This window comes from Arthrobacter sp. B1805, from assembly GCF_002929745.1.
Lineage (GTDB): Bacteria > Actinomycetota > Actinomycetes > Actinomycetales > Micrococcaceae > Arthrobacter_D.
Genome location: NZ_PJIQ01000002.1, coordinates 285,237 through 331,664, shown reverse-complemented (window position 1 = coordinate 331,664; position 46,428 = coordinate 285,237). Strand labels below are relative to the sequence as shown.

The window sequence follows — 46,428 nt, the reverse complement described above, 5'->3', positions numbered from 1 at the left end:
GGCCGACGTCCAGACCCGCTTCCAGGCGGCCCGGACCGGCGCGTCCGTCCTCATCACCCCCGGCCTCTGACCCCGGAGAACAACATCTTCAGGAAGGGCCGCACCCCATGGGTGTGGCCCTTCCTCTTCTGCGTGGGCAGGGACTACCCGGCGAGGAAGGCGAGCAAGTCGTGGCTCCACTCGTCGCGGAGCGCTGCGCTAGCCACGGCGCCTCCGGCTCCCTCCTCGACGATTAGTAACTTAGGTTCCCTAAGTAGTAGTTTGGAGGGTCGTCGAGAGAGGGAGCGGGTGTGAGCGGAGCACTGCAGCGCCTCGGTTCCTTCACCGCCGTGGGCACTGTTGCCTTCGTCGTCGACATCTCGGCCTTCAACATCCTGGCGTCCGGTGTCGGCGTCGGACCGATCACTTCGAAGGTCATCTCGGTGGTCCTGGCTACGGGCGTCTCGTGGCTGGGCAGCCATTACGTCACCTTCCGGGAGTTCGCCGGCCGCCCCAAGCGCCAGGAAGCACTGCTTTTCGGACTCACGAACCTCGCCGGGCTCGGCATCGCAGCGGCATGCCTCGCCATCTCCCACTACGCCCTCGGTCTCACCAGCCCCCTCGCGGACAACATCTCCGCGAATGTCGTCGGGGTCCTGCTCGGCAATGTGTTCCGGTACATCGCCTACCGTTTCTTCGTGTTCCGGCCAGCGGCACAGGCTCCGGAGCCTGTCTGCACAGACCGCCCCTCGCCCCACCACAGGTCCTGACGTCCACGGCAAGGGGGCGCTGTGATGTCGGTGATGGATAGGAACAGGAACCGTCGCGGCGTAGCATGAACCCGAACCATCAGCATGCTTCGCACTTCATCTGCCGGTCCCGTCCCCCCTTGAGAAGACACTGCCATGCGCGTCCGCACGACGATCCCCGCCCTGGCGCTCAGTAGCGCCTTCCTCCTGGCCGCACCCCCGCTGGCGTCCGCAGTGCCGCAATTACCACCATCGAATCGGATGGTTGCACAGGTGGGCACAGTCTCTGCTCCCCCTCAGCAGGAACCGACCAGCCCGCCCGGCGATGCAGCACTGACCGGACCGCCATCCGAGTCCCCGCCCGCACCGGAGCCGACCGAGCCCGCGGTGGATCCGTCCGCAACCCCCTCGGCGAGCGGGCAGCCGGTCGCTACCCCCAGTGGTGGGGCGCCCACCCCGATCGATCTGCCCGCCGTCGCGCGGGAACCTGCCCCTACCCCGGCTGTTCCCTCGCCGTCCGCCGAGCCTCCCTCGCCGGGAGAGTCCGAGCCGGCCGCCGAGCCCCCGCCGCCCTCACCTGTAGAGCCTGCCGCTCCCCCTGCCCTCCTGGCTCCCCCGCCCCCGCAACAGCCGGGCGGGGCCGCCGTCGGGGCAGGAGCCTTCCCAGCTCCCGCATCGCTCCCCGGCATCCCGAGCCCGTCGTCGCGAGCGGCCCGGGTGTCTCCCCCGGCCACACCGACCCTGCTGCCACAGGCTGAATCGATCGTGACCGAGGCGCAGATCAGCGCCGGCCCCCCGCTGCGGTACCTGGCAGCAGGGATCCTGAGCATCGTTGCAGCTGTCCTGGCCCTCGCGATCGCCGTGGTCTCGCAACCGCGGCGCCGGCGGCGCACCCACTAGGACACCAGACAGAAGAAGCCGGGAGTCACCTCCCGGCTTCCTCTGTCTCCGGACTGCCGTGCTAGCGCACCTGCAGGGTCATCATCCCGGTCGGGTTGGACTGAGTGACCTCGATCTTGGTTCCCGTACCTGCGACCACGACGGAGCCCTGCGGGTTCGCGGCGTCGTAGTAGGCGGTGGGATCGGTGTCGTCGAAGACGGCGACGCCTGCCTGCGACGGCGCCCAGAGGGTCGTCATGCCCGCCGAGGTCTCGCGGTGCAGGTTCAGCGCATCGGTGGCCTGCTTGCCGAAGGTGGCGTCGAAGCTCTGGATGCGGTTACGCACGACCGTGCCGTCAGACCAGGTCAGGGCCTTCGGGTGGGCGTCCACGGGCAGGGCGAGGCCTGCACCGGGGTGCTGGCGCGTGTTGTTGTTGCTCTGTGCGGTATTCCAGTAGGTGATGCTCAGGCCGTCCTGGTAGGCGTAGTGCTCCACGGTGTCAGGCGCGGTGAGGCCCCAGCCAAAGTTGTACGGACCGGTGGCGAGCGTTGCGTCGTAGCCGCCGTACACGCGGTTCTCCGCGATGTAGAAACGGTCCTTGCCGGCGGCGTCCTTCGGCAGGTTCACGACGACGGCCTGCGGAGCCTTCGTGGCATGGAACGACGGGCCGATCTTGTGGGTCGACTTCTGGCCGGCGGTTGCGATGTCGTAGTCCAGCCAGCCGAGCTGCAGCTTCTCCCACGCGCCCATGTGGTTCGGCGTGGTCCCGATGGAGCCCTCGCCGTGGCCGAGCCATGACCCGGAGCTCATGAGCGTCCAGAACCCGGTTCCGTTCTCGCCGCCGCTGGTGTCGTACAGGTCGGGCAGGCCGAGGTCGTGTCCGTACTCGTGCGCGAAGACTCCGAGACCGCCGTTCTCCGGTTCGGTGGTGTAGTCACGGATCCAGACGCTCGAGTCGCCGATCCTGATGCCGCCGTACGGGTTGGCTGCTGGGCCGGACGTGCCTCGGCCTGCCTGGCCCACGGCCCAGCGGTGCGACCAGATGGCCGACGACGCCGCGCCGGCCTCCTCGCCCTCGCCCGCGTGGATGGCCTGGAAGTGGTCGATGTAGCCGTCTGCCTCGTCGAAGTCGCCGTCCTTGTCGAAGTCGTAGCGGTCCCACTGGTCGAAGGTCGCGAGGTACGCGTCGATCTCGGCAGGCGTCTTGCCTGCGGCGATCTGCGAGTCGTACCAGGCGTCCGCCGTGTCCTGCACGAAGCGGGTCATGTCCGTCTGGCTCTCGGTCTCGCCATAGCTCGCCGAGTTGTAGGGCACGGTGACCCAGTCGCTGACGTCGCCGTCGACCGTGTAACGGCCGCTCGACATCTCCTCGTAGACGCCCTTGAGGGATTCACCCTCGTCGCTGAAGAACATGTCGAGGTAGTGGTCGCGGTCGAAGGTGTCCGACCAGTAGGTGGAGTTGTCCACCGTGCGGTCCGGTTCCTTGATGGTGTTGTGCGTGGGGCCCGCCGTCGAGGTGGGGAAGCGCGGATCGACCATGTCCCCGAAATCGACGAGGAAGGACAGGATCTGATCGCTCTCCTGCAGTCCGTACTGCGCCCACTGGCCGGGGGCTACCTTGACGGCCTTGGAGCCGCCGCGGTCCTCCACCGTGGCCTCACCGGAGATGACCTTCGCGAGCCCCTGCTGGTTGAGCCGGCGGCGTTCTTCTGCCGCGGGATCGGCGCGGTCGTCGAGCTTCCCGGCAGCACCATCGGCACTGGGCGAGGACGCGAAGGACGAGGTGGCGGCGGCTGAGCCCGCCGCGCTGCCGGTGGTGGCCTGCGCGCTGACGGGAGCAAGCACAACGGCGCTGGTCACGGCGAGCGCCATCGCGCACCGCAGCCCCCGGGTTCGAGTGGTGAGATTCAAGGGTTCTCCCTAGTGAAATGTCCCAGCTGATGTCGAGCACACCCAGATTAGGTGCCTGAGGTTACGAACATGTTGCCTGAGTCACACGTTCTGACCGGACGTTAGCACCGGTCACGGACACTTCCGAGGGTTGACCCCCTTCCATGGGCCAACCCTCGCAGCGACTCTGGTGCAACCCGGAAGCGCGCCTTATAGTGCGGCGATCGTTACGACGGAATCCGCTAGGCGAAGTCTGCCAGCACCTTCGCCGCCTCGCTGAACACCTCGGACCGCGTTGTCGCGTGGACGGAGAGTCGAATGCGGTCCTCGCCGTGCTGCGTGGCAGAGATGTCAGCGGCAGCGAGCGCCGCATAGGCAGCGGCAGCCCGTCCGGACACCCCGGCCACCACGATGCCCGCGCGTTGCTCCCTCTCCCGCGGCGAGAGAACCGGCACCCCGGCAACGTCGAGTTCCTCGATCAGGGCGGCGGCATGCGTCGAGACGATGCCGTCGATCGCTCGGGTTCCCACCGACTCCATGAGCTCGAGTGCTTCCGCGAAGGCACCGGTCGCATAGGGCGACAGGTTGGAGACGGAGAAACGCTCGGCGCCGGGCAGCGGCCGGTGCTCAACACCGTCGTACCGTCTGGAATCCGTCACGCCTGTCCAGCCGGTCAGCACCGGCTCGACCCGCTCTAGCCCCTGCGGCGAGAAGGCGAGTGCAGCCACGCCCCAGGTGCCGCGCACCCACTTCTGGGCGCCGGTGATCAGCACGTCGGCGAGCGTCCACTCGAGATCGGCGACACCGAAGCCCTGGATGCCGTCCACCACGAGGAGGCGGTCCGGCCCGATCACGTCGCGGATGCCGGCGAGGTCCGCCCGGTAGCCGGTGCGGAAGTCGACGGCGCTCACGCTCACCGCCACGGTGTCGCTCGTCAGGCTGCGGGCAACGACGTCGGGCGTCATGCGGGTGCCGGGAGCGCCGACGAGATCGACACGGGCGCGGCCGATGCCGCCCGTGCGCAGCCAGGGGTAGATGTTGGAGGGGAACTCGCCCGCACTGACCAGCACCGAGCCGCGAGACAGGCCGAAGGCCACCTGGAACAGTCCCAGCGACGTGCTTCCCGTCATCCCGACGTGATCGAACGGGAAACCGCTGAGGCGGGAGAAGGACTCCCGGGCGCGCAGGTTCTCGCCCTCCAGTCGCTCCGTGGCACCCACGGCACCCTCACCGGCCAGCCTCACGAGGTGCTCCACCCGATCGTGGACCCTGCTCGACGGCGGCCCGTAGCTCGCGAAGTTGAGGTACCCGGGAGCCTCCGAGAAGGAAGCCTGGTAGGCGGCGAAGGCGGCGGCGTCGTCGTGCTCGGTCTGCGTCATCTAGTCCATGATCCTTGTCAGAGCGTCGGTGTGCCCCAGTAGACCGGGAAGTCCGCCGGTGTGCCAGAAGACGATGCGCCGGCCGCTCACCAGTTCGCCGCGCCGGACCGCGCCGATCAGGCCGGCCAGGCGCCCTCCAGAGGATGACCCGGGTTTTCCCCAGGGCCACCCCCTCCGGGCGGCACCGCAGCTCGCTAGGCTTTCTCCATGAGGTCGGCCGACGCCGTCATGGCGCGCCGACATCCACCCAGGAGAGGGAGACCGCAGTGGATTTCGTGATCCACCCCGCCACCGCCGACCGGTTCGACGACGTCGCCACGCTGCTCGGCCCCCGCAATCCGGACTCCCCCACCTGCTGGTGCCTCACGTACCGCCTGCCGTCCAGGGAGAATCGCGCGCTGACCGCGCGGGAACGTCCCGAGAAGGTCCGGGAGCTGTGTGGACGGGACATACCGCCCGGGATCCTCGCCTATGAGGATGCCGTGGTGGTCGGATGGTGCGGCGTGGCTCCGCGCTCCGAGCTCCACTCCTTCGCCAACAGCCGGAAGATCCCCCATCTCGACGATCTGCCGGTGTGGACCGTGTGGTGTTTCCGAGTGCGGGGTGGGCACCGTGGTCGGGGCGTCGCGCGGGCGTTGCTGAAGGGCGCCGTCCAGCACGCCCAGCGTAACGGCGCGCCGGCCATCGAGGGATATCCGGCCGACAACGGCGACGAGAAGGTGGACACGACGATGGCGTTCGTGGGAACCCGCCGGCTCTTCGAGAACGCCGGTTTCGCGAAGGCAGCTGATACCACCGCGATCGCCGGAGGCTTCCCGCGTGTGGTGATGCGTCTGGACCTTCGGGACGGCTAGGCGAGCCCAGGGGTCCGCGGCACGTAGCCGAACCGCCGCACGATGTGGCACACCGACTGCCGCGGTCGCACCGACCGCTAGGCCGCGGACAGCTCCGCGACCAGCTCGTCCGACCGCGCCTGCCCGTCCAGGTCGAACATGCCGCCGCTGACCAGCAGCTCGTCGGCGCCCGTGCGTCCCTGCAGATCCGTCAGTTGCCGCTCCACCTCGTCCGGCGTCCCGTACACCGCGGTGGCCAGGGACTCCTCGACCAGGGCCTCGACCCGTGCCTCGGATCGCGTGCCGAGCGGCTCCGCCGCCGAGGGCTCGAGGGGCGGGAAGTACCCCTTGGTACGCGAGACGGCGAGCGCGCGGGCCTCCGGCTCGAGGAGCTGCCGGGCTTCCGCCGTCGTTCCCGCCACCGCCACGTTCAGCGACACGACCACGTGCGGCCGGTTCCACCACCGGGACGGGCGGAAGGAGGCACGATAGCGCTCGAGCGCAGGATCGGGTCGGCGGAACAGCGCGGGTCCACCGAGCACGACGGCGAGGCCGGCCCGCGCGGCAATGTCCACGCCCTGCCCCGTTGCGAGGACGAAGACGGGTGTGCGGCCGCCATCCTGCGGGCGAGCGGTGACCGAGGCGCGGCCGGAGAGGAACGCAAGCAGTTCGGCGACGTCCTCCTCGAACCGGTCGGCGCCTTCCTTGCCGGTCCGGAGCGCGGCCCGTACCGCCTGGGTGAAACCGAGTGAGCGTCCGACGCCGAGGTCGAACCGGTCATCGAAGAGGGCGGCAAGTGTTGCCGCCTGCTCCGCGACCACGAGGGGCTGGTGGTTCGGCAACATGATGCCGCCCGTGCCGATGCGGATGGTCGTCGTGCGCGACGCGATCGCGGCGGCCAGCACCGCGGGGGCCGCGCCGGCGATGCCGGGGACGCCGTGATGCTCGGCCACCCAGAATCGGCGGTAGCCCAGCTCTTCGGCTCGTCGGGCCCGCTCGCTGACCCCCTTCAACGTGTCCGCCTCGGAGGAACCGAACCGGGACTGGGCGCGGTCGAGGATGGAGACGCCATCGAAGGGAAGGGGCATATCAACTGGAACCCATGGTGGGTCCGGGTCATTCCGGGCCGGCCGGCGTATGCCGGTATCTGTGCAGAGCGCACTGCCCAGCGCGCAGATGCCCGGGTTTTCACCGTGCAGTGGTGATTGACGCTGGACCCTTTATCGGCCTAGTCTGGAAAACGCTTTCCACCTGAGCCGCAGCAGGAGCTGACATGACTGAAATCCGAACCATCCGCATCGCAATGAACGGCATCACCGGGCGCATGGGATACCGCCAGCATCTGCTGCGCTCCATCCTTCCCATCCGCGAGGCCGGCGGCTTCACCCTCGAGGACGGTACGCGCGTCCAGGTGGAGCCGATCCTGGTCGGTCGCAATGAAGCGAAACTCCGGGAACTCGCAGAGCAGCACAAGGTCGAACGCTGGACCACGGACCTCGACGGGATCATCGCCGATCCCACCGTCGACGTCGTGTTCGACGCATCCATGACGTCGCTGCGCGCAGCGACGCTTCGCAAGGCGATGGCCGCGGGCAAGCACATCTTCACCGAGAAGCCGACCGCCGAGACACTCGACGAGGCCGTGGACCTGGCCCGCCTGGCCCAGCAGACCGGCGTCACCGCCGGAGTCGTCCACGACAAGCTGTACCTCCCGGGACTCGTCAAGCTTCGCCGGCTCGTCGACGAGGGATTCTTCGGCCGCATCCTCTCCATCCGCGGGGAGTTCGGCTACTGGGTCTTCGAAGGTGACGTCCAGGCTGCCCAGCGCCCGTCCTGGAACTACCGCAAGGAAGACGGCGGCGGTATGACCACGGACATGTTCTGCCACTGGAACTACGTCCTCGAGGGCATCATCGGCAAGGTCAACAGCGTCAGCGCGAAGACCGCCACCCACATCCCCACCCGCTGGGACGAGCAGGGCAAGGAATACAAGGCCACGGCCGACGACGCCTCCTACGGCATCTTCGAACTGGAGACGCCGGCCGGCGATCCGGTGATCGGCCAGATCAACTCCTCCTGGGCCGTGCGCGTCTACCGCGACGAACTGGTCGAGTTCCAGATCGACGGCACCCATGGGTCCGCCGTCGCAGGACTCAACAAGTGCGTCGCCCAGCAGCGTGCCCATACGCCGAAGCCGGTCTGGAACCCGGACCTGCCGGTCACGGAATCCTTCCGTGACCAGTGGCAGGAAGTACCCGCCAACGCTGAGCTGGACAACGGCTTCAAGCTGCAGTGGGAGGAGTTCCTCCGCGACGTCGTCGCCGGCCGTGAACACCGCTTCGGGCTCCTCTCTGCCGCCCGCGGCGTGCAGCTCGCGGAACTCGGCCTGCAGTCCTCGGCCGAGCGCCGCACCATCGACATCCCGGAGATCGTCCTGTGAACTTCCTCGACCTGCCCGCCGCTGACGGAGGGATGAAGCGCTACTCGCTCAGGGGTGGCACTTCGTGGGCGCGCCCGGCCGCTCCCCTGACGTCCCGCGCGGTCTACGCGGCCGCGCACGTGATTCCCGAGGTTAGTGCGGACAATACGCCCGGCGCTCCCGCCGTCCTGGACTGGGACAGCACGCTCGCCTACCGCAGCGAGCTGTGGTCGTACGGGCTCGGTGTCGCCGACGCGATGGACACCGCCCAGCGCGGCATGGGTCTCGACTGGGCTGCGACCCAGGAACTGATTAAGCGCTCAGGGGCCGAAGCGGCAGCCGTCGCCGGATCCGGTGCCGCGGCGACCGCGGGCAAGTCGGTGCGTGACCTGCTCGCATGCGGCGCGGGTACCGATCAGCTCGACCTGGCCGCGCTGCCCTCGGGCAGGGCCGGGCTCGACGTCGTCCTCGAGGCGTACCGCGAGCAGGTCTCCGTGGTCTCCGGTGCCGGCGCGAAGGTGATCCTGATGGCGTCCAGGGCCCTGGCCGCCATCGCGGAGGGCCCTGAGGACTACCTCTACGTCTACGGCACGCTGCTGGCCGAGGTGGACCAGCCGGTCGTCCTGCACTGGCTCGGCACGATGTTCGATCCCGCACTGGCTGGCTACTGGGGCAGCACCGACGTCGCCCGGGCCACCGAGGTGTTCCTCGGCCTCATCATGGACAACGCAAGCGCGGTGGACGGCGTCAAGGTCTCCCTCCTCGATGCCTCGCACGAGGTGTCCCTGCGGGCCGCCCTCCCGGCGAGCGTCCGCCTGTACACAGGCGACGACTACAACTACCCCGAACTGATCCACGGCGACGGCACCCACCACTCGGATGCCCTGCTGGGGATCTTCGCCGCCATCTACCCTGCCGCGTCCGCCGCGATCCAGGAATATGACGCCGGCAACCCCGACGCCGGGCGGGCGATCCTGGACTCCACGCGCGATCTCGGGCTGCACATCTTCAGCGCGCCGACCTTCTACTACAAGACGGGTGTCGCCTTCCTGTCCTGGATCAACGGACGGCAGCCCGGCTTCCAGATGGTGGGCGGCCTGCAGGCAGGGCGGTCGATCCTTCATCTTTCGAGGACCTTCGAGTTGGCCGACACGGCCGGCCTCCTCGAGAACCCGGATGAGGCCGCACACCGGTTCGGGCAGCTCCTGTCCACCTATGGAGTGGGCGTATGACGGATTTCAGCCGGTTGTCGATCAATACGGCGACGACCAAGAACATCTCCCTTGCCGACGCCGTGCGCCTCTACTCGGACGCCGGCCTGGAACACATCGGAGTCTGGCGCGACCGCGTGGAGGAAGCGGGCCTGGACAAGGCAGCCCGGCTGATCTCGGATGCGGGCCTCACGGTGTCCAGCCTGTGCCGGGGCGGGTTCCTGACGGCCGCGGACACGGCCGGCCAACGCGAGGCCCTGGACGACAACACCCGCGCCATCGAGCAAGCAGCAACGCTCGGCACGCGGGAACTCATCATGGTGGTCGGAGGTCTTCCCGCAGCCGGTGCGCTCATCGGGGGTTCGGCCGGAACCGATGCGCGTGGAGGCAAGGACGTGGTGGGAGCGCGAGCGCGGATCGCGGACCGCCTCGCCGAACTGGTACCTGTAGCCGCCGAACACGACGTCCGGCTGGTGCTCGAAGCGCTGCACCCCATGTACGCGGCCGACCGTGCCCTGCTGTCCACCCTTGGCCAGGCACTGGACCTCGCGGCACCGTTCGCGAAGGAGAACGTCGGCGTCGTCGTCGACACCTTCCACGTCTGGTGGGATCCGCAGCTCGAGAGCCAGATCCGGCGCGCCGGTGAGGAAGGGCGTCTCGCGTCCTACCAGGTGTGCGACTGGAACCTCCCCATCGCGTCCGACGCCCTGCTGTCCCGGGGCTACATGGGCGACGGCTATATCGATTTCGGGAGTATCGGGACCTGGGTGGCGGACGCCGGGTACACCGGCCCCGTCGAGGTGGAGATCTTCAACCGGGAGATCTGGGACGCGCCGCCCGCCGAGGTGGTGGAGATCGTGAAGACACGGTACGCGGAGCACGTTCTGCCGTACCTCTAGGCCCGTCGGCGGTTGCACGGGCGGGCAGCCGGCAAGGGTGGATTGCCGGTGCGCTCGCGTGCCTGGGCGATGGGCCTAGCCGAGGAGGCTGCGTAATCCGCCGCGGAGATGAGCGCAGAACAAGGGGTCGGTGTATGCCTCGGCGTCGTGGCCCAGGGAGGTGTACCAGGTCTGTCCCGAGCCATATGAGCCGTGCCAGGCGACGGGATGGCCGGGTCCCATCGTGCCGCCCGTATAGCTCTCCTCGTCCACCGTGAGGAGGACCGTCCGGTCCCGAGGGGGACGGCGGAAGTTGTACCACTCGTCGCGATGCCGCCATGTCGGGGGCAGGTCCACCGTGGACGGGTGATCGGGATCTGCCACACGGACGACGGCTTCCTGGACCTGCGGGTGGTCGGTGAAGACCGCGCCGGCGATCCGCTCGTATTCGTCCCACTCGTACTCGCAGGCGGTTGCGGAATGGACCCCTGCGTAGGATCCACCGGCACGCAGCCAGTCCGCGAAGGCGCGGCGCTGCTCCCCGTCGAGCACCTCCCCCGACGTCGACACCCACACCACGACGTCCCATGCTGCGAGCGCGCGGGGCTCGAAGACACTCGGGTCCTCGGTCGCTTCCACCAGGTGGCCGTCCTCGTGGGCGATGGTGGTGAGCGCGGCGATCGCGTCCGGAATCGACTCGTGCCGGTAACCGCACGTCCGGCTGAACACGAGGATCCTGCTCATGGTGTTGCCACCCGGTCGAGCCTGCCGAGATCGACAGCATGGCGGAGAGGCTCACCAGTGGCGAGACGTCGTAATTCGTCCGTCATGAGGTCAGCCATCCGGTGGCATTCCGGGCCGAGGGAGCCGGCGATGTGCGGTGTGACAACGACATTGGGAAGCGTCAGCAGCGGCGAGCTCTCCGGCAGCGGCTCGGGATGGGTGACATCGAGCACTGCCTGGAGGTCCGGACGTGCGGCAAGCACGTCTGCGAGGGCGTCGTGGTCGATCACGGCTCCCCGAGCTGTGTTGATGATGGTTGCCCTGGTCTTCATCGAAGCGAGCAGGGAACGGTCCACGAGATTCCGGGTCTCCTCGAGGAGGGGGGCGTGGATGCTCACGACGTCGGCGGTGAACAGCTCCTGAAGATCAACCAGGCGGACCCCCAGTTCCGCCGCCTCGGCGGGCGACGCGTACGGATCGTAGGCCAGGACGCGGGTGTCGGTGGTCTTCAACCTCTCACTGACGAGTCGACCGATCGTGCCGAGGGCGAGGAGCCCCACGGTCGAGTGGTAGCTGCCGGGCACGTCGTCCACGTCAGCTATGGCGTGCGATCGAGGTGACCGCAGGGCAGCCCAGCCCCCCTTGAGTGAGAAAAGGATCGTTGCAAGGGTGTATTCGGCGACCGGGATGGCGTTTGCGGAGGCTGCGCTGGAGACGAGGACCCCGTTTCGCGCGAGTGCCGGCGTCACGAACCCCCGTACAGCGCCTGCGGCGTACAGCACGGCACGGAGCCGCGGCACGCGTGCCAGGAACTCCTCGTCCATGACCGGCGCCCCCCACCCCGAGAGGATGACCTCGGTGTCCGCGAGCACGGTGCCGGCGAGCACGGTGCCCGGGGCACTCGCGACATCGGCCGGCACGAACGGCGGTTCGGTACCGCAGAGCTCGGTGATCGCCGCCCGCTGCTCCGGGCCGTAGATGCGGTCGTAGCCCTCCTGACCCAGCACGTATGCGGCTCGAATCGTCATACGGCGTAGGTCACCAGTTTCGGACGAAGGAATGCGGCGACCGCTTCCGGCCCACCCTCGGACCCGTAGCCGCTTTCCTTCACCCCTCCGAAGAAGGTGTCGACGCCGCCCAGGTTGCAGGCGTTGACGGAGACCATGCCCGCCTGGATGAGGCTGGGAAGCCTGAGTGCCCGCGGGAGCGAGGAGGTGAAGAGGTAGGACCCCAGGCCGTACGGCAGTCGATTCGCCCGCTCGACAACTTCTTCCTCTGTGCTGAACCGTGAGATCGCGGCAACGGGACCGAAGGGCTCTTCGTTCATGATGAGCGCGTCCTCGGGAACGTCGGCGAGTGCTGTGGGTTGCCAGAAGTACCCGTCGCCGGGAATCGCCGCGCCGCCCGCCACGATGCTGGCACCCTGCTCGATGGCATCCTGCACCAGGTGCTCCATGGAGTCGATCCGCCGGCCGGAGATCAGCGGACCGAGTTCGGTGGATTCGTCGAGGGGATTCCCTACCTGTATCGCCTTCGTGAGCTGGGCGAACCGCGCCACGAACTGGTCATAGATGCCGTCCTGGACGTAGAAGCGGCACGGGGAGCCGCAGGACTGGCCGTTGTTGTGGAATTTGCTGCCGACGAGCTGGGCGACAACAGAGTCGACGTCGACATCGTCGAAGACGAGGACCGGGGCGTGCCCGCCGAGCTCGAGCATGCACGGCTTCGCTCCCGCCGCTGCCAGCGAGGCGATGTGCTTGCCGACAGCTGTGGATCCCGTGAAGGACACCATCCGAATGATCGGAGAGCCGATGAGGTGTTCCGAGATGTGCGCGGGATCGCCGAACACCACGTTGAGGACTCCCGCAGGGAGTCCCGCGTCGACGAGGGCGCGGGCTACTGCAAGTCCGCTGGTCGGCGCTTCCTCGGCCGGCTTGATCACCATGGTGCACCCCGCGACGAGGGCGGCGGCGATCTTGCGGGTTGGCACTGTCAGCGGGTAGTTCCACGGGCTGAATGCAGCTACGGGTCCCACGGGCTCGGAGAGGACAAGGGTGGTTCCGCCGGGCACGGCGCCGGGGATCACCTTGCCGAACGTCTGCATCGCCTCGCCGGCCAGGAAGTCGATGATGCCTGCTGTGAACAGGACTTCGCCCCTGGACTCCCGGATGGGCTTGCCCTCCTCGAGAGTCATCTGCCAGGCGATGTCCTCCACCCGCTCGCGGAGCAGTGCTGCTGCTCCGTGGAGGACGTTTGCGCGGTGCTCGGGAGTGGTCGCTCGCCACACAGGGAAGGCCTCAGCCGCTGCCTCAAGCGCCCGGTCCAGGTCGCCCGTCGTTGCCACCGGCAGGCGTCCTATCTCGTTCCCGGTCGCGGGATTCAGGACGGGTTGCGAGTCCCGGCCTTCGATCCCCAGCCACTCCCCCGCGACGAGGAGCTCGAGACCGCCGTAGCCGGATCGTGCGGGGGCACTGGTTGGAGCGCTTGCAATACTCACAGAAGTCCTTTCATGGAAGTGCTCCCGTAGGTCCGGACTTCTCCGGTGATTCCTTCCGTCTTGGAGCGCCTTCTGATGCTTATCGTGGTCGACGCCGATGGCCGTGAACACGTTGCCCGAACAACAGCGTCGCCGTTGTTGTTCGGGCGACGGATGTGATTCTCAGGCCCCGACAATACTTTCGTTGCTAGCTCGGTCCATGCTGGCGATGAGGCCGGCATAGAAAGAACCGGAGTCCTTGACGATGCGCTCCTGCGTCTCGTAGTCCACTCGCACGATGCCGAATCGCTTGTTATAGCCCCACGCCCACTCGAAGTTGTCGAGTAGCGACCAGACGAAGTAGCCACGGACGTCCGCGCCGTCGTTGATGGCGGCTGCCACAGCCTCGATGTGGGAACGGATGAATGCAACGCGCTCGACATCGTGGACGGCACCGTTGTCGACGACATCCTCGTAAGCGGCCCCATTCTCCGTCACGTAGAGAGGCGGCAGGTTCTCGTACTCTTTCCCGAGCCGGACGAGGAGCTTGCGCAGGCCCTCCGGGTTCACCTCCCAGTCCATCGCTGTGCGGGGAAGGTTCCTGGTTGGGAAAGTGATGTGCTCGGACCCGACGAACGGTGATGACTTCGGCCGGCTCGTGGGTTGCAGACCCTCGTGACCGTCCGCCGGTTGCTGGTGCCCGCTCACGTTGTCGTCGTGGTAGTGGTTCACCCCCAGGAAATCGATCGGCGCGGCAATCGTGTCGAGGTCTCCCGGGTGCACGAACTCCTCGAACCTGTGCGCCTCGACGTCATTCAGGAAGTCCGTCGGGTACGCGCCGAGCAGCAGCGGTTCAAGGAACGCCCGGTTCCAGATGGCGTCGAGCCGACGGGCGGCGTCGAGGTCCGCCGGATCCTCGGGATCGTTCGGGATCGCGTTGGTGAGGTTCAGCGTGATGCCGATCTCCTCAGCTCCGAGGTCCCGCAGCACCTTGGTCGCGAGACCGTGGGCAAGGTGCTGGTGGTGAATGGCGGCCAGTGCCGCTCGGGGATCGCGCCGTCCAGGAGCATGTTCGCCGGCCGCATAGCCGATCAATGAGGAGCATAGCGGCTCGTTGAACGTGGTCCAGTGCCGGACCCTGTCCCCCAGACGGTCATGGACGGCCGCGGCGTAGTCCTGGAACCGAAAGGCCGTCTCACGGTTCGTCCATCCACCGCGTTCCTCGAGCGCCTGCGGAAGATCCCAGTGGTAGAGGGTCAGCCAGGGGAGGATATCCGCTTCGAGGAGCTCGTCCACTAGGCGGGAGTAGAAGTCGAGCCCCTTCTGGTTGGTGAAACGGTCGCCCGGTCGCACTCTGGCCCAGCTCGTCGAGAACCGGTAGGACTGCAGATTCAAACGCTTCATCAGCGCCACGTCCTCGGACAATCGATGGTAATGATCCACCGCCACCTCAGGAGTGTGCCCGTTGGCGATAGCCCCTGGCACGCGAGCGAAGGCGTCCCAGATCGAATCCTCCTTGCCGTCCTCGTGGGCCGCTCCTTCGATCTGGGCGGCCGCGGTCGCCGATCCCCACAGGAACCCCGGCGGAAACTCGTTCGTCATTGTCATCCCTTCACTGCACCCTGCATGATGCCCGATATCAGTTGTCTGCCCGCAGCGATGAACAGGACAAGCAACGGAATCGTTGCGAGAACTGCACCTGCGAGCACCACCGAGTAGTTGATGTAGTACCCGGATTGCAGCTGGCTGAGCGCCGTCTGCAATGTCGGATTTTGTGGACTGAGCACGATCAGCGGCCACAGATAGTCCGTCCATGCCGCCATGAATGTAAAGAGACCGAGAATAGCCATCGCCGGACGGGCAGCCGGCAGGCCGACGTTGAGGAAGGTGCGGAACTGGTTCGCTCCGTCGATCCGGGCCGCCTCTATGAGTTCGTCGGGCACCACGTCGACAAGGTACTGGCGCATGAAGAACACACCGAAAGCGGTGACGAGCGAGGGCACGATGACGGCCCCCAACTCTCCTGTCCAGCCGAACTGCCGCATCAGGATGAACAGTGGAATGATCCCGAGCTGCGTCGGGATCGCCATGGTTCCGATCACGAAGATCATCAGGCCGTCCCGCCCCTTGAAGCGCAGCTTGGCGAAGGCGTAACCCGCGAGAGTGGAGAACGTCACCACTGAGAGGGCGATGATGCTGGAGATGACGAAGCTGTTCCACAGCGCCAGCCAGAACGGAATGGCATCCATGGCCTGGGCGGCGTTCGCCCAGAAGTTGCCGCCCGGGATGAGCGGGAGCGTTTCGCCACGCGTGGCGTTCGTTCCGCTGGCAACGACCACCGACCACCAGAGCGGGTAGGCGAACCCGAGGAGAGTCGCCACGAGCAGGCCATAGGCGAGGAACCCGGGGCGGGACCCCACTCCGGTTCTGGTTCGCCTCCGGCCTCGTGCAGGCTGCAGCGGGAACGCCCGCGAGTCGGTGGTTGTCAGACTCATGCCGAGGATCCTTTCTTCTGTGTGGTCTTCTTCTTGAGCGCCCTACCGTCGGCGGACGCGATCCTTTTCGAGATAAAGAAGTTGATCAGGCCGATTCCGACGATCAGCAGGAAGAGCAGCCACGCGATGGCAGACGCCCGACCGAAGTCCTGACGGAAGAAAGCCATCTCCCAGAGGTAGAGCACCGTCGTCTGGAACTGACGGTCTGAGCCGCCGACACCGCCGGCTGTGGACACGTCGAACAGCCGCGGTTCTGCGAAGATCTGCAACCCGCCGATGGTCGCAGTGATGATGACGAAGATCAGCGTCGGACGGATCGTCGGGATGGTGATCGAGAAGAACCGTCGTACACCGCCGGCACCGTCGATTGCTGCCGATTCGTGCAGATCGCGTGGCACGGACTGCATCGCAGCAAGCAGGATCAGGGCGTTGTAACCCGTCCAGCGCCAGTTCACCATCGTCGCGATCGCGACGTGGCTCGCCCAGGTCTCGCGCTTCCACTCGATGGGCTCGACGCCGATCAGGCCGAGCAGGTTGTTCGCCAGGCCCGACTCCTCCTGGAAGATGTTCGAGAAGATGAGCGCGACCGCAACCGGAGTCACGATGTAGGGAAGCAGGACGCTCATCCGCCAGAAGGTCTTGCCCTTCAGGTTGTGGTCGAGAATGGCCGCGAGGACCAGGGCGACGGTGATCTGCGGCACCGTCGACAGGATGAAGATGCTGAGGGTATTGAAGATCGAGTTCCAGAAGAATCGGTCCTGCAACGTGGCGGCGAAGTTCTCGAATCCGACGAAGTCCCCCTGCCCCTGCAGCAGCTCCCAATCGTGCAGCGAGACAACGAGTGTATAAACCAGCGGAAAGAGGCCGAGGAGGCCGAAGAGAATGAAGAACGGGGAGATATAGAGGTACGGCGACGCTTTCACGTCGAACCAACTGAGCCGCTGCACCAGGGAAAGTTTCGGGCGAGTACTCGGGCGGGCGCTGGGTGCGGTTTCCGCCGCCTTCAAGGTGGATGACATAAGGAGATCCTGTGCACGAGAGGGGAAGACCAACGGGCAGTTCTAGAGGCTGGCGAAGCAGCCGGGGAAAGCTGGTCGGATGGCCTTCAGGAGAGAATCCCGAAGGCCATCCGGCACTCCAAGCTACTTAGCCGACAAGTTCGTCGAGCAGCGTCAGTGCTTCCTGCCAGGCCTCCTGCTCGTTCGCCTCGCCGCGCTCCAACTTCTGCAGCGGTGGGCCGAAGACGTTCTCCTGGATGAGCGAGTCGTCCGGTCCCTTGAACTGGGCGACGACGCCCTGTGAGCGGTCAACGAGGATGGGGCCCACGGGAGCGCCGTTGAAGACCTCATTCGGCTCCGGATTCGCGGCCAGATCGCTTTGGGCCTCTGTGGTGCTGGGGAAGGCGCCGGCCGCTTCGAAAGCAGCGAGCTGCTGCTCAGGCTGGGTCAGCCATGATGCGAGTGCGGCCGCCTCCTCCGGGTGCTCGGAGGTGGTCGGCACGGTCAGCCAGGAACCGCCCCAGTTGACCGATCCGCCGGGGAACACGTCGGCGAAGTCCCAACCGGTGTCAGGTCCGCCGCCGCCGGCTTCGAGCTGGCCCTGCACCACGCCGAGCATCCAGCCCGGGCAAACGAAGGTCGCGAAGGTCTCGTCGGTGAACGCTTTGCCGCCATTCCAGTCCCAAGCCGTCTGAGCGGCCGAGAGACCGTCCTCGGATGCATCAGAGATCCAGCCGAACCGCTCTTTGAGCTCTGCATTGTCCTCGACGTTCAGCTCGCCATCAGCGGTGTAGTAGCCCTCCTCGAGCTGGTTCACCATGGAATTCCAGACGAAGCCATTGTGGTCGTACCAGGCCTTGCCGGTGCTCTCCTTGTATTCACGGCCGAGTTCGAAGAAGCGGTCCCAGGTCGCGTCGTCGCCGCCGAACAGTTCGGCGACTTCTTCGCGGTCAGTCGGCAGGCCTGCAGCCTCGAACGCCGCCGAGTTGTAGCAGAGCCCTGCCGGCCCGATGTCGGTACCGTACCCGATGATGCGGTCCTCGGAGTCAGTGACCTGCTGGACTTTCCAGTCGAGCCAGTCGCCCTGCCGCTCTTCCATGTCGAAGTCGCGCAGATCGCTGAACTGGTCGGAGACTTCCATGACGGATCCGAGCCAGCCCTCCTCGATCGCTACGACGTCGGAGAGGCCGGACCCAGCGGCAAGCTTGGTGAAGGTGTCGGTCCGGGCGTTGCCGCCGGTGTCGATGTTGCTCGCCTCGATGGTGATGTTCGGGTTCTCGGACTGGTACTGCTCATACAACGCATCGAGGCCCATGGTGCCGAAGGTCGTCACGGTCAGGGTGATGTTTCCATCCTCACCCGAACCGCCACCCTCGTTTCCTCCACCTGCACATCCGGTGGCTACGAGGGCAAGTGCCACTGCGCTGGCCATAGCAGCAGCTGCGGTGGCTGGTCGTGAAAAACTCACGGTCACTCCTTTGTGTGTGAAAAGTTGGAGAGCTGGGATCGCCCTTTGGGAGCGCTCTCACTAATGTGACGAGACTAACTTGGTCTTCTCTTGCATGTCAACAGATGACCCGTCCGCTACTCGATCCCACTCCCTGGCCCGCAGAGCATTACCCACGAAAGCGGCCTCCTTCAGACTGAAGGAAGCCGCTTCCGTGTGGTTGCTACTGCGTGTCGCTACGGGGCTTCAGCGCCCGAACGTCGGGCTCGAGTGCTTGATCAGGTCGAGCGCTTGCTCCGCGAACCAGGCCCCTGCTGCAGGATCGACGATTCCCCACTCGGGATCCACCGCTCCGGCACCGAGGCCGCGGCCGCACTCACCGTCGGATTCTCCGGGCACCTTCACCCAGAGGAAAGCGTCGGCGAGCACGTTCCCGGTGTCCGTGGTCGGGGTGATGCCCAGGCCTCTGGCTGGCGGGTTGCACCAGGTTTGGGGGTCCGGGTAGCTGCGTGTGGGAGTCCACGGACCCTGCCCGTTACGGCTCGTATCGATCACGAAATGGGCGAGCTCGTCTTCAGCGGGAGCGGCACTGTCGACGTGCGTCGCGTACCAAGCGTCGGTCAGCGCCCAGGTCGAGAAGTCATTCGAGGACGCCGGGTAGTACTGGCTTCCGCAGGCCCCGAAGTTCCCCGGGTCGATCTCCGTCGCGTAGTAGATGCACTTGGAGATCCACGTGCCGAACTTGAGCTGCTTCTCGGTCAACTCGTAGTTGGAGACATTCAGGAAGAATCCGTCGGCGTCCTGAACCCCTGCCTTGACGAGCCTGTCTGCTGCGTCCCCGACGCTCAGCCAACCGCTGTGCGTCCCATCGAGGTAGACGCTCGTTTCCGGCAGTGCCTTGAGGGTATCGACCGCGTAGTTGAGCATCTCGAAGCGTTCAGCTGCGGCGGTTTCTGGATCAGCTTCGGCGGGCTGGCACCACTCAGGGTTCTCACTGTTGAAGGGCGTGTACCAGGGAATGATTCCCAGTCCGTCGGTCTCGAGGATGATTACTGCTTCGCGATCCTCGATGCCGGCAGCAACCCCGTCGATCCATGCCTTGTATTCGTCGACGGAGGACGCGCCGCCAGCCGAGTACTGGGAGCAATCCCTGAACGGCAGGTTGTAGGCGGACAGCACAGGGACCTGCCCCTTGCCCTCAGCTCGATGAGTGGTCTGACGGACTTGCTGCTCGACCTCCTTGGGGGTGCCTGATGTTACCCAGACAGCCTGCGGGGTGGAGATGAGCTTCCTGAGTTGCTCGGCAGACCGGTGGTCTCCGGACGCTCGCAGCTTGGCGGACTGCTGCAGTGCTTCCTGGTAGTGGCTCTGCTGTTCTACATAGAACTGCGTTCCGTCTGCTATGTCAGCGGACGCAGCAGTCGCGGAGAGTGATATGGCGGCAAAGGATGTCGCCGCCACCATCGCCCCCATCTTGGACAGGGACACTAGCGAACGTTTGAACATCTGCGCTCCTTCGGGCAGTGAGTGAGGATGCTGGGAGACCTGCAGTGACGCTTTGTGGAAGCGCTCCCATGAAAGTATGTGTGCTGTGCATCACATCGTCAACCCACTGTCGTCGGGTAATTCCGCTGAGGCACGTGCCGCTTTGTGCGGGCGATCGCGTTCCGGCACGCACACCGCACCGCCTCCAGAACGCCGCCGGACTGCAGGGAAGAACCCGCCATCGGTGTCGTATTGTCTACTTGATGGAGACTCAGACGCTCGGGACCGGTCACCCCACGGCAAAACGACCAGGCAACCCCACGCTGGAGGACCTGGCCGTCGCTGCTGGGGTGTCGCGCTCCACCGCGTCGCGTGCAATCAACGGGGGCTACAAGGTCAGCCCGCAGGCTCGTGCCGCAGTGGACCGCGCCGTCGCTGCTCTCGGCTACATCCCGAATCAAGCGGCACGGAGCCTGGTAACCCGCCGCACGTCCTCGATTGCCCTGGTCATTCCGGAGCCCGACGTCCGCGTCATGATGGATCCCTTCTTCGCCATCGTCATCACCGGTATCTCGGAGGCTCTCCGCGAGACCGACATGCAGCTGGTCCTGCTGATGTCGAGGAACGACGACGACTCCTCCCGAGCGCTGCGCTACCTGCGCGGCGGGCACGTCGACGGGGCCATCGTGGTCTCCCACCACAAGGCCGACTCCTGGGCGAAGTCCCTTGCGGGAACCGGGCTTCCCATCGTCTTCATCGGACGGCCCTGGGACACATCGATCGACGTGACGTACGTCGACACGGACAACTACGAAGGCGGGCGCCTCGCCGCGCACCATCTTGCGTCCACCGGTCGGAAGCGACTGGGAACCATAGCAGGCCCCGCGGACATGACCGTAGCAACGGACCGGCTGGCGGGCTGGACGGAAGGGTTGCGTGAAGCCGGGCTGCAGCAAGGGCCTGTAGCTCATGCCGATTTCTCCACTGCTGGTGCGCAGGAAGCCGCCCTGCGTCTGCTTGATGACGCTCCACACCTCGATGCCATCTTCGCCGCATCGGACCTCATGGCTCTTGGTGTCATGAACGCATTGATCGCCAAGGGCTACTCGGTCCCGGATGGTGTCGCCCTGGTCGGTTATGACAACCACGCAATCGCCGCGGACACCGCTGTCCCCCTGACAACGATCACCCAACCCATAGCCGCCATGGCAGCCAAAGCCGCAGAGTTGCTCCTCCAGAAGTTGGACGATCCCGCAATCCAGCACCCTCCCTTCATCTACCCTGCGGAACTTACCATCAGAGCGAGCACCCCTCCCGTTCCCTAGGACGCCCACACCAGAACAGGGCAGCTGGAACTATTCGTCGTTCGATGGGACTTCGATCGGAGCGGGCAGGACATTTCCGCGTCCGCGGAGTGGAGACTCCGCCGACGCGTTCGCTCAAGCCGAAGTGTCGGCGTTTCCCGCCAGGAACGCCGTGAGCCAGCGCGCGCTGGTCTTGGGGGTGCGCACCTGCGTGTCGTAGTCAACGTGGACAATCCCGAAACGCCTGCTGTACCCCCAAGCCCACTCGAAGTTGTCCATGAGCGACCACACGAAGTAGCCGCCCAGGGGAAGACCCCGCTGCCGGGCTTCGAGGCAGGCAGCGACATGCTGGCGCAGGTACTCCGCGCGTCCAGGGTCATCAATGGTTCCGTCATCACCGACGACGTCCTCGTACGCCGACCCGTTCTCCGTGATGTACAGGGGTAGCTCCGGCGCACCGCTGTGTGCCATCTCGAGCACGTCGACAAGACCATCGGGATGAATTTCCCATCCCATCTGCGTCTTGTCGGCTCCCGTGTCGACGAACTCGACGAACTCGCTTCCGGGGTAAGCACTGGCCTCGGTGCCGGCAGCCCCCGCCCTGAGAGTATGCCGGCTGTAATAGTTGATGCCCAGGAAATCGATCGGAGCCGAGATGCTCGCCAGATCCGCGGGCGCCGCGTTGTCATGGAACCAGGCGCCCTCGCCCAGGTCGGACAGCACATCCTCGGGATAGCTTCCCCTCAGCACCGGGTCGAGGAAGAACCTGTTGCCGAGCCCATCGATACGCCGGGCCGCATCGAGATCCGCCGGGCTCTCGGAAGCCGCCCGGATCGAATAGAGATTGAGACTGATCCCGACGTTCGCGTCGGGGACGGCCCTTCGGATCTCCGGCAGGGCCAGGCCATGCCCCAGCAACAGGTGATGCGCCGCCCGTGCGGCGACAGTGCCCTCCTGGCGGCCCGGTGCATGGACGCCAGCTGCGTACCCGAGGAACGACGAGCACCACGGCTCGTTGAGAGTGATCCAATTGCTGATCACATCCCCCAGGGCATCGGTAACCTTCGCCGAGTATTCAGCGAACCGGTATGCGGTGTCGCGTTCGAGCCAACCGCCGCGTTCTTCCAGAGCCTGCGGGAGATCCCAGTGGTACAGCGTCGCCCACGGCGTGATCCCGCGTGCCAGCAACCTTTCGGCGAGGTCACGATAAAAGGCCAGGCCGGTGTGGTTCGCGGCACCGGTGCCGTTCGCCTGGATACGGGGCCACGCAATCGAGAAACGGTACGCGTCGACACCGAGGTCTGCCATGACCGAGACATCCTCAGCCGCACGGTGATAGTGATCGTCGGCTATATCGCCGGTCTGGCCATCCGCAATGGCACCAGGTCTGCGGCTGAACGTATCCCAAATGCTCTCGCCGCGGCCGTCTTCGGCCACGGCACCCTCGATCTGGTAGGACGCAGTCGCGGTGCCCCAGACGAATGAGGTCGGAAAGTCGGATCGCTTCACCTCAGACCTCCTGGGCGTGCGCATCGGTTGCCGTCGAGGAGTGGGCGCCGAGCATGACGGCACCGGTCTGGGTTCGCAGTTCGGCGCGGTCTTCGTGCTTGTTCGAGCGGATGAGAGGCATGATTCCTCAGTCTCCTTCGTCGGGGCTGTAGGGGGCGGCTTCAGGACAGGTGGATCAGTCGTGCTCAGACCAGAGGGGCGTCCAGCCAGTTCTCGGCGGTCGGTACGAGCATCTCGAGTTCGTTCCAGAACTCATCGGGCAGGTTTGCGGTGGCCGCCTCGATCGTCGGCTCGATTCGACCTATTTTGCTGATACCGACGATCGTCGTACTGATGCGCGGCTCGCGAGTCGAGAAGCGAATTGCTGCGGTAGCGAGATCGGTATTCCAGGCGCGGCAGACCTCGCGCATGCGGGCGATCGAGGCAAGGGTCACGGCCGTGGCTGGGCGGTATCCGTACGACGTGTTCGTCCCGCTGGAGTCAACCAGGATGCCGCCACCCAGGACAGCGGCATTCACCACGGCTACACCGAGTTCCGTCGCACGCGCGATGATGTCCCCGGCGCTCCGATCAACCAGAGTCCACCGGTTGTGCACCAGCAGCACATCGAAGACGCCGAGCTCCAGATAGCGCGCCATCTCATGCACGTCCCCTCCGGCAAGACCCAGATGCCTGATCTCGCCACTTTCGCGCGCCGCTACAAGTGCGGAAACAGCACCACCCTTTGCGGTCAGCTCACTGAAGTCATGGAACTCGGGGTCGTGGAGGTGTACCAGCGGAAGTGTATCGATGCCGAGCCTCTGCCGACTCTCGTGCAGGGATTGTCGCACTCTGTCCCCGCTGTAATCGGTGCCCTTCGCGTCGACCTTCGTCACAACAACTACATCGTCGGGTAATCCGCCATATTCGGCGATGCCTTTGCCGATGCGTTCCTCGCTCTGGCCGTCCGAGTAACCGTTCGAGGTGTCGATCGTCCGGATATCACTGTCGAGTACTGCGCAGACGAGGTCGATCGCTTCACGCTCTGAAACCTCGTACCCGAAATTCGCAGGCATACTGCCGAGGGGTGCCCCACCGAGCGTGATGGGACTTACCTTCACGTCCGTCGAGCCCAAGCGGTTCAGCTCCCAGGAAGACGTCACGCCAGTATGCCCGTACTGACGGGACCCTCGGGATGCTTGGGTACCTCGAGTCCGGACATGGTTCCACCCTTCAGCTCAATTCCCGTTCCGGCCATGAAAGAAATCAGCGCCCCCGTTCTGCGTCAACAGGTTCCACTCGGAACAGGACGACGCGGGCGCGCATACCGAGGTTACAGTCCAGCATCTCCGTTGTGCCAGCACCTGCTCCACCTCCGATCATGGACGTCCTGCCCCGGGGTGCCAGGACCCATATCGACGCAGCTGCGGGGGGGTCACGCGGGTTCGAAGAATGGGGGTGGCACGCGTCAGGATGGGACTTTGCGCCGGCCGATTCCGCAGCCGGCGCGGTCCCACTGAAAGGACTCCCGCCATGATGGGCGCCCACCACGCTGCCTGCGGCGCCGCCGCCTGGGTTGCCGCCACCACCCAGATCGAGGTCCACGCCGGGCGGTTCCTGCCGATCCTTCCGGAGTCCGTCACCCTCGGGTTCGGCGTGCTGGACGTCAGTCCGGTCGGCGTGGTCACCGGAGCGCTCGTGACCGCGGGTGCGGCGCTCCTGCCCGACGCCGATCACCACAGCGCCACGATCGCTCACTCCCTGCCGCCACTGTCCAACCTGCTGTGCGCGGGGATCGGCGCCATTGCCGGCGGTCACCGCCGCGGCACCCACTCGCTCCTCGGCGTCGCCGCGTTCGTCGCCGTCGCCTTCGTGGCCGGGCTCTGGACCGTCGACACGGTGGACTTCGGCACCGTCTATCCGGGTGCGGGCCTCCTGACGGTGCTGCTCGTCTCCTTCGCGGCGAAGGCCCTGAAGATGATTCCCGACAGCATGCGGAGGTCTCCCTGGGCCGTGGGCCTGACCGCCGGGGCCTTCGTCACGGCCTTTGCACCCGAGGAGCAGTTCTGGTTCCCGCTGGCGGTTGGCATCGGAGTCGTCGTCCATATCCTCGGCGACATGCTGACGACCGGCGGATGCAACCCCGTCTACCCCTTCCGGCTGCGACGGCCGCGGAGCCTCGCACACCTGCCGGTGGTCTCGCAGGTGTGGCGGCCCAACGGCAACATCGCGGTGCCGGTACTCGGAAATGCGGGCTCCGTGCGGGAGTGGTGCCTGCTGGTACCTGTCTCGCTCTATGCGGTCGGCGGCGTCGGGTGGGCCATCACCAGGATCGACGACGGCGCCACAGTGGTCGCGCGCCTGTCCGGGCTCGGCTGACCAAGGGCCCACGCACCACGAAAGAAGCCGGAAACACGGCCGCGCTAGTGTCGGAGCAGAAACCGGAGGCTGAGGGGGTTCAATGCATCGCGAAGGGTTGTTCTTCGATCCGCTGCAGGAAGGGTCGGGCGCGCCGCGCGCCGAAAACGGTGCTCCCGAGCCCGGGCGGAACCGACGGCTGGACGCCGAGGAGCTGCAGGCACAGCGCCAGCGGGAGCTGACGCGGGTGCAGGAGGAATTGCGGAAGATGGCGCAGGGCTTCGGGCCTGCGGGCGACGGCGGACCACGCAGCCGCCGTCGTCCTGCCGTGGAGCGCTAGCAGCCGTCCGGGCCGCAGGCAGGGCCATCGGCCGACGGCGTCAGTGCCACGAGCGGGTGCGATTCCTGCCACGCCTGGTCGAGCGCCTGCCGGAACAGCTCCGTCGGCTGCGCCCCGGAGATCCCGTACTTGCGGTCGACGACGAAGAACGGCACGCCCTGGGCCCCGAGGGTCCGGGCCTCCTCGATGTCGCGGCGCACGTCGTCGGTGAAGCGGCCACCGGCGATGGTCGCGCGGATCTCGTCCTCATCGAGCCCGATGACCGTGCCGAGGGAGACGAGGACTTCGACGTCGGACGTGTCCAGGCCCCGCTCGAAGTGCGCCGCCATGATGGCCTCCTTGGCGGCGTCGCCGAGCCCGTGGGACTTTGCAAGGTGCAGGAAGCGGTGCGCTGTGAAGCTGTTGCCCACCACGATGCGGTCGAAGTCGAAGTGCAGGCCCTCACCCTCGGCCTGCTGCGCGAGGTGCTGCCACATCTGCCGCACCTGCTCGGGGGCGATGCCCTTGCGCTCCGCGAGGTACTGCTGTTCGGTGCCGTCGTAGTGGTCGGGCAGCGTGGGGTCCAGCTGGTAGCTCTTCCAGGTGACCTCGACGCTGTCGCGGTGCGGGAAGTCGGCGAGCGCCTTCTCGAAGCGGCGCTTGCCCACATAGCACCACGGGCACTTGACGTCGGACCAGATTTCGATATGCATGTTCAGTGCAACCACGGGGCGCTCGGGCCCTATTCCCTGAGGGGCAGGCCCGAGCGTCGTGCTAGCGGCGGTTGAGCAGGTTGCGGAGGATGCCGCCGACCTTGCCCGACGGAACGGGCGTGCCGCGACCGCCGGAGCCGAGGCCACCTGCACCCAGCCCGCCGCCCCTGGTCCGCCCGGTTGTCGGCGTCATGCCGGTGCCGGACCTTCCGAGGTAGCGCCCGGCCGCGTTCTTGACCATGTTGCTGATGCCCATGATGATCTCCTTCGATTTCCGCCTGCAAACCCCGGAAATTCAGGGTGCTTAGCAGTTTACGACCGCACGGGCATTCCGGCCAGCATCCGGTGTGCCGGGCGGGCCTTCTGCGCGCGGGCGTACGGTGGTGGAATGAGCGTGCCTACAGATTCCAAGGTGACCTTCGGCGGGCGCTTCGCCCGCGAACTGCCCGAGATGGCGGTCTCATGGGGAGCCGACAAGGCGCCCGAGCCCCGCCTCCTCGCCCTCAATGAGCAGCTCGCCACAGAACTCGGCTTCGAACCGGAGGTCCTCCGCTCCCCCGAGGGACTCGCACTGCTGATCGGCACCTCGGTCCCCGAGGGCGCGACGCCGGTGGCGCAGGCCTATTCCGGCCACCAGTTCGGCAGTTTCAATCCGCGTCTCGGCGACGGACGCGCACTGCTTCTCGGCGAGGTGACCGACGTCGAGGGGCGGCTCCGGGACATCCACCTGAAGGGGTCCGGCCGCACGCCCTTCGCCCGTGGCGGCGACGGCCTCGCCGCCGTCGGCCCCATGCTCCGGGAGTACATCGTGAGCGAAGCGATGCAGGCGCTTGCCATCCCCACCACGCGATCGCTCGCCGTCGTGGCCACGGGTCGCGAGGTGCGCCGCGAGACGATGCTTCCCGGCGCCGTCCTGACGCGCGTGGCCGGCAGCCACCTGCGCGTCGGGAGCTTCCAGTACGCGGCGGCCACGGGGAACCTCGACCTCCTGAAGCGCCTCGCCGATCACGCGATCAGCCGCCACTACCCGGCCGCGGCCTCCGCCGAGCGCCCCTACCTGGCACTCTTCGAGTCCGTCATCGCCGCGCAGGCCTCGCTCGTGGCGCAGTGGATGCTCGTCGGGTTCATCCACGGCGTCATGAACACGGACAACATGACCATCTCCGGCGAGACCATCGACTACGGGCCCTGCGCCTTCATGGACGTATTCGATTACTCCACGGTCTACAGCTCCATCGACCACGGCGGCCGCTACGCCTATGCCAACCAGCCGCTGATCGCCGAATGGAACCTGGCTCGCCTCGCCGAAGCGCTCCTGCAGCTCATCGACGACGACCAGGAGCAGGGGGTCAAGCTCGCCGTCGGGGCGCTCGAAGCGTTCCGCCCGCAGTACAGCAGCGCCTGGCTCGCGGGCATGAAGGCCAAGCTGGGGCTGCCCGACGGCGTCGAGGACGAGGTCGCATCGCCGCTCGCGAACGACGTGCTCGCGCTCCTGCAGGAGAACCACGTCGACTACACGGCATTTTTCCGTGGACTGGCTTCCGCGGTGCGCGGCGACGCACGGCCGGCGCGGGACCGGGTGCTCGACGTCGTTGCCTTCGATGCCTGGGCCGAGCGGTGGCTGGCTCTCGGGCCGGACGCCGACGCGATGGACCGCGTGAATCCGGTCTACATCCCGCGGAACCACCTCGTGGAGGAGGCGCTCGAAGCCGCGACCGCCGGGGACCTCGAACCGATGACGCGCCTGGTCGACGTCGTCGCCAGGCCGTTCGACGAGCGTCCGGGGCTGGAGCGCTACGCCGCTGGAGCCCCGGACGACTTCGGGGCGTATACGACATACTGCGGCACCTGAGCGGCCCGGCGACCTTTCATCGTGCCGTCGGCGGCATGCCCAGGGGCCGATCGCCGCGACCTATTTCCTGTCGTCCCCGGTCATCCTCTGGCTCAGGTAGACCGGGATCATCGACAGCAGCACCAGGACGGCAGCAATGACGTTGACGACCGGAGCCTGGTTGGGGCGTGCCATGTTGTTGAAGATCCAGATCGGCAGGGTCTCGGTTCCCGGCGGAGCCGTGAACGTCGTCACGACGATCTCGTCGAAGCTCAGCGCGAAGGCCAGGAGCCCGCCGGCCAGGAAGGCGGACTTGAAGCCGGGCAGGGTCACGGTGAAGAACGCCCTGATCACGTTCGCGCCCATGTCCATGGCCGCCTCCTCGAGGCCCCTGTTCATCCGGCCCAGCCGCGCCTGCACGTTGTTGAAGACCATGACGATGCAGAAGGTGGCATGGCCGACGATCACGGAGAACAGGCCGAGCCCGATACCCAAGGGTTCCAGGACGGTCTTGAATGTGTTGTTCAGCGCCACGCCGGTGACGATGCCGGGGAGTGCGATGGGCAGCACGACGAGCAGGTTGACGGTGTTCTTCCCGAAGAACTCGTAGCGCGACAAGGCGAAGGCGATCATCGCGCCGAGGAGCAGGGCGATCACCGTAGCGACCGTGGCGACGCGCAGGGAGGTCCACAGCGCCTCGCGCACTCCCTCGTTGGTGAAGGCCGCTTCCCACCACCGCGTGGTGAAGTCGGTGATCGGGAACGCCCCGGAGGTGGTGGCGTTGAACGAGTTCACGATCACCAGCAGGAGCGGCAGGTAGATGGCAGCCATCACCGCGGCAGCGAAGATCCGCAGCGTGATTTTTGCGGAGCGGGAGAGTCTCATCGGCATGGCTCCTAGAGCTGCTTGAGGGCGCCGGATTTACGGGCCAGGAAGAGGTACAGGACGACGACGACGATCGGGACGGTGCCGAAAGCGGCGGCCAGGGGCGGGTTCAGGTTGATGTTGGAGGCGATGACGGTGCCGATCACCTGCGTCTTGCCTCCGACGAACTGCGCGGCGATGTAGTCGCCGAGGCTCAAGGAGAAGGTGAAGATGGACCCCGCGATGAAGGCGGGCTTGAGCAGCGGCACCGCCACGGTGCGGACGGTGGCCCAGGGTTTCGCGCCGAGGTCGGACGAGGCATCGAAGAGGTTGTCGGGGATCTGGCGGAAGGCCGAGTACACCGGGACCGCCATGTACGGGAACCAGAGGTAGGCCAGGGTGATGATCAGCGCAGCAGTCCCGTATCCCGGCCCGGTCAGGCCGAACGGTGCGAGCAGCCAGTCCAGCGGCCCACCGCTCATGAACGTGATCCGCCAGGAGAACACCTTCACGAGATAGCCGGCCCACAGCGGCAGCGTGATGCCGATGGCCAGCATCGCCCGCATGCGCGGTGAGGCCACCTTCGCCATGTACAGCCCCAGCGGAAGGGCCAGGACCGCGCACAACACCGTGACCGCCAGCGCGATGCCGATGGTGCGCAGCGCCGTCAGCTGGTAGGCCGGGACGGTCACGATCTCGACGAAGTTCTCCAGCGTGAACGCAGGAACAACCTTCGACGTGAAGGTATCCGTCGTCCAGAACGCCGTGACGAACAGCAGGATCAGCGAGCCGATGTAGAGCACGCCGAGCCACGCCAGCGGCAGGGCCAGGAGTCCGGCCAGCCTCAGTTTCGGCCGCGCGTGCAGCACTCGCGAGATGGTGTCGCCGGTGCCGCTGCGGGCCGCGACAGGCGCCTGCGTGCTGTCGGAGGTGATATCCGGCTTGATGGTTGGTGCTGCCATGACGGTTTTCGGCGGTGGTCCCCGCCGCTCTCCTTCGGGTGCGGTGCTGATGGTGTACGCGGACGCCGGGACGGCGTCGCGCGATGGAACACCGGTGGAACCAGGGCAGGGGCGCGACGCCGGCGGTCACCACACGCCGCACCCCTGCTGTCCTGGTTGCCGGTGACGGCAGGCTCAGCCCTTGATCTCGGTCCAGGCCTTGGTCCACTCCTGGTAGTTGGTGCAGGTGGCGTCGGTGCGACCGTCGATGCACTCCTCGACGGGCGTCGTCCACATCCACACCTGCTTGTAGTACTCCTCGTCCGTGGCGTGGAAGGTGGCGCAGTGTTCCTCGTTCTTCGTCGAGCCCTCACAGGCCAGGGCGTTCGCCGGCGCCATCCCGAAGTTCTGCGCGATCTGCGCGTTCACCTCCGCCGAGGACGCCCAGTCCATCCACTTGTAGGCGCAGTTCGGGTTCTCCGTCTCGGCGGCGAGCATCCATGTGTCCGACCAGCCCGTGGCTCCCTCCTTCGGCAGGACCGATGCCACCTCGCCGCCGTCGGCCTGCGCGATGTTGACGATGACCTGCCAGCCGGTGCCCAGCGCTGCCGTGCCCGAGGAGATGGAGGAAACCGCCTTCAGCGCGTCGTTCCAGTACTCGCCGGCGATCTCGTTCTGCCCCTTCAGCAGCTCGACGGCGGCAGCGAGCTGCTCCTTGTCCAGCGCATAGGGATTGGTGATGCCGAGCTCGGGCTGCGTGGCCATCAGGTAAACGGCTGCGTCGGCGATGAAGATCGGCGAATCGTAAGCCATGATCTCACCGGCGTACTCGCTGTTCGGGTCCCAGGTGGCCTCCCAGGAGTCCGGCGCCTCGGGAACGGCTGCGGTGTTGTACATGAGGACGTTCGCGCCGCGGCCGATCGGCACACCGTAGCTCTTGCCGTTGAGCGTGTCGTAGATCTGGCCCTTCAGCCCCTCCACGATGTTGCCGAAGTTGGGGATCAAGTCGGTGTTGATCGGGGCGACGTCGCCGCCTGCGATCAGGCGGAGGGATGCGTCGCCGGATGCCGAGACGAGATCGTACTCACCCGTGCGCATCAGCTGGACCATCTCGTCGCTGGTGGCGCCGACCTTGCGGTTCACGACGCAGCCGGTCTGGTCCTCGAACTCGCTGACCCAGTCGGCCTCGGGATTGGTGGAGCCGTCCTCGACGAACCCGGCCCACGCGATGATGTTGACTTCACCCTCGCCCTCTCCGACCTCGGTGGCGGCGGGGATGTCGGGGACTTCGATGCCGCCGGACGCAGCGGGTGTGGGAGCGGAACCGCCGCAGGCGGTCAGTGCCAGCGAGAGTGAGGCGAGCACTGCCAGTGGCAGTGCCTTCGTGATCTTCATGGGTGTGCCTTTCCTTGAGGGTGCGTCGTGGGTTGGAAGTATCGGGGGCTAGACGGTGTAGTTGAACCTGGAGGACCACTCGAGCCGCACGCGGTCGCCGCGATGTGCACTCGAGGCGCGCGAGTCGTTCTGCTCCTGGACGATGAGTTTCTGGCCTGCCGAGGTCCGTGCCACGAAGCGGGTGCTCGGGCCGGTGTAGACGATCTCCTCGATCACCGCTTCGACGCTGGACATCCCGGCCGCTTCGAGCGGCTCATCCGGCTGCCGGATGCGGATCCGCTCGGGCCTGATGCTCAGCAGTGCGTCCGATCCGGTAAGCCCTCGGGCGAGCTCGCCCTCGACGAGGTTCGTGTTGCCCAGGAACGAGGCCACGAACCGACTGCTCGGCCTCTCGTACAGATCCTCCGGCGTGCCTACCTGTTCGACCAGGCCCTCGTTGAAGACGGCGACGCGATCGGAGAGGGTGAGTGCTTCCTCCTGGTCGTGCGTCACGAAGACGAAGGTGATGCCGACGGTGCGCTGGATCTGCTTCAGCTCGACCTGCATCTGCTCGCGCAGCTGCTTGTCCAGGGCTCCGAGCGGTTCGTCGAGCAGCAGCACCTGGGGCCGCAACACCAACGCGCGGGCCAGGGCTACGCGCTGGCGCTGCCCTCCGGACAGCTGGGAGGGCAACCGGTCCGCGACGTGGGGCAGGCGGATCATCTCCAGCGCTTCGGCCACCAGCCGTCGGCGATCCCCGCGGCTGGTTCTGCGGAGCTTGAGGCCGTACCCGACGTTCTCGGCGACGCTGAGGTGCGGGAACAGCGCATAGTCCTGGAAGACGGTGTTCACGTCCCGCTCGAAGGGCGCCTTGCGCGTCACGTCCCGGCCGGCGAGGTCGATACGGCCCGATGACGGAAGTTCGAAGCCGGCGATCATACGCAGCACCGTGGTCTTGCCGGACCCCGACGGCCCCAGCAATGAGAAGAACTCGCCCTGCCGGATGTCGAGGTCCAGACCCTTGACGGCGGTGAACTCGCCGAAGGTCTTGACGACGTTCTGCAGGGAGATGGCAGGAGTGACGGCAGCTGCCGCGCTGACGAGGGAAGCGGCGCCGGAAGCGGCTGTTGCTTGCACGGGCTCTGGCCTTTCGGAGTACGAGTGTGACGTGGACTACAGGTCATGCATTACCTATGAAAGCAGATGTTAGATGTTAAGTTGGTCACGTCAGGTAAATTTCTTGTTACGGAAGGCCCGGCAAGCGACCTGGCAGGAGGGACTGCCGATCCCATGAACAGCGGTCTGGAAGGATGAAGCGCATGCCCCACGACGCGTCGCCCCGCCAGCGGCTGCTCGCCGCTGTCTTCGCCCCGCTCGGCGAGGGCGGGAGAGCACAACGCGTCGAGGACCGGATCATCGAGGGAATCTCTGCCGGTGTGCTCGCGGATGGCGACCGGCTCCCCAGTGAGGCCGAGCTCGCCTCGTCCATGGGCGTGGCGACGGTGACGGTCAGGGAGGCTTTGGTGGGTCTCCGGTCACGCGGCCTGGTCGCCACGCGCCGCGGCCGCGACGGCGGAACCTTCATCACGGTTCCCCTGGGTCGTCGTGGTGAACTCGTCCGTGACCGCCTGAGCGGAATGAGCCGCGTAGAGCTGCGCGACCTCGCGATCCACTACCGTGCCATCGCGGCAACCGCAGCGGAACTCGCCGCCGACTTCGCGGGCCCCGACGAGGCGGAGACCCTGCGACGCATCCTGCGCGGCTCCGGCCGGTTCGGGCTGAGCGGATCGCTCGTGGGCGAGTTCCTGCTCGAGTTGGCGGCGCTGAGCCAGTCCGCCCGACTGACCCGTGAATTCGTCCGGCTCTATAAGGCGTTCGGCCCACTGCTGTCGCTGCTCCACGAGGACGAGGAGTTCGACGCCGGGATGGTGCGGTTGTGCGAGCGCATTGCAGACGCCGTCGCTGCGGGCGATGCCGCCGAGGCCCGCACGACCGTGGTGGAGCAGATCTCCACCGCACTGGTCGCCCTGATCGATGAACACGCACGGCTTACCGCTACGCCGGGGATGATGCCGGCAAACGCCCAGAGGAGGACGGGATGAGTTCGACGACTGACCGCTACGTGGCACGCGGTACGCATCCCCTCGACGAGGTGGGCGGCTTCTTCGACGGCATCCTCGCGCAGGTCTCGACCTGGGTGCCGGCACTCGGGGCCCTCTTCGACGACCCGCTGCGGCCTCCGTCCACCAAGGCGGTCAACGCCGTCACCCAGCCTCTGGCCGCCGGCTTGATCAACAGCGGGCAGTGGCCGGTGGTCGGTGCGGGGTTCGTGGCGGCCGAGCATGCGATGGCTGACGCCGCCTGGCATATGGCGTGGTGGCAGGGTAAGGCGATGGAGCGCCTGGTGCTGCCCGCCGTCGCCTCCGCCTCGGCCGCCTACACGCGGCGGGAGTGGTTCACCAGGCCGATGGATACCGGGTACGCCCATGTCACCGGACCGTACGTCGATTTCCTCTGCACCGACGAATACACGATGACCATGACGGTTCCCGTCCTCGCGGGCGGCAGGCGCGTCGGAGTAGCGGGCGCCGATGTCTTCGTCGAATCGCTGGAGCCGCTCCTGCTTCCCGCGCTCCGGAAACTGCACCCCGCCGCCGCGCTCGTGAACCACGCGGGGCGCGTCATCGTCTCCGCCGAGGTACAGGTAGCGGCCGGGACCCTCCTGGCGCCCGGCGCGGTACCCCGCACCTCGGACATCAGCGCAGAGGATGACGCCGCCCTGCCGAGTCGCGGCGAACTGGAAGCCCCGCGGTTCGTCCAGCCACGGGCTCCCCTGCACGTCGGGGAGCGGCTTCTGGTGCGGCCCTGCGGCAGCTTGCCGCTGGCGGTCGTCCACCCGGCGGCGGGCTAGCTCGGCAGCCCCGGCTCAGCCTGCCCGCGTACGGCGTCGATCGGTCAGCCCTTGGCTCCGGGGACGGAGAACTGCTTCGGCAGCTTCATCCCTCGCTCGGCCATCATGTCCCGCAGGCGATCGGGACGGTCCGTGATGAGCCCATCGATCCCGAGGCCCATGAGGTAGCGCATCGTGGCGGGGTCGTCGACGGTCCACGGGATCACCTCCATGCCGGCGCGGTGCGCATCGGAGACCATTTCCGCAGTGACGTAGGGCTGGTAGCCGGGGTCGCCGATCTTCCCGCCCTGTGGGTTGCCGTGCACGGGTGAGATGGCGTCCACTCCCAGTTCCCGCGCCAGCGCGACGAGGTCCCCGTCGAAGTCGTCGGCGTCGAGCCCTCCGAGCCATGGCGAGGCCCCCGGCTGGCCGACCTGGAGGAAGCTGCCGTTGGTCAGGGCAACACGGGGCAGGGACGGGTCGAGCTCCTCCACCAGGCGCAGGGACCCCCAGTCGAAGCTCTGGATGCTCACCTGGCGGTCCATGCGGTGCTCGTGGATCTCGCCGAGCACCGCGGCGACGAACTCCTCACGTGGCGCGGTTTCGTGGGGAGCGCCGGCCTCGACCTTGGTCTCGATGTTCAGCATCACGGTGTTCGCCCGGTACTGCTTGACCAGCGTGAACACGTCGGCCAGTTCGATCATCGGACCGGTCGCCAGCTGCTGGTCAGGGAACTGGGGCAGTTGCCGATGCCCGCACTCCACCGTCTTCACCTGCTCCAGCGTGAGGTTGGTGATGTATTTCCCCACATAGGGGAACTCCGGATCGCCGGGGGTGGCCGGAGCTGTGTCGCGGCACTTTGCTGCGCTGATCTGGCGATCATGGGTGACCACGACGGCGCCGTCGGCCGTGACCTGCGTGTCCAGTTCCAGGGTGGTGACCCCGAGTGCCAGGGCGTTCCCGAAACTCGCCAGGGTGCTTTCAGTGAAGAGTCCCGTGCCGCCCCTGTGGGCCTGGAGGTCGAACCGGTCGTGCGGCCGCTCCGCGTTGGCAGGAGCTGTTCCGAGCGCTGTCGCGGCAAGGACCAGAAGGGCCGTGATCAGCACGGTGGGACGGGAGGCTCTCATGGGGTGGTCCTTCGCTGGGGGTTAGTGGCATCCCGACACTAGGATTCGCCGGTTAAACTCCCTGCACGGTGGATCAACCAACAGATGAACAGGACTTTCCTCTGCGCCGATGAATTCGCCCGACGGTTTCCGCCTATCTGTTGCCGCACGGACATAGGGTCAGAGCAACGCCACATCACGTGGCACGAGGAGCGCAGCATGTCGTCACCCCAGATCTACATCAGTTTTCCAGGGACCGCGCGAGAAGCGCTCGGGTTCTACGCCGAGGTCTTCGGCGGCACCGCATCGCTCTTCACGTACGAGGACTTCGGCAGGACGGACGGTCCGCCCGACGCCGTCGCCCACGGAGTACTCGACGGCGTCGTCTCCCTCGCGGGAGCGGACGCGGCAGCAGGGGAGGCGGCAATGCGCTGCGAGGGGATGATGCTCTCGCTGCTCGGCACAGCCGAACCACAGATCCTGCACGAGTGGTTCGACAGGCTTGCTGCCGGTGGAACGGTCGTCGACCCTCTCGCGCCCAAGCCGTGGGGTGCGTCGGACGGTCAGGTCATCGACCGACATGGGGTCCACTGGCTCGTCGGCTACGAGCCGGACCAGACCCAGCCGGACCAGTCCCAGCCGGAAGAGGGCGCACGATGAGCAGCGCCGGCACTCCCCGCGGTTTCACGCTGACCCGCGATCTGCGCGCGCCCCGCCACCAGGTGTTCAGGGCCTGGACCGAGCCGGAGCACCTCGCGTGGTTCTACAACCCGGCGATGCCCACGCCGACGACCCCCATCGAGGTCGACCTCCGGGTAGGCGGGACGTGGCGCCAGCAGATGGTGGTCACCGAGGACCTCCAGTACCCGACCGGCGGGGTGTACCTCGAGATCGTGCCCGACGAGAGGCTGGTCTTCCGGTGGGGAGCAGCCGGAGGATGGCCCGACCTCTCGGGCCCCCGCGAACAGGAAGCACCCGTCGTGACCCTCGAGCTACGGGATACCCCGGAGGGAACGCGGCTGGAGCTGGGGGTCGCGTTCTCCGACCATCTCGACGACGAGGAAGTGCGGAGCCTGATCGAGGGCGGTACCCGTGACGGGTGGGGCGCCACGATCGACCGCGTCGCACTCAGTACCGCCCTCACCTCGGCGTGAAACGTGAGCGCTCGGGGGCGACAGCTGAAGGCTGCGCCGGGCTCAGGCTCCCTGCGCCGCCCGGTGCTCCTCGGCCAGGCTCCTGTACCGCTCCGCGTTCGCCTTCACGCCGGCTACCTCGTCGTCGCTCAGCTGCCGTCGCACCTTCGCGGGCACTCCCGCAACGAGCGATCGCGGTGGCACCGATGTGCCCTCCAGGACCACGGCGCCGGCTGCGACCAGCGACCCGCTGCCGATGACCGCGCCGTTCATGACGGTCGCGCTCATGCCGATCAGGCAGTCGTCCTCGATGGTGCAGCCGTGCACGACTGCACTGTGGCCCACGCTGACCCGGTCACCGATGGTCGCGGGGAACCCGGGGTCTGCATGGACGACGACGTTGTCCTGCAGGTTGGACCCCTCCCCCACGCGTATGGGCGCGGTGTCGGCACGGACGGTGACGCCGTAGAAGACGCTCGATCCCGGGCCGAGGACGACGTCGCCGATCAGTGACGCCGTCGACGCGACGAACACCGTGTCATGGACTGCGGGGACATGCCCGCGGAACGGGATGATGCTCACGCCGACACCAGCTTCCCGTTGAGCATGCGCTGGACCGGCGTGGGGGCGTCGTCGCGCAGCACCCCCGGCAGCCGGGACTGCGGGAAGCCCTGGTAGGCGACGGGCCGGAGGAACCGGAGGATGGCTGCGGTTCCGACGGACGTCGTGCCGGCCTGGGTGGTCGCGGGGTAGGGTCCGCCGTGGTGCTGCGCGTACGTGACGGACACGCCGGTGGGCCACTGGTTCCAGAGGAGGCGCCCGGCCCGCTTCGCGAGTTCGCGAATGAGGTCCTGCACGTCGTCGTCGTCCTCGCCGTGGATGCTCGCGGTCAGCTGACCCTCCAGCACGCGTGCCAGGCGCAGCAGATCGCCCTCGTCCTGGTAGGTGACGACCAGCGCGGCCGGACCGAACCGCTCGGCGAGCAGGCCGGAAGGATCGCCCAGCACATCCCCGATGCTCGTTACCAGGAGCGTTGCTTCCGGTGGATCCGAGAAGGCCTTCTCGCCTCCCAGCAGGGGCGCGACGCCCGGGTGGGACACGAGCTCCTGCAGGGAACGGACGTACCCTTCCTGGATCCCGTCATTGAGCAGTGGCGACGGCGGCGGGGGCGTCTGCGAGCGCAGGTGGACCAGCATGTCCTCCGGGACGACGAGCACGCCCGGCTTGGTGCACAGCTGCCCGGAACTGGCCGTCATGGAGGCGAAGAAGCCCGAGGCGATGTCTGCACCCCTGGCATGGGCGGCCGCCCTGGTGACGAAGGTCGGGTTCACGCTGCCCATTTCCGCGAAGAAGGGGATGGGCGTCTCGCGGGCGTTGGCGAGATCGAACAACGCCCGTCCTGCCGCGATCGATCCGGTGAAGGATCCCGCCTGCACCCGGGGATCCACCAGGGCTGCGCGCCCGGCGTCGAGGCCGAAGATGACCGAGTACAGCCCGGACGGAGCATCGGCGTCACGAAGGGCGGCCTGGATGACGACCGCTGTCGCGACCGACAGCTCGGGATGCCCGGGGTGGGCCTTGAGGATGACCGGGCACCCGGCCGCGAGGGCGGCAGCCGTATCGCCGCCGGCCCCGCTGAAGGCGAACGGGAAGTTGCTGGCCGCGAAGACCAGGACGGGGCCCACGGGTTCCAGCACCCGGCGCAGGTCCGGGCGCGGAGCCCCCATGGGCCACTGCTCGTCCGCGGTGTCGATGCGGATGTCCTGGTAGGAGCCGTCGTCGAGCACCTCGGCGAAGAGCCGGAGCTGGAACGTCGTCCTCTTCAGCTCGCCGCGCAGGCGGGCCTCGGGAAGGAAGGTCTCCCTGGTCCCCAGGTCGATGAGAGTGTCCGCCGCCCCGTCCAGGTGGTCCGCGATGGCGCGAAGCGCCGCAGCCCGGTTCCGGGCGGGCGTCGCGGCCCACGGATCCGCGGCAGTCGCTGCCGCGGACAGGACCTGCTCGAGTTCCTCGGTCCGGGTGTCCTCAATCGTGCTGTTCATGGCCCGTCAGTCCTCTCCGATGCTGCTCATGCTGTCTGTGCTGTCTCCGGCTGGTTCACGAGGCAGCGTAGCCGCTCGCCCCGACCTGCACGGTACGCCTCCTCGGCGGCGAGCCGTTGCAGCGCGGCCAGTGACGCCTCGGAGTAGAAGGCTGCGTGCGGCGTCAGGACCGCGTTGGCATGTCGTCTCAATCCGTGGTCCGCGGGCAGGGGCTCCGGGTCGAAGACATCCAGGGCGGCTCCTGCGAGCTGTCCGGCGTCGAGGGCGGCCAGGACGGCGTCCTGGTCGACCAAAGTCCCGCGCGCCGTGTTGACGACGAAGGACCCCGGCTGCATCTTCCGCAGGTTTTCCGCGTTCACGACCTTGTAGGTGTCCGGAGTCGCAGGTGCGTGGAGTGAGACGACGTTCGCCCTGCGGAAGAGGGTGTCCAGGTCCACGAGCTCGATGCCGTGGTGGGCCGCGACCGACGGATCGAGAAAGGGGTCGAAAGCCAGGACGGGGAACCCGAAGGGCTTGAGCCGGGCGACGACGCCGAGCCCTATGCGGCCCAGCCCGATCAGCCCGACCGTGGTGTCTGCGGAGGCACGGATAGGAGCCAAGGACGGCGGCGAGATCCAGCCTCCCCCACTGAGCACCCGATCGAACTGCACGAGCTTGCGCACGAGGACGAGGATCAGGCTCAGCGTATGGTCGGCCACGGTGTCGGCGCCGTAGTCGGGGACGTTGCAGACCGAGATCCCCCGCTCGTTCGCCGCCTGGAGGTCGACGTTGTCGTAGCCGATGCCATACCGGATGACGACCGCGCCGGGCGGCAGCCCGTCGAGCACCGACGCCGTGATGGGCGCGAAGTTCACCAGGACGACGTCGGCCCCGCGGACCGCCTCGCGTGCGGCCTCTTCCGTGGTTGCCTGGTACACCTCGAAGCCGGCGCTGAGCGCTGCGGCGGCGGCGCGCTCGTCGTCGAGTCCCCGGAAGTTGTGGTCCGTGACGACGATGCGCATCACCGTACCCCCACCGTTGCGGCCAGGCCGCGCTCGGAGAGGCTGCGGATGAGGTCGCGGATGCCGAATTCCCAGGGCGGTGCCGCCTCCGAGGAGGTGACGCGGTTGACGAGGGTGCCGAGCTGAGGGCTGGAGATCCTGACGATGTCGCGCGGATGGTGGGTGAATCCCATGTCCGCACCGTCCCGGTCGGCGGTCGGGGCGAAGAGCGTTCCGAGGTAGAGCAGGATCCCGTCGGGGTATTGGTGGGAATCCCCGACCGTGTACCGGGCGAGCTCTTCCGGGTCCCGCGAGATGAGGGGCATGGAGCTGGCCCCGTCGAGGACGAAGCCGTCGTCCTCGCCCAGTACCTCGAGCCGGACCTCGGCGGCCCGGACGTCGTCGAGGCTGAATGCGTCGTCGAACAGGCGGATGAACGGGCCGACGGCGGCGGAGGCGTTGTTGTCCTTCGCCTTCGGCAGCAGCAGCGCTGACCGGCCTTCGACGTCCCGCAGGTTGACGTCGTTCCCCAGGGTCGCGCCGACCACCTGCCCCGTGGACGTCACGAGGATCGCGACCTCCGGTTCGGGGTTGTTCCAGGTGGAGACGGACGCGACACCGATGTCCTGGCCGCAGCCCACCGCCGAGAGGACGGGTGCCTTGGTGAACACCTCCGGGTCCGGGCCCAGTCCCACCTCCAGGTACTGCGACCACAGGCCCTTGGCCGACAGTTCGGCCTTCAGGGCGTCCGCGTCGGCGCTGCCGGGCCGGACCGTCGTGAGGTCGGCTCCGACGAGCTGCTCCAGTTCGGCGCGGAAGGAGGTGGCCGCATGCTTGTCGCCGCCCGCGCGTTCCTCGATCAGCCGTTCCATGAGCGAGTTCGCGAATGTCACTCCGGCCGCTTTCAGCACGGACAGGTCGACGGGAGCGAGGAGGCGGACGCCGGTGCCGCGCTCGTCGAGCGAGTTGCGCAGGACGTCGTCGAGGTCCCAGCTGCGGGTTCCTTCCGCCGCCGCGACCTGTGCCGCGGGGTCGGCGGATTCGAGCAGGTCGCTCATGGTGGGGAAGTCGTCCGTGATGTCGTGGACGCGGCGGTCCCGTACGACGACGACGCACGGCCCGTTGACCTCGGGATCGAGGACCCGGCCCACGAGGGTTGCTGCGTCTGCGTCGACCGGCAGGACATCGGCGTGGTTTTCGAGAAGGTGCATCGGCTTCTTTCAGGAGCTCGTGCTCGCGTGGTTCCTCACGCGGCGGGAATGGATTCGTGGAGCCGGTAGGCGTTGATCGCGGCCCCGCCGCGCACGGCTGCCAGGTCGGAGGCGGACAGGCCGGTGGCGGCCACGAGCGCGGAGAGGTCCTGCCACGCCTCCCGGTAGCTGCGCTGGAGCAGGATGACGGGCCAGTTGCTGGCCAGCATCGACCGCTGCGGGCCGAACTGTGCGAGCGCCCAGTCCACATAGCGAGCGAGTTCGTCGGGCCGCCACTGGGACCACGCGGTCAGGACGTCGATCCCGACGGAGACCTTGATGGAGACGGAGGGCGACGTCGCCAGCTCGGCGATCTGCCCCGCCCACGGCTCCCAGCCGGCGGAATCCACCGGCGGACGCGCGAGGTGGTCGAGCACGACCCGGAGGTCGGGGACCGCGCGCGTCAGGGCGCCGACCGCCGACACCTGGTCGGGAGTGACGGGCACGATGTCCCAGGACAGTCCCCGCTCGGCGAGGTCCCCGAACAGGGAGATGACGTCGGGGTTGCCCAGCCACTCGAGCGAACGCTTCCCCACGAGGCAGCGGACCCCTGCCCACGCCGTCGTGTCCGCGCGTGCCAGCTCGGCCCTGGCCGCCTCGGGCTGCTCGAGCGGGAGCCAGCCGACGACGCCGGCCACCGTGCCGCACGAGGAGGCGTAGGCCGCGAGCCGGTCGTTCTCGTCGCTGCTGTCGACCGACTGGACGAGCACCGTCGCGTCGACTCCGGAGCCGACGAGCTCCGAGGCCAGGTCGGCGGGTTCGTAGTCCCGCGCGATGTGGCTGTGGTCGGACGTGCGCCAGGCCTGCTCCTGGGCCTCGAGCTTCCAGTAGTGGTGGTGCGCGTCGACGACGCGGGGTGCATGCTCCTGTGCCTGCTCCATCAGTATCCCTTCCATCGGGGTGTGCGGTGCTCGGTGAAGGCTGCGACGCCCTCCTGGAAATCTGCGCTGCCGTAGCACTCGAGCAGGAGGTCGTCGCCGTTCGCGGCCGGATCCTCCTGCAGGCGCCGGTCCATCTCCTTGAGCGCGGCGATGGTGACAGGGGCCGTCTGGCTCATCCTGGTGCTGAGCTTCGACAGCGTGGCCTCGAACTCCTCGTGCGGCACCACCTTGTACACGAAGCCTGCCTTCTGTGCTTCCCCGGCGGGCAGGAGTGCTGCGGCGAGGAGCATGGCCATGGTGCGTCCCTGGCCCATGCGGGCCTGGAGCCGCCTCAACACCACCGGGGGAATGCAGTTGCCGACCGTCCGGGCGATCGGCACCCCGAACGTCGAGGACTCGGTGGCGATGACGACGTCGGAGCAGGCGGCGATCGCCAGTCCGGCGCCGACGGCGGGACCATCGACGGCGGCGATGACCGGGATGCTGAGCTTCAGCAACGCGTCGAGGATCGCGCCGACCCGCTGCTCGTACTCGAGCCCCTGCTCGCCGGTCGTGAAGGACGAGAACTGCGTGATGTCGGTGCCGGCGGCGAAGGCCCCGCCCTGGCCCCGGATAACCAGGACCCTGACCGACGGGTCCGCCGCCGTCTGCGCGAGGGCTTCAGCGAGCTCGTCGTACATGCGCCAGGTGAGGGCGTTGTGCCGCCCCGGGTGGGACAGGACCACCTGGAGGATCGGCCCGCTCCTCTCGAGCAGGATCCGCCCCTCGTCAGCAGCGGTGGCCCTCATGTTCCCAGCACCTCGTCGTTGTGCTCCCCGAGCAGCGGTGGGTGCCGACGGATGGTGGGAGGAGTCCGGCTGAGCCGGATGGGGGACCCGATGACCTCGACGCGCCCTTCGACGGGATGGTCCATGAACTTGATCATGTCCCGTTCCTTCACGTGGGGGTCCTCCTCGAGGACCTGCTGGTAGTTCTGGATGGGACCTGCGGGGATGCCCGCGCCGAGGAGCACGTCGACCCACTCCGCCGTCGTCCTCCCGGTGAAGACCGCCTCCAGTTCCGCGACGAGTGCCGCCCTGTTGGCCATCCGGCTGGGGTTGTCGATGAAGCGCGTGTCCGACAGGAGCCGGGTGAGCTCGGTGCACTCGCAGAGACGGTTCCACAGCCGGTCGTTGTTCGCTCCGATCGTGACGTACCCGTCCTTCGTGGCAAGGGCCTGGTACGGCGCCGACATGCGGTTCGCTGATCCGAGGGCCAGCGGCGCATCGCCCGTCGTCCAGAATTCCGTGGACTCCCAGACAGAGAGGGCAAGAGTGGATTCGAAGAGGGAGGTCTCGAGGTATTGCCCCTGCCCGGTCTCCTTGCTCGAACTCCAGGCGGCGAGGATCCCGACGGCGCAGAACAGCCCCGCGCCGAGATCAGCGACCGGGATCCCGCTCTTCACGGGGCGGCCGTCGGGTTCCCCGGTGATGCTCATGACGCCGGCCATGGCCTGCGCGATGAGGTCGTACCCGGGCCGCGTGGCGTAGGGGCCGGTCTTCCCGAACCCGGAGATGCTCGCGACGACCAGGCGGGGGTTGATGGCACTGAGGGTGTCGAAGTCGAGTCCGAGCCGTTCGGCGACCCCCGGCCTCCAGTTCTCGATCACGACGTCGGCGGTCCGTACGAGCCGGTAGAAGGAGTCGCGCCCCTCCTGGGTCTTGAGGTCGAGGGTGATGCTGCGCTTGTTCCGGTTGAGGCTGAGGAAGGCCCGGCTGTCCTCCCCCTTGCCGGAGGTTCCCCAGGAGCGCCGGGTCTGGTCTCCGTCCTGGGGGTTCTCCACTTTGATGACGTCGGCGCCCAGGTCGGCGAGCACCATGGTGCAGAACGGTCCCGCCATGACCTGGGTGAGGTCGAGGACGGTCATGCCGGTGAGTGCCTGGGCGGCAGGTGGCCCTGCGGGCGGCGGTGGTGATGGGGGCACGGAACTCTCCTCTGTCAGGTCGGTACGGGGATCGGGTGATCGGGCGGGCAGGGGCGGCAGCGCCGCCCCTGCCCCGGGTGCGTTATCCCGTAGCGCCGAGCCCTGCGTTGACCTCGGTGAAGAAGTCGGACACGGCCTGCTCGATGGAGACCTCGCCGAAGCTCACGCGCTCGTACGCACGGGTGTAGGACTCCTCGAAGGTGGCCTGGTAGCCGGGAGGGTAGACGACCGTGGGCGGCTCGGACTCGGCGATCTGCTGGTAGAGCTCGAGGTCGTGCTTGCGGAGCTCCGGCAGTTCGGGGTTCTCCAGCTGCGCCTCGAGGTGGCGGGAGTTGGTGACTGCACCGTTCGACGACGCGAACACGGCCGCCGCTTCGTCGTTGTTCGCCCAGAAGTCGATGAAGGCCGCCGCCGTCGGGACGTTGTCGCAGTTGACGGGGATGGCGAAGCCGGACGTGAACAGCACATTGCCGGGGCCGGCCTCCCCCGAGGGAAGGGGAAGGGAGGTCAGTGTCTGGCCGTTCCCGAGCCCGTCCAGTGTGGCCTGCGAGTTGATGATCGAGTTGCCCGGCGCGGTGTCGGCGACCGTCACCCCGCGGGAGACGTAGCTCTGCTCGGGCTGCTCGGGCTGCTCGCTCATCTGCGCCGGCGTTGCCGTCGCTCCGGCTTTGCGCATCTCCTCCCACATGGTCCAGTACTCGGCCAGTGCCTCCTCGGAGAAGCCGAGCTTGCCGTCCTTGAAGAGGGTCTCACCCTTCGCCGCCATGTAGCTGATGAGGAAGTTCGGGCGTCCGCCGCTCAGCGAGAGTGCGGACACTCCCTCCGGCAGGTTCGGCTGCATCTCCATGGCCCAGCTCTGCAGGTCCTCCCAGGTGTAGCCCTCGGGCAGCATCTCGCTGCCCGCCTGCTCCACGAGGGTCTCGTTGACGACGAGGGCGTCGTAGGCGGCACCGTAGGGAACGACGTACAGGTTGCCGTCGGTCCCGCGGCCCGTGTCGAGGACCTCCTCGGGGATGTCGCTGACGTCGATCGCACCGGATTCGATCATCGGATCGAGGGGGAGGAACAGGTTGCGGGACGTGTAGTCGTTCAGCTGCCTGCCCTGCATCTGGGTGAGGCAGGGCAGGTTGCCGCTGGTTCCCTGCACGTTGAGCCGCTGGAAGTAGGCACCGAAATCGGCGAACTCGCGCTCGATGGTGACGCCCTCGTGCTCCTCCTCGAACATGTCCGCGACGGCGTTGGTCACCTCGTTGCGCTGGCCGGCCCCCCACCAGGCGAGCCGGGCGGAGCCCGTGACCTCGCCCTGCCCGTCCACGACCTCGTCGCCGCTGGGGGCCTCTCCCACGCTGGTGCCGCCTGCACACGCGGACACTGCCAGCAGTGCTCCGAGTGCTGCCGTGGCCGCGACCGTGCGGTGCCGGCGTCGTGTGGCTGAAGATTGAATCGTCATTGTTTCCTCCATGGTTGTGTCGGGTGATCGGTGGTTCCGGCGAAGATGGGACGGTGCCGGCGGTGCTATTTGAGTCCGCTGGTGGCGATGCCCTCGATGAGCAGTCGCTGTGCGGCGAAGAAGAAGCCGACGACGGGCGCCAGTGAGAGCGTCGCCATGGCGAAGAGGGGTCCGAACGTGGACTGCCCGGTCGCATCCAGGAAGCTGTTGAGGCCCTGGGTGACCGTCCAGAGCTCCGGGCGGTTGAGGTAGAGCAGCGGGCCGAGGAAGTCGTTCCAGGTGTTGATGAACGTGAACAGCGCCGTCGTGCCGAGCGCCGGGATGGACAGCGGCAGGATGATCCGGCGGAAGATCCCGACGTGGCCGCAGCCGTCCAGCCGTGCCGCGTCATCCAGTTCGCGGGGAAGGGTGCGCATGAACTGGACCATCAGGAAGATGAAGAACGCATCCGTCGCGAGGAACTTGGGCACAGTCAGCGGCAGGATCGTGTTGATCCAGGCCAGTTCGTTGAAGAGCACGTACTGCGGCACGAGGGTCACGTGGTACGGCAGCAGCATCGTGCCGAGCATGACCGCGAAGAGCGTCCGCTTGAACGGGAACTCGAGCCGGGCGAAGGCGTAGGCCGCCAAAGCGCAGGCGATGACGTTGCCGACCACGGACAGCAGGGTGATCAGGAGCGAGTTGAAGAAGTACCGCGAGAAGGTGAAGGACCCGAGGGTCCAGCCGTCCACGTAGTTGTCCAGGGTGAAGTTGCCCGGCCAGAGGCTCAGGGTGTTGAAGGTCTCGTTGGCCGGCCGGAAGGATGCCCCCACCATCCACAGCAGGGGGTAGAGGATGACGATCAGGACGACGATCATCGTGAAGTGCCTCGCGACGGCGAGCACCATCTTGTTGCGGGACATCGTGCGACCGAACAGGGGCTTCCGGGGAGCGGGTGCGTAGGTGGTCATCGTTCGTCTCCGTAGTGGACCCAGTACCGGGCCGATGCGAACAGGAGGGCGGTGAAGATTCCGAGCACCACGACCAGTGCCCATGCCATGGCGGATGCGTACCCCATCTCGAGGTTGGCGAAGCCGCGCTGATAGAGGTAGAGGGTGTAGAACAGGGTGGAGTTCAGCGGACCGCCGCTGCCGTTGCTGATGACATACGCGGGGGTGAACGCCTGGAAGGCGTTGATCGTCGTCATCAGGATGTTGAAGAAGATCAGCGGCGTCAGCAGTGGCAGCGTGACGTGGCGGAAGCGGCGGAAGACGTTCGCTCCGTCCACCGATGCCGCCTCGTGCAGCTCACGTGGCACCTGCCGCAGCCCCGCCAGGAAGATGATCATGGTGGAGCCGAAGGTCCAGACGTTGAGGACCACGAGCGTGTACAGCGCGCTGTTGGGGTTGCCGATCCAGCTCTGGCCCTGGATCCCGAAGACCGCCAGCACCTGGTTGAAGATGCCCTCCTGCCCGAAGACCTGGCGCCAGAGGAGCGCGATGGCGACACTGCCGCCGATCAGGGAGGGAAGGTAGAACGCCGCGCGGTACACGGACAGCGCCTTCATGCCTTGGTTCAGGATCAGGGCGACGCCGAGGGAGGCGACCAGCACGGCCGGCACCGAGACGACGACGTACAGGAAGGTCACCTGGACGGAGTCGATGAACCGGGGATCGGCCGCCAGCATGCGTTCGTAGTTCGCGAAGCCGGCCCAGACCGGCGG

At 67.1% G+C, this 46,428-nt stretch carries 44 protein-coding genes (1 of these 44 cut by a window edge); 14 read left to right on the top strand and 30 right to left on the bottom strand.

All coding sequences use genetic code 11. The features are described 5' to 3' along the window. Positions 1 to 290: 290 nt before the first annotated feature. Positions 291 to 749, top strand: a complete 459-nt coding sequence (locus CXQ96_RS04185) for a GtrA family protein (protein ID WP_104116763.1) — start codon at positions 291 to 293, stop codon at positions 747 to 749. A gap of 135 nt (positions 750 to 884) precedes the next feature. Then, positions 885 to 1,628: a hypothetical protein gene (locus CXQ96_RS18015; RefSeq protein ID WP_146070806.1), complete on the top strand. Its 744-nt coding sequence runs from the start codon at positions 885 to 887 to the stop codon at positions 1,626 to 1,628. 61 nt (positions 1,629 to 1,689) lie between these two features. Here the strand turns inward: CXQ96_RS18015 and CXQ96_RS04180 are convergent, their stop codons facing one another. Both CXQ96_RS04180 and CXQ96_RS04175 read right to left on the bottom strand, forming a co-directional pair. After that, positions 1,690 to 3,519 carry an immune inhibitor A domain-containing protein gene (locus tag CXQ96_RS04180; protein WP_308662462.1) on the bottom strand — a complete coding sequence of 610 codons (1,830 nt, stop codon included), beginning with the start codon at positions 3,517 to 3,519 and terminating at the stop codon, positions 1,690 to 1,692. A 221-nt stretch (positions 3,520 to 3,740) separates the two neighbouring features. Then, positions 3,741 to 4,877, bottom strand: a complete 1,137-nt coding sequence (locus tag CXQ96_RS04175; RefSeq protein WP_104116761.1) for an aminotransferase class V-fold PLP-dependent enzyme — start codon at positions 4,875 to 4,877, stop codon at positions 3,741 to 3,743. 266 nt (positions 4,878 to 5,143) lie between these two features. Between CXQ96_RS04175 and CXQ96_RS04170 the strand changes: the two genes are divergently transcribed. Next, positions 5,144 to 5,731 (top strand): GNAT family N-acetyltransferase, encoded by a 588-nt coding sequence (locus tag CXQ96_RS04170; RefSeq protein ID WP_219816079.1) that lies wholly within the window; start codon positions 5,144 to 5,146, stop codon positions 5,729 to 5,731. 77 nt (positions 5,732 to 5,808) lie between these two features. On the opposite strand, the gene CXQ96_RS04165 is transcribed toward CXQ96_RS04170, so the two are convergent. Further along, the gene (locus CXQ96_RS04165; protein WP_104116759.1) at positions 5,809 to 6,798 is read right to left on the bottom strand and encodes an MsnO8 family LLM class oxidoreductase; all 990 of its coding nucleotides are present in this window, start codon (positions 6,796 to 6,798) and stop codon (positions 5,809 to 5,811) included. Between the two features lie 185 nt (positions 6,799 to 6,983). On the opposite strand from CXQ96_RS04165, the gene CXQ96_RS04160 reads away from it, so the two are divergent. From CXQ96_RS04160 to CXQ96_RS04150, 3 genes are read left to right on the top strand one after another with little or no spacing between them, the layout of a single operon-like run. Next, entirely contained in the window at positions 6,984 to 8,150 is a 1,167-nt protein-coding gene (locus CXQ96_RS04160; protein WP_104116758.1) for a Gfo/Idh/MocA family protein, read from the top strand. Beyond that, positions 8,147 to 9,361 (top strand): dihydrodipicolinate synthase family protein, encoded by a 1,215-nt coding sequence (locus CXQ96_RS04155; protein ID WP_104116757.1) that lies wholly within the window; start codon positions 8,147 to 8,149, stop codon positions 9,359 to 9,361. The genes CXQ96_RS04160 and CXQ96_RS04155 overlap by 4 nt, the downstream gene beginning before the upstream one ends. Next, a complete protein-coding gene (locus CXQ96_RS04150; RefSeq protein WP_104116756.1) occupies positions 9,358 to 10,239 on the top strand; it encodes a sugar phosphate isomerase/epimerase in 882 nt (293 codons plus the stop codon). Before CXQ96_RS04155 ends, CXQ96_RS04150 begins: the two co-directional genes overlap by 4 nt. Before the next feature lie 75 nt (positions 10,240 to 10,314). Here the strand turns inward: CXQ96_RS04150 and CXQ96_RS04145 are convergent, their stop codons facing one another. The 8 genes from CXQ96_RS04145 to CXQ96_RS04110 form a co-directional block, all read right to left on the bottom strand. Next, positions 10,315 to 10,962 (bottom strand): ThuA domain-containing protein, encoded by a 648-nt coding sequence (locus CXQ96_RS04145; RefSeq protein WP_104116755.1) that lies wholly within the window; start codon positions 10,960 to 10,962, stop codon positions 10,315 to 10,317. Then, positions 10,959 to 11,969 (bottom strand): hydroxyacid dehydrogenase, encoded by a 1,011-nt coding sequence (locus CXQ96_RS04140; protein WP_104116754.1) that lies wholly within the window; start codon positions 11,967 to 11,969, stop codon positions 10,959 to 10,961. The genes CXQ96_RS04145 and CXQ96_RS04140 overlap by 4 nt, the downstream gene beginning before the upstream one ends. Beyond that, entirely contained in the window at positions 11,966 to 13,438 is a 1,473-nt protein-coding gene (locus CXQ96_RS04135; RefSeq protein ID WP_219816078.1) for an NAD-dependent succinate-semialdehyde dehydrogenase, read from the bottom strand. Before CXQ96_RS04135 ends, CXQ96_RS04140 begins: the two co-directional genes overlap by 4 nt. Before the next feature lie 162 nt (positions 13,439 to 13,600). Continuing rightward, positions 13,601 to 15,019, bottom strand: a complete 1,419-nt coding sequence (locus CXQ96_RS04130) for a GH1 family beta-glucosidase (protein ID WP_104116753.1) — start codon at positions 15,017 to 15,019, stop codon at positions 13,601 to 13,603. Positions 15,020 to 15,021: 2 nt separating this feature from the next. Beyond that, positions 15,022 to 15,906: a carbohydrate ABC transporter permease gene (locus CXQ96_RS04125; protein ID WP_104116797.1), complete on the bottom strand. Its 885-nt coding sequence runs from the start codon at positions 15,904 to 15,906 to the stop codon at positions 15,022 to 15,024. 2 nt (positions 15,907 to 15,908) lie between these two features. Next, the gene (locus CXQ96_RS04120) at positions 15,909 to 16,931 is read right to left on the bottom strand and encodes a carbohydrate ABC transporter permease (protein ID WP_104116752.1); all 1,023 of its coding nucleotides are present in this window, start codon (positions 16,929 to 16,931) and stop codon (positions 15,909 to 15,911) included. A 127-nt stretch (positions 16,932 to 17,058) separates the two neighbouring features. Further along, the gene (locus CXQ96_RS04115; protein WP_104116751.1) at positions 17,059 to 18,342 is read right to left on the bottom strand and encodes an ABC transporter substrate-binding protein; all 1,284 of its coding nucleotides are present in this window, start codon (positions 18,340 to 18,342) and stop codon (positions 17,059 to 17,061) included. Positions 18,343 to 18,603: 261 nt separating this feature from the next. Then, positions 18,604 to 19,863, bottom strand: a complete 1,260-nt coding sequence (locus tag CXQ96_RS04110) for a glycoside hydrolase family 6 protein (RefSeq protein WP_258058831.1) — start codon at positions 19,861 to 19,863, stop codon at positions 18,604 to 18,606. Between the two features lie 242 nt (positions 19,864 to 20,105). Here CXQ96_RS04110 and CXQ96_RS04105 point away from each other — a divergent pair, with 242 nt between their 5' ends. Then, entirely contained in the window at positions 20,106 to 21,167 is a 1,062-nt protein-coding gene (locus tag CXQ96_RS04105; protein WP_104116750.1) for a LacI family DNA-binding transcriptional regulator, read from the top strand. A gap of 114 nt (positions 21,168 to 21,281) precedes the next feature. On the opposite strand, the gene CXQ96_RS04100 is transcribed toward CXQ96_RS04105, so the two are convergent. Further along, a complete protein-coding gene (locus tag CXQ96_RS04100) occupies positions 21,282 to 22,655 on the bottom strand; it encodes a GH1 family beta-glucosidase (RefSeq protein ID WP_308662457.1) in 1,374 nt (457 codons plus the stop codon). 185 nt (positions 22,656 to 22,840) lie between these two features. Continuing rightward, a complete protein-coding gene (locus tag CXQ96_RS04095) occupies positions 22,841 to 23,770 on the bottom strand; it encodes an aldo/keto reductase (protein ID WP_258058829.1) in 930 nt (309 codons plus the stop codon). A 397-nt stretch (positions 23,771 to 24,167) separates the two neighbouring features. Between CXQ96_RS04095 and CXQ96_RS04090 the strand changes: the two genes are divergently transcribed. Then, complete coding sequence (locus tag CXQ96_RS04090; RefSeq protein WP_104116747.1) at positions 24,168 to 25,013, top strand: metal-dependent hydrolase; 846 nt, start codon at positions 24,168 to 24,170, stop codon at positions 25,011 to 25,013. Between the two features lie 82 nt (positions 25,014 to 25,095). Beyond that, positions 25,096 to 25,332, top strand: a complete 237-nt coding sequence (locus tag CXQ96_RS04085) for a hypothetical protein (RefSeq protein ID WP_104116746.1) — start codon at positions 25,096 to 25,098, stop codon at positions 25,330 to 25,332. On the opposite strand, the gene CXQ96_RS04080 is transcribed toward CXQ96_RS04085, so the two are convergent. After that, the gene (locus CXQ96_RS04080; protein WP_104116795.1) at positions 25,329 to 26,024 is read right to left on the bottom strand and encodes a DsbA family protein; all 696 of its coding nucleotides are present in this window, start codon (positions 26,022 to 26,024) and stop codon (positions 25,329 to 25,331) included. The genes CXQ96_RS04085 and CXQ96_RS04080 overlap by 4 nt on opposite strands. 61 nt (positions 26,025 to 26,085) lie before the next feature. Then, positions 26,086 to 26,280 carry a hypothetical protein gene (locus CXQ96_RS04075; protein ID WP_104116745.1) on the bottom strand — a complete coding sequence of 65 codons (195 nt, stop codon included), beginning with the start codon at positions 26,278 to 26,280 and terminating at the stop codon, positions 26,086 to 26,088. A gap of 132 nt (positions 26,281 to 26,412) precedes the next feature. Here CXQ96_RS04075 and CXQ96_RS04070 point away from each other — a divergent pair, with 132 nt between their 5' ends. Continuing rightward, positions 26,413 to 27,876, top strand: a complete 1,464-nt coding sequence (locus CXQ96_RS04070; RefSeq protein WP_104116744.1) for a YdiU family protein — start codon at positions 26,413 to 26,415, stop codon at positions 27,874 to 27,876. Between the two features lie 60 nt (positions 27,877 to 27,936). Here CXQ96_RS04070 and CXQ96_RS04065 read toward each other — a convergent pair whose 3' ends face one another. The 4 genes from CXQ96_RS04065 to CXQ96_RS04050 all read right to left on the bottom strand — a co-directional run bounded on the left by CXQ96_RS04065 (position 27,937) and on the right by CXQ96_RS04050 (position 32,105). Further along, positions 27,937 to 28,740, bottom strand: coding sequence for an ABC transporter permease (locus CXQ96_RS04065; RefSeq protein ID WP_104116794.1), 804 nt, complete (start codon positions 28,738 to 28,740; stop codon positions 27,937 to 27,939). An 11-nt stretch (positions 28,741 to 28,751) separates the two neighbouring features. Beyond that, entirely contained in the window at positions 28,752 to 29,681 is a 930-nt protein-coding gene (locus CXQ96_RS04060) for an ABC transporter permease (RefSeq protein ID WP_104116743.1), read from the bottom strand. Positions 29,682 to 29,855: 174 nt separating this feature from the next. Continuing rightward, a complete protein-coding gene (locus tag CXQ96_RS04055) occupies positions 29,856 to 31,055 on the bottom strand; it encodes an extracellular solute-binding protein (RefSeq protein WP_104116742.1) in 1,200 nt (399 codons plus the stop codon). A gap of 48 nt (positions 31,056 to 31,103) precedes the next feature. Continuing rightward, positions 31,104 to 32,105, bottom strand: coding sequence for an ABC transporter ATP-binding protein (locus tag CXQ96_RS04050; RefSeq protein ID WP_308662471.1), 1,002 nt, complete (start codon positions 32,103 to 32,105; stop codon positions 31,104 to 31,106). A gap of 248 nt (positions 32,106 to 32,353) precedes the next feature. On the opposite strand from CXQ96_RS04050, the gene CXQ96_RS04045 reads away from it, so the two are divergent. Both CXQ96_RS04045 and CXQ96_RS04040 read left to right on the top strand, forming a co-directional pair. After that, positions 32,354 to 33,136, top strand: coding sequence for a winged helix-turn-helix domain-containing protein (locus CXQ96_RS04045; RefSeq protein WP_181036345.1), 783 nt, complete (start codon positions 32,354 to 32,356; stop codon positions 33,134 to 33,136). Beyond that, a complete protein-coding gene (locus CXQ96_RS04040; protein ID WP_104116739.1) occupies positions 33,133 to 33,945 on the top strand; it encodes a cache domain-containing protein in 813 nt (270 codons plus the stop codon). Before CXQ96_RS04045 ends, CXQ96_RS04040 begins: the two co-directional genes overlap by 4 nt. Before the next feature lie 44 nt (positions 33,946 to 33,989). Here the strand turns inward: CXQ96_RS04040 and CXQ96_RS04035 are convergent, their stop codons facing one another. Beyond that, entirely contained in the window at positions 33,990 to 35,051 is a 1,062-nt protein-coding gene (locus CXQ96_RS04035; RefSeq protein WP_104116738.1) for a glycerophosphodiester phosphodiesterase family protein, read from the bottom strand. Positions 35,052 to 35,249: 198 nt separating this feature from the next. Here CXQ96_RS04035 and CXQ96_RS04030 point away from each other — a divergent pair, with 198 nt between their 5' ends. Then, a complete protein-coding gene (locus CXQ96_RS04030) occupies positions 35,250 to 35,690 on the top strand; it encodes a VOC family protein (protein ID WP_104116737.1) in 441 nt (146 codons plus the stop codon). Beyond that, positions 35,687 to 36,184, top strand: coding sequence for an SRPBCC domain-containing protein (locus CXQ96_RS04025; RefSeq protein ID WP_104116736.1), 498 nt, complete (start codon positions 35,687 to 35,689; stop codon positions 36,182 to 36,184). The genes CXQ96_RS04030 and CXQ96_RS04025 overlap by 4 nt, the downstream gene beginning before the upstream one ends. A 42-nt stretch (positions 36,185 to 36,226) precedes the next feature. Here CXQ96_RS04025 and CXQ96_RS04020 read toward each other — a convergent pair whose 3' ends face one another. The 10 genes from CXQ96_RS04020 to CXQ96_RS03975 form a co-directional block, all read right to left on the bottom strand. Continuing rightward, positions 36,227 to 36,745 carry a gamma carbonic anhydrase family protein gene (locus tag CXQ96_RS04020; protein ID WP_104116735.1) on the bottom strand — a complete coding sequence of 173 codons (519 nt, stop codon included), beginning with the start codon at positions 36,743 to 36,745 and terminating at the stop codon, positions 36,227 to 36,229. Further along, on the bottom strand, positions 36,742 to 38,202 hold the full coding sequence (locus tag CXQ96_RS04015) for an aldehyde dehydrogenase (NADP(+)) (RefSeq protein WP_181036344.1): 1,461 nt from the start codon (positions 38,200 to 38,202) through the stop codon (positions 36,742 to 36,744). The genes CXQ96_RS04020 and CXQ96_RS04015 overlap by 4 nt, the downstream gene beginning before the upstream one ends. A gap of 26 nt (positions 38,203 to 38,228) precedes the next feature. After that, the gene (locus CXQ96_RS04010) at positions 38,229 to 39,203 is read right to left on the bottom strand and encodes a C-terminal binding protein (RefSeq protein ID WP_104116734.1); all 975 of its coding nucleotides are present in this window, start codon (positions 39,201 to 39,203) and stop codon (positions 38,229 to 38,231) included. After that, positions 39,203 to 40,393: a fumarylacetoacetate hydrolase family protein gene (locus CXQ96_RS04005; protein WP_104116733.1), complete on the bottom strand. Its 1,191-nt coding sequence runs from the start codon at positions 40,391 to 40,393 to the stop codon at positions 39,203 to 39,205. Before CXQ96_RS04005 ends, CXQ96_RS04010 begins: the two co-directional genes overlap by 1 nt. Positions 40,394 to 40,428: 35 nt before the next feature. Next, entirely contained in the window at positions 40,429 to 41,313 is an 885-nt protein-coding gene (locus CXQ96_RS04000; protein ID WP_181036343.1) for an amidohydrolase, read from the bottom strand. Next, positions 41,313 to 42,101, bottom strand: a complete 789-nt coding sequence (locus CXQ96_RS03995) for an enoyl-CoA hydratase (protein WP_104116731.1) — start codon at positions 42,099 to 42,101, stop codon at positions 41,313 to 41,315. Before CXQ96_RS03995 ends, CXQ96_RS04000 begins: the two co-directional genes overlap by 1 nt. After that, positions 42,098 to 43,276 carry a CaiB/BaiF CoA-transferase family protein gene (locus CXQ96_RS03990; RefSeq protein ID WP_258058825.1) on the bottom strand — a complete coding sequence of 393 codons (1,179 nt, stop codon included), beginning with the start codon at positions 43,274 to 43,276 and terminating at the stop codon, positions 42,098 to 42,100. The genes CXQ96_RS03995 and CXQ96_RS03990 overlap by 4 nt, the downstream gene beginning before the upstream one ends. 82 nt (positions 43,277 to 43,358) lie before the next feature. Then, on the bottom strand, positions 43,359 to 44,726 hold the full coding sequence (locus CXQ96_RS03985; protein WP_181036342.1) for an ABC transporter substrate-binding protein: 1,368 nt from the start codon (positions 44,724 to 44,726) through the stop codon (positions 43,359 to 43,361). A gap of 65 nt (positions 44,727 to 44,791) precedes the next feature. Next, entirely contained in the window at positions 44,792 to 45,676 is an 885-nt protein-coding gene (locus tag CXQ96_RS03980) for a carbohydrate ABC transporter permease (RefSeq protein ID WP_104116728.1), read from the bottom strand. Beyond that, positions 45,673 to 46,428 carry the 3' portion of a carbohydrate ABC transporter permease gene (locus CXQ96_RS03975; protein ID WP_104116727.1) on the bottom strand. It continues 246 nt past the right edge of the window, so the window shows 756 of its 1,002 coding nt (coding positions 247-1,002); its start codon lies off the right edge, out of view — the gene reads right to left on this strand; it ends in the stop codon at positions 45,673 to 45,675. The genes CXQ96_RS03980 and CXQ96_RS03975 overlap by 4 nt, the downstream gene beginning before the upstream one ends.

What these genes read in the sequence shown, in the direction of transcription:
- CXQ96_RS18015 (WP_146070806.1), top strand. Translation starts at nt 885, where the DNA reads ATGCGCGTCCGCACGACGATCCCCGCCCTGGCGCTCAGTAGCGCCTTC.
- CXQ96_RS04175 (WP_104116761.1), bottom strand. Translation starts at nt 4,877, where the DNA reads ATGACGCAGACCGAGCACGACGACGCCGCCGCCTTCGCCGCCTACCAG.
- CXQ96_RS04165 (WP_104116759.1), bottom strand. Translation starts at nt 6,798, where the DNA reads ATGCCCCTTCCCTTCGATGGCGTCTCCATCCTCGACCGCGCCCAGTCC.
- CXQ96_RS04160 (WP_104116758.1), top strand. Translation starts at nt 6,984, where the DNA reads ATGACTGAAATCCGAACCATCCGCATCGCAATGAACGGCATCACCGGG.
- CXQ96_RS04150 (WP_104116756.1), top strand. Translation starts at nt 9,358, where the DNA reads ATGACGGATTTCAGCCGGTTGTCGATCAATACGGCGACGACCAAGAAC.
- CXQ96_RS04145 (WP_104116755.1), bottom strand. Translation starts at nt 10,962, where the DNA reads ATGAGCAGGATCCTCGTGTTCAGCCGGACGTGCGGTTACCGGCACGAG.
- CXQ96_RS04140 (WP_104116754.1), bottom strand. Translation starts at nt 11,969, where the DNA reads ATGACGATTCGAGCCGCATACGTGCTGGGTCAGGAGGGCTACGACCGC.
- CXQ96_RS04130 (WP_104116753.1), bottom strand. Translation starts at nt 15,019, where the DNA reads ATGACGAACGAGTTTCCGCCGGGGTTCCTGTGGGGATCGGCGACCGCG.
- CXQ96_RS04120 (WP_104116752.1), bottom strand. Translation starts at nt 16,931, where the DNA reads ATGTCATCCACCTTGAAGGCGGCGGAAACCGCACCCAGCGCCCGCCCG.
- CXQ96_RS04115 (WP_104116751.1), bottom strand. Translation starts at nt 18,342, where the DNA reads ATGGCCAGCGCAGTGGCACTTGCCCTCGTAGCCACCGGATGTGCAGGT.
- CXQ96_RS04110 (WP_258058831.1), bottom strand. Translation starts at nt 19,863, where the DNA reads ATGTTCAAACGTTCGCTAGTGTCCCTGTCCAAGATGGGGGCGATGGTG.
- CXQ96_RS04105 (WP_104116750.1), top strand. Translation starts at nt 20,106, where the DNA reads ATGGAGACTCAGACGCTCGGGACCGGTCACCCCACGGCAAAACGACCA.
- CXQ96_RS04090 (WP_104116747.1), top strand. Translation starts at nt 24,168, where the DNA reads ATGATGGGCGCCCACCACGCTGCCTGCGGCGCCGCCGCCTGGGTTGCC.
- CXQ96_RS04085 (WP_104116746.1), top strand. Translation starts at nt 25,096, where the DNA reads ATGCATCGCGAAGGGTTGTTCTTCGATCCGCTGCAGGAAGGGTCGGGC.
- CXQ96_RS04080 (WP_104116795.1), bottom strand. Translation starts at nt 26,024, where the DNA reads ATGCATATCGAAATCTGGTCCGACGTCAAGTGCCCGTGGTGCTATGTG.
- CXQ96_RS04075 (WP_104116745.1), bottom strand. Translation starts at nt 26,280, where the DNA reads ATGGGCATCAGCAACATGGTCAAGAACGCGGCCGGGCGCTACCTCGGA.
- CXQ96_RS04070 (WP_104116744.1), top strand. Translation starts at nt 26,413, where the DNA reads ATGAGCGTGCCTACAGATTCCAAGGTGACCTTCGGCGGGCGCTTCGCC.
- CXQ96_RS04065 (WP_104116794.1), bottom strand. Translation starts at nt 28,740, where the DNA reads ATGAGACTCTCCCGCTCCGCAAAAATCACGCTGCGGATCTTCGCTGCC.
- CXQ96_RS04060 (WP_104116743.1), bottom strand. Translation starts at nt 29,681, where the DNA reads ATGGCAGCACCAACCATCAAGCCGGATATCACCTCCGACAGCACGCAG.
- CXQ96_RS04055 (WP_104116742.1), bottom strand. Translation starts at nt 31,055, where the DNA reads ATGAAGATCACGAAGGCACTGCCACTGGCAGTGCTCGCCTCACTCTCG.
- CXQ96_RS04045 (WP_181036345.1), top strand. Translation starts at nt 32,354, where the DNA reads ATGCCCCACGACGCGTCGCCCCGCCAGCGGCTGCTCGCCGCTGTCTTC.
- CXQ96_RS04040 (WP_104116739.1), top strand. Translation starts at nt 33,133, where the DNA reads ATGAGTTCGACGACTGACCGCTACGTGGCACGCGGTACGCATCCCCTC.
- CXQ96_RS04035 (WP_104116738.1), bottom strand. Translation starts at nt 35,051, where the DNA reads ATGAGAGCCTCCCGTCCCACCGTGCTGATCACGGCCCTTCTGGTCCTT.
- CXQ96_RS04030 (WP_104116737.1), top strand. Translation starts at nt 35,250, where the DNA reads ATGTCGTCACCCCAGATCTACATCAGTTTTCCAGGGACCGCGCGAGAA.
- CXQ96_RS04025 (WP_104116736.1), top strand. Translation starts at nt 35,687, where the DNA reads ATGAGCAGCGCCGGCACTCCCCGCGGTTTCACGCTGACCCGCGATCTG.
- CXQ96_RS04015 (WP_181036344.1), bottom strand. Translation starts at nt 38,202, where the DNA reads ATGAACAGCACGATTGAGGACACCCGGACCGAGGAACTCGAGCAGGTC.
- CXQ96_RS04010 (WP_104116734.1), bottom strand. Translation starts at nt 39,203, where the DNA reads ATGCGCATCGTCGTCACGGACCACAACTTCCGGGGACTCGACGACGAG.
- CXQ96_RS04005 (WP_104116733.1), bottom strand. Translation starts at nt 40,393, where the DNA reads ATGCACCTTCTCGAAAACCACGCCGATGTCCTGCCGGTCGACGCAGAC.
- CXQ96_RS04000 (WP_181036343.1), bottom strand. Translation starts at nt 41,313, where the DNA reads ATGGAGCAGGCACAGGAGCATGCACCCCGCGTCGTCGACGCGCACCAC.
- CXQ96_RS03995 (WP_104116731.1), bottom strand. Translation starts at nt 42,101, where the DNA reads ATGAGGGCCACCGCTGCTGACGAGGGGCGGATCCTGCTCGAGAGGAGC.
- CXQ96_RS03985 (WP_181036342.1), bottom strand. Translation starts at nt 44,726, where the DNA reads ATGACGATTCAATCTTCAGCCACACGACGCCGGCACCGCACGGTCGCG.
- CXQ96_RS03980 (WP_104116728.1), bottom strand. Translation starts at nt 45,676, where the DNA reads ATGACCACCTACGCACCCGCTCCCCGGAAGCCCCTGTTCGGTCGCACG.